The organism is Nocardia sp. NPDC102475, assembly GCF_055584605.1.
In genome coordinates, this window is record NZ_JBVJLS010000012.1 from 115,207 (window position 1) to 172,877 (window position 57,671).

52 protein-coding genes and 1 pseudogene (2 of these 53 only partly in view) are annotated in these 57,671 nt (G+C 66.3%); 23 read left to right on the plus strand and 30 right to left on the minus strand.

Going from position 1 to position 57,671, the window contains the following annotated elements:
• Positions 1-1,205, plus strand: partial view of a hypothetical protein gene (locus ACZ60G_RS22340; RefSeq protein ID WP_465811950.1) — the 3' portion only. Its footprint begins 211 nt before the window's first position; only the last 1,205 of its 1,416 coding nucleotides appear in the window; its start codon lies off the left edge, out of view; it ends in the stop codon at positions 1,203-1,205.
• On the opposite strand, the gene ACZ60G_RS22345 is transcribed toward ACZ60G_RS22340, so the two are convergent.
• Entirely contained in the window at positions 1,198-1,830 is a 633-nt protein-coding gene (locus tag ACZ60G_RS22345; RefSeq protein ID WP_465811951.1) for a TetR/AcrR family transcriptional regulator, read from the minus strand. The two genes, ACZ60G_RS22340 and ACZ60G_RS22345, sit on opposite strands and share 8 nt — an antisense overlap.
• Before the next feature lie 89 nt (positions 1,831-1,919).
• Here ACZ60G_RS22345 and ACZ60G_RS22350 point away from each other — a divergent pair, with 89 nt between their 5' ends.
• A complete protein-coding gene (locus ACZ60G_RS22350; RefSeq protein ID WP_465811952.1) occupies positions 1,920-4,085 on the plus strand; it encodes an MMPL family transporter in 2,166 nt (721 codons plus the stop codon).
• Between the two features lie 725 nt (positions 4,086-4,810).
• Here the strand turns inward: ACZ60G_RS22350 and ACZ60G_RS22355 are convergent.
• The gene (locus ACZ60G_RS22355; protein WP_465811953.1) at positions 4,811-5,842 is read right to left on the minus strand and encodes a stage II sporulation protein M; all 1,032 of its coding nucleotides are present in this window, start codon (positions 5,840-5,842) and stop codon (positions 4,811-4,813) included.
• A gap of 41 nt (positions 5,843-5,883) precedes the next feature.
• Between ACZ60G_RS22355 and ACZ60G_RS22360 the strand changes: the two genes are divergently transcribed.
• Entirely contained in the window at positions 5,884-6,690 is an 807-nt protein-coding gene (locus ACZ60G_RS22360; RefSeq protein WP_465811954.1) for an RDD family protein, read from the plus strand.
• Between the two features lie 4 nt (positions 6,691-6,694).
• Here ACZ60G_RS22360 and ACZ60G_RS22365 read toward each other — a convergent pair whose 3' ends face one another.
• The 5 genes from ACZ60G_RS22365 to ACZ60G_RS22385 all read right to left on the minus strand — a co-directional run bounded on the left by ACZ60G_RS22365 (position 6,695) and on the right by ACZ60G_RS22385 (position 11,480).
• Positions 6,695-7,990: a DUF58 domain-containing protein gene (locus ACZ60G_RS22365; RefSeq protein WP_465811955.1), complete on the minus strand. Its 1,296-nt coding sequence runs from the start codon at positions 7,988-7,990 to the stop codon at positions 6,695-6,697.
• A 3-nt stretch (positions 7,991-7,993) separates the two neighbouring features.
• Positions 7,994-8,998, minus strand: coding sequence for an AAA family ATPase (locus tag ACZ60G_RS22370; RefSeq protein ID WP_465811956.1), 1,005 nt, complete (start codon positions 8,996-8,998; stop codon positions 7,994-7,996).
• The gene (locus tag ACZ60G_RS22375) at positions 8,974-10,002 is read right to left on the minus strand and encodes a DUF4129 domain-containing protein (RefSeq protein WP_465811957.1); all 1,029 of its coding nucleotides are present in this window, start codon (positions 10,000-10,002) and stop codon (positions 8,974-8,976) included. Before ACZ60G_RS22375 ends, ACZ60G_RS22370 begins: the two co-directional genes overlap by 25 nt.
• The gene (locus ACZ60G_RS22380) at positions 9,999-10,820 is read right to left on the minus strand and encodes a hypothetical protein (RefSeq protein WP_465811958.1); all 822 of its coding nucleotides are present in this window, start codon (positions 10,818-10,820) and stop codon (positions 9,999-10,001) included. Before ACZ60G_RS22380 ends, ACZ60G_RS22375 begins: the two co-directional genes overlap by 4 nt.
• 114 nt (positions 10,821-10,934) lie before the next feature.
• Positions 10,935-11,480 (minus strand): TetR/AcrR family transcriptional regulator, encoded by a 546-nt coding sequence (locus tag ACZ60G_RS22385; RefSeq protein WP_465811959.1) that lies wholly within the window; start codon positions 11,478-11,480, stop codon positions 10,935-10,937.
• A gap of 70 nt (positions 11,481-11,550) precedes the next feature.
• On the opposite strand from ACZ60G_RS22385, the gene ACZ60G_RS22390 reads away from it, so the two are divergent.
• On the plus strand, positions 11,551-13,095 hold the full coding sequence (locus ACZ60G_RS22390) for an MFS transporter (protein WP_465811960.1): 1,545 nt from the start codon (positions 11,551-11,553) through the stop codon (positions 13,093-13,095).
• Between the two features lie 301 nt (positions 13,096-13,396).
• Here ACZ60G_RS22390 and ACZ60G_RS22395 read toward each other — a convergent pair whose 3' ends face one another.
• Together ACZ60G_RS22395 and ACZ60G_RS22400 are read right to left on the minus strand one after the other, a co-directional pair.
• The gene (locus ACZ60G_RS22395; RefSeq protein WP_465811961.1) at positions 13,397-14,962 is read right to left on the minus strand and encodes an adenylate/guanylate cyclase domain-containing protein; all 1,566 of its coding nucleotides are present in this window, start codon (positions 14,960-14,962) and stop codon (positions 13,397-13,399) included.
• Positions 14,963-15,373: 411 nt separating this feature from the next.
• Positions 15,374-17,143, minus strand: coding sequence for a DUF4407 domain-containing protein (locus tag ACZ60G_RS22400; protein ID WP_465811962.1), 1,770 nt, complete (start codon positions 17,141-17,143; stop codon positions 15,374-15,376).
• A gap of 294 nt (positions 17,144-17,437) precedes the next feature.
• Between ACZ60G_RS22400 and aroQ the strand changes: the two genes are divergently transcribed.
• From aroQ to ACZ60G_RS22420, 4 genes are all read left to right on the plus strand, one after another.
• The gene (aroQ, locus tag ACZ60G_RS22405; protein WP_465811963.1) at positions 17,438-17,992 is read left to right on the plus strand and encodes a gamma subclass chorismate mutase AroQ; all 555 of its coding nucleotides are present in this window, start codon (positions 17,438-17,440) and stop codon (positions 17,990-17,992) included.
• Positions 17,993-18,756: 764 nt separating this feature from the next.
• On the plus strand, positions 18,757-23,409 hold the full coding sequence (gltB, locus tag ACZ60G_RS22410) for a glutamate synthase large subunit (RefSeq protein WP_465811964.1): 4,653 nt from the start codon (positions 18,757-18,759) through the stop codon (positions 23,407-23,409).
• A gap of 119 nt (positions 23,410-23,528) precedes the next feature.
• Entirely contained in the window at positions 23,529-24,998 is a 1,470-nt protein-coding gene (locus ACZ60G_RS22415) for a glutamate synthase subunit beta (protein WP_465811965.1), read from the plus strand.
• Between the two features lie 364 nt (positions 24,999-25,362).
• On the plus strand, positions 25,363-26,262 hold the full coding sequence (locus ACZ60G_RS22420; RefSeq protein ID WP_465811966.1) for a cutinase family protein: 900 nt from the start codon (positions 25,363-25,365) through the stop codon (positions 26,260-26,262).
• Positions 26,263-26,334: 72 nt separating this feature from the next.
• On the opposite strand, the gene ACZ60G_RS22425 is transcribed toward ACZ60G_RS22420, so the two are convergent.
• Both ACZ60G_RS22425 and ACZ60G_RS22430 read right to left on the minus strand, forming a co-directional pair.
• A complete protein-coding gene (locus ACZ60G_RS22425; protein WP_465811967.1) occupies positions 26,335-26,628 on the minus strand; it encodes a hypothetical protein in 294 nt (97 codons plus the stop codon).
• A 132-nt stretch (positions 26,629-26,760) separates the two neighbouring features.
• Complete coding sequence (locus ACZ60G_RS22430) at positions 26,761-27,378, minus strand: histidine phosphatase family protein (protein ID WP_465812153.1); 618 nt, start codon at positions 27,376-27,378, stop codon at positions 26,761-26,763.
• Between the two features lie 149 nt (positions 27,379-27,527).
• Between ACZ60G_RS22430 and ACZ60G_RS22435 the strand changes: the two genes are divergently transcribed.
• The gene (locus tag ACZ60G_RS22435) at positions 27,528-27,851 is read left to right on the plus strand and encodes a Uma2 family endonuclease (protein ID WP_465811968.1); all 324 of its coding nucleotides are present in this window, start codon (positions 27,528-27,530) and stop codon (positions 27,849-27,851) included.
• A gap of 1 nt (position 27,852) precedes the next feature.
• Positions 27,853-28,107, plus strand: a pseudogene (locus ACZ60G_RS22440) (Uma2 family endonuclease); the annotation flags it as partial.
• A 17-nt stretch (positions 28,108-28,124) separates the two neighbouring features.
• Here the strand turns inward: ACZ60G_RS22440 and ACZ60G_RS22445 are convergent.
• Complete coding sequence (locus ACZ60G_RS22445; protein ID WP_465811969.1) at positions 28,125-28,826, minus strand: winged helix-turn-helix transcriptional regulator; 702 nt, start codon at positions 28,824-28,826, stop codon at positions 28,125-28,127.
• Between the two features lie 108 nt (positions 28,827-28,934).
• Between ACZ60G_RS22445 and ACZ60G_RS22450 the strand changes: the two genes are divergently transcribed.
• The gene (locus ACZ60G_RS22450; protein ID WP_465811970.1) at positions 28,935-30,449 is read left to right on the plus strand and encodes an MFS transporter; all 1,515 of its coding nucleotides are present in this window, start codon (positions 28,935-28,937) and stop codon (positions 30,447-30,449) included.
• 54 nt (positions 30,450-30,503) lie between these two features.
• Here ACZ60G_RS22450 and ACZ60G_RS22455 read toward each other — a convergent pair whose 3' ends face one another.
• Positions 30,504-30,737, minus strand: coding sequence for a hypothetical protein (locus ACZ60G_RS22455; RefSeq protein ID WP_465811971.1), 234 nt, complete (start codon positions 30,735-30,737; stop codon positions 30,504-30,506).
• A 123-nt stretch (positions 30,738-30,860) separates the two neighbouring features.
• A complete protein-coding gene (lysX, locus tag ACZ60G_RS22460; RefSeq protein WP_465811972.1) occupies positions 30,861-34,184 on the minus strand; it encodes a bifunctional lysylphosphatidylglycerol synthetase/lysine--tRNA ligase LysX in 3,324 nt (1,107 codons plus the stop codon).
• A gap of 143 nt (positions 34,185-34,327) precedes the next feature.
• Here lysX and ACZ60G_RS22465 point away from each other — a divergent pair, with 143 nt between their 5' ends.
• Positions 34,328-34,549, plus strand: coding sequence for an RNA-binding S4 domain-containing protein (locus ACZ60G_RS22465; RefSeq protein ID WP_040685709.1), 222 nt, complete (start codon positions 34,328-34,330; stop codon positions 34,547-34,549).
• A gap of 4 nt (positions 34,550-34,553) precedes the next feature.
• Here the strand turns inward: ACZ60G_RS22465 and rraA are convergent, their stop codons facing one another.
• The 9 genes from rraA to ACZ60G_RS22510 form a co-directional block, all read right to left on the minus strand.
• Complete coding sequence (gene rraA, locus ACZ60G_RS22470) at positions 34,554-35,042, minus strand: ribonuclease E activity regulator RraA (protein ID WP_465811973.1); 489 nt, start codon at positions 35,040-35,042, stop codon at positions 34,554-34,556.
• An 80-nt stretch (positions 35,043-35,122) separates the two neighbouring features.
• Positions 35,123-35,488, minus strand: coding sequence for a DUF5313 family protein (locus ACZ60G_RS22475; protein WP_465811974.1), 366 nt, complete (start codon positions 35,486-35,488; stop codon positions 35,123-35,125).
• A 63-nt stretch (positions 35,489-35,551) separates the two neighbouring features.
• Positions 35,552-35,932: a DUF5313 family protein gene (locus ACZ60G_RS22480; protein WP_465811975.1), complete on the minus strand. Its 381-nt coding sequence runs from the start codon at positions 35,930-35,932 to the stop codon at positions 35,552-35,554.
• Between the two features lie 44 nt (positions 35,933-35,976).
• Positions 35,977-36,435: an SRPBCC family protein gene (locus ACZ60G_RS22485; RefSeq protein WP_465811976.1), complete on the minus strand. Its 459-nt coding sequence runs from the start codon at positions 36,433-36,435 to the stop codon at positions 35,977-35,979.
• A 57-nt stretch (positions 36,436-36,492) separates the two neighbouring features.
• Complete coding sequence (locus ACZ60G_RS22490) at positions 36,493-37,422, minus strand: copper resistance D family protein (protein WP_465812155.1); 930 nt, start codon at positions 37,420-37,422, stop codon at positions 36,493-36,495.
• Between the two features lie 22 nt (positions 37,423-37,444).
• On the minus strand, positions 37,445-37,999 hold the full coding sequence (locus tag ACZ60G_RS22495) for a copper resistance CopC family protein (protein ID WP_465811977.1): 555 nt from the start codon (positions 37,997-37,999) through the stop codon (positions 37,445-37,447).
• Entirely contained in the window at positions 37,996-38,646 is a 651-nt protein-coding gene (locus ACZ60G_RS22500) for a YcnI family copper-binding membrane protein (protein ID WP_465811978.1), read from the minus strand. The genes ACZ60G_RS22495 and ACZ60G_RS22500 overlap by 4 nt, the downstream gene beginning before the upstream one ends.
• Positions 38,647-38,688: 42 nt before the next feature.
• Positions 38,689-39,228 (minus strand): hypothetical protein, encoded by a 540-nt coding sequence (locus ACZ60G_RS22505; protein ID WP_465811979.1) that lies wholly within the window; start codon positions 39,226-39,228, stop codon positions 38,689-38,691.
• Between the two features lie 8 nt (positions 39,229-39,236).
• Positions 39,237-39,887, minus strand: a complete 651-nt coding sequence (locus tag ACZ60G_RS22510) for a DUF6474 family protein (protein WP_465811980.1) — start codon at positions 39,885-39,887, stop codon at positions 39,237-39,239.
• 410 nt (positions 39,888-40,297) lie between these two features.
• On the opposite strand from ACZ60G_RS22510, the gene ACZ60G_RS22515 reads away from it, so the two are divergent.
• From ACZ60G_RS22515 to ACZ60G_RS22530, 4 genes are all read left to right on the plus strand, one after another.
• Entirely contained in the window at positions 40,298-41,971 is a 1,674-nt protein-coding gene (locus tag ACZ60G_RS22515) for a TM0106 family RecB-like putative nuclease (RefSeq protein ID WP_465812157.1), read from the plus strand.
• A 21-nt stretch (positions 41,972-41,992) separates the two neighbouring features.
• Positions 41,993-43,948: a molecular chaperone HtpG gene (gene htpG, locus ACZ60G_RS22520; protein WP_465811981.1), complete on the plus strand. Its 1,956-nt coding sequence runs from the start codon at positions 41,993-41,995 to the stop codon at positions 43,946-43,948.
• A gap of 103 nt (positions 43,949-44,051) precedes the next feature.
• Positions 44,052-44,543, plus strand: coding sequence for a GNAT family N-acetyltransferase (locus tag ACZ60G_RS22525; RefSeq protein ID WP_465811982.1), 492 nt, complete (start codon positions 44,052-44,054; stop codon positions 44,541-44,543).
• A gap of 91 nt (positions 44,544-44,634) precedes the next feature.
• Entirely contained in the window at positions 44,635-45,453 is an 819-nt protein-coding gene (locus tag ACZ60G_RS22530; RefSeq protein WP_465811983.1) for a class I SAM-dependent methyltransferase, read from the plus strand.
• A gap of 57 nt (positions 45,454-45,510) precedes the next feature.
• Here ACZ60G_RS22530 and ACZ60G_RS22535 read toward each other — a convergent pair whose 3' ends face one another.
• Entirely contained in the window at positions 45,511-46,278 is a 768-nt protein-coding gene (locus ACZ60G_RS22535; RefSeq protein WP_465811984.1) for an SDR family NAD(P)-dependent oxidoreductase, read from the minus strand.
• Positions 46,279-46,454: 176 nt separating this feature from the next.
• Here ACZ60G_RS22535 and ACZ60G_RS22540 point away from each other — a divergent pair, with 176 nt between their 5' ends.
• Both ACZ60G_RS22540 and ACZ60G_RS22545 read left to right on the plus strand, forming a co-directional pair.
• Positions 46,455-47,339, plus strand: coding sequence for an SDR family NAD(P)-dependent oxidoreductase (locus ACZ60G_RS22540; protein ID WP_465811985.1), 885 nt, complete (start codon positions 46,455-46,457; stop codon positions 47,337-47,339).
• Between the two features lie 38 nt (positions 47,340-47,377).
• Positions 47,378-48,052, plus strand: coding sequence for a TetR/AcrR family transcriptional regulator (locus ACZ60G_RS22545; protein WP_465811986.1), 675 nt, complete (start codon positions 47,378-47,380; stop codon positions 48,050-48,052).
• A gap of 416 nt (positions 48,053-48,468) precedes the next feature.
• Here the strand turns inward: ACZ60G_RS22545 and ACZ60G_RS22550 are convergent, their stop codons facing one another.
• The 3 genes from ACZ60G_RS22550 to ACZ60G_RS22560 all read right to left on the minus strand — a co-directional run bounded on the left by ACZ60G_RS22550 (position 48,469) and on the right by ACZ60G_RS22560 (position 50,960).
• Positions 48,469-49,185, minus strand: a complete 717-nt coding sequence (locus tag ACZ60G_RS22550) for a TMEM165/GDT1 family protein (RefSeq protein ID WP_465811987.1) — start codon at positions 49,183-49,185, stop codon at positions 48,469-48,471.
• A 452-nt stretch (positions 49,186-49,637) separates the two neighbouring features.
• Positions 49,638-50,165: a hypothetical protein gene (locus ACZ60G_RS22555; RefSeq protein ID WP_040685718.1), complete on the minus strand. Its 528-nt coding sequence runs from the start codon at positions 50,163-50,165 to the stop codon at positions 49,638-49,640.
• Positions 50,166-50,336: 171 nt separating this feature from the next.
• The gene (locus ACZ60G_RS22560; RefSeq protein ID WP_040685719.1) at positions 50,337-50,960 is read right to left on the minus strand and encodes a superoxide dismutase; all 624 of its coding nucleotides are present in this window, start codon (positions 50,958-50,960) and stop codon (positions 50,337-50,339) included.
• 283 nt (positions 50,961-51,243) lie between these two features.
• On the opposite strand from ACZ60G_RS22560, the gene msrA reads away from it, so the two are divergent.
• A complete protein-coding gene (gene msrA, locus ACZ60G_RS22565; RefSeq protein WP_465811988.1) occupies positions 51,244-51,951 on the plus strand; it encodes a peptide-methionine (S)-S-oxide reductase MsrA in 708 nt (235 codons plus the stop codon).
• Positions 51,952-52,000: 49 nt separating this feature from the next.
• On the opposite strand, the gene ACZ60G_RS22570 is transcribed toward msrA, so the two are convergent.
• A complete protein-coding gene (locus tag ACZ60G_RS22570) occupies positions 52,001-52,612 on the minus strand; it encodes a hypothetical protein (protein ID WP_465811989.1) in 612 nt (203 codons plus the stop codon).
• Between the two features lie 530 nt (positions 52,613-53,142).
• Between ACZ60G_RS22570 and ACZ60G_RS22575 the strand changes: the two genes are divergently transcribed.
• The 4 genes from ACZ60G_RS22575 (at position 53,143) to ACZ60G_RS22590 (ending at position 56,475) form a co-directional block, all read left to right on the plus strand.
• A complete protein-coding gene (locus tag ACZ60G_RS22575; RefSeq protein ID WP_465811990.1) occupies positions 53,143-53,514 on the plus strand; it encodes a rhodanese-like domain-containing protein in 372 nt (123 codons plus the stop codon).
• A gap of 165 nt (positions 53,515-53,679) precedes the next feature.
• Positions 53,680-54,708: a DUF4328 domain-containing protein gene (locus ACZ60G_RS22580; protein WP_465811991.1), complete on the plus strand. Its 1,029-nt coding sequence runs from the start codon at positions 53,680-53,682 to the stop codon at positions 54,706-54,708.
• Positions 54,705-55,472: a glycerophosphodiester phosphodiesterase gene (locus ACZ60G_RS22585; RefSeq protein WP_387287210.1), complete on the plus strand. Its 768-nt coding sequence runs from the start codon at positions 54,705-54,707 to the stop codon at positions 55,470-55,472. The genes ACZ60G_RS22580 and ACZ60G_RS22585 overlap by 4 nt, the downstream gene beginning before the upstream one ends.
• Positions 55,473-55,551: 79 nt before the next feature.
• The gene (locus tag ACZ60G_RS22590; RefSeq protein ID WP_063044081.1) at positions 55,552-56,475 is read left to right on the plus strand and encodes a DUF5926 family protein; all 924 of its coding nucleotides are present in this window, start codon (positions 55,552-55,554) and stop codon (positions 56,473-56,475) included.
• A 249-nt stretch (positions 56,476-56,724) separates the two neighbouring features.
• Here the strand turns inward: ACZ60G_RS22590 and ACZ60G_RS22595 are convergent, their stop codons facing one another.
• Together ACZ60G_RS22595 and ACZ60G_RS22600 are read right to left on the minus strand one after the other, a co-directional pair.
• The gene (locus tag ACZ60G_RS22595) at positions 56,725-57,273 is read right to left on the minus strand and encodes a ferritin (RefSeq protein ID WP_465811992.1); all 549 of its coding nucleotides are present in this window, start codon (positions 57,271-57,273) and stop codon (positions 56,725-56,727) included.
• Between the two features lie 71 nt (positions 57,274-57,344).
• Positions 57,345-57,671: the 3' portion of a ferritin gene (locus ACZ60G_RS22600; protein ID WP_465811993.1), read on the minus strand. 222 nt of this gene lie beyond the right edge of the window; only the last 327 of its 549 coding nucleotides appear in the window; its start codon lies off the right edge, out of view; the stop codon is at positions 57,345-57,347.

Below are 57,671 nucleotides of genomic sequence, written 5' to 3' on the forward strand. Positions count from 1 at the left end.
CGTTGGCCTCGGCATGTCCGACGCTGCTGCAAGGGGCGGACAATCTGGTCGTCGCGCTGTGCACACCCGTGATCGGCCAGACTCCGACCATCCATCTGCTCGATGCGTCCTTCGTCGGTCCGGTGGGCACGCCGCTGGCTTCGCTGGAGATCGCGAAGGGAAGTCTGCTCGGCGGTGTCTACGCCTATCTCGACAATGCCGACCGCCTGGTCATCGTGGACGGTAACCGCACTCTGCTCCGCGTCGGCCACTCGCGTGACGCGGCGGGCAAATGGCGGCTGTCGATTGATTCGTCCACCGATCTCAGTTCCGTAATTCCGCAGGGCGACAACGTGACCGGGCTGGTGCCGGACTGGTCCGGCAATGTCTGGTTCGCCACCGGCAAGAGTCTCGTCGGTCTGGTGACGCCCGTGGGTGCGGCGGCCACCGTCGCGCTGTCTGCGGGTGAGTCGGTGGCCAACAGCATTTCGTCGGCACCGAGCGGACGGGTCGCGGTGGCCACCACGCACGCGCTGTACGAGTTGCGCGCCGACGCCACCGGGCGACCGGAGGTGCTGTGGCGCGCGGCCTACGACCGCGGATCGGCACGTAAACCCGGCCAACTCAGCTGGGGTACCGGCTCCACCCCGACCTACTTCGGGCCCACCTCCGGCGCGGAATATCTGACCATCGTCGACAATGCCGACGGACATGTCAACGCACTGGTTTTCCGTTCCGGCACCGGACAATTGGTGTGCTCGCAACCGGTGCTCACCCGCGGCGGTGCGGGCAGCGAGAACTCGCCGATCGGTATCGGCCGGTCCCTGTTCGTCGCCAGCACCTACGGCTACCCGTACCCCACCGCCCCCGAGGGCGCAGGTCCCGCCGTTCCGGCCTCCGCGCCGTTCGTCGGCGGGATGACCAGGGTCGATGTCGACGACACCGGCTGCCATACGGTGTGGGAGAACACCGTTCGCAGCGCGGCCGTTCCGCATCTGTCCACCGCCGACGGCGCCATCTACACCGTGACGCGCGTCGGACTCGACCTCACCACCCCCCTCGACGGCTATGCGTTCACCGTCGTGAATCCCGATACCGGCGCGGTGATTTCGCATCGGCGGCTGGCCGGAACCATCGTCGACGACCCGCTGCAGACCTCACCGCTGATCACGCACGACCGCAAGATCCTGCAGGGCACGATCACCGGAATCCTGCGCGTCAGCTGAAGTCGGGGGCATTCGGTCCGGTGGCCAAACCCCGCTCGACCACGGTGAGCGCCCGCTGAATCGCGCTGTCCCTGGCCGCGTCGTCGAGGTCGTCGAGTACGCCGTCGATGATCAGCGAGGCCATACCATGCACCGTTGACCAGGCGGCGTATTCGGCGTCCGGTCGATCCGCCGGGTCGAGGAAGCCGACGTCGACGAGTTCGTCCAGGAGTCCGGCCAGCAGATCGAAGGCGGGCGATGGCATTTGGTCGCCGCAGAACGCGGTGCGGAACAGGCCGGGTTCGCGCAGCGCGAAGGTGATGTAGCCCCGACCCACCGCGCCCAGTCGGGTGATCGCATCCGCCGGCGGCGCCAAGCTCGCCATCGTCTCGGCCATTGCGCCGAACAGGGTGTGCTGAGCCTGTTCCTGTGCCGCGTTCAGCAACTCCTCGTGATTGGTGAAGTGCCGATAGGCCGCGGTCGGCGTGACGCCGACATGCCGGGCGGCCGCGCGCACGGTCACCGCCTCCGGTCCGCCGGTTTCGGCGAGTTCGGCGGCGGCGCGCACCAGGGCATTGCGCAGGTCGCCGTGGTGATACGGGCCGTCGCGGGTGGCGCGCTTCGCTGCTGTTTCCGAATCTGTCATCGCATCGATGTTGACACCTGCACACATGGCATGGCAAGTTAACACCCATAAAGTTTACGCATGACAACATGCCCGATCGGAGACCCGATATGTTCGAAACACTCGGCAGATTCGTTATCCACCGCGCCCGCTGGATATTGGTCGTCGGCGTGCTCGCCCTCATTGCGGGCGGTGTGGTCGGCGCGACGGCCTTCAGCAAGATGCAGCCCGGCGGCCAGCAGGACCCCAATGCCCAATCCAGTGCCGCGCTGACCCAATTGGCCGACAAATTCGGCGCCGATACCGACTACGTCTTCCTGATCGAGGCGAAACAGGGGACGGTCGACGGCACTGCGGTCGCCACCATCGGCCGCGATCTGGCTCGGCGGCTCGCGGCTGACCAGCGCCTGACCAATGTCGTCTCGTATTGGGATACCGGATCGCCGGCCATGCGTTCAGCGGACGGGAGCGCGGCCGTCGTCCTGGCGGGCAATGTCGATAAGGACGCCACCGATAAGGAGAAGTCCGCCGCCTCGATCGTCGAGACCTACCGCGCCGACGGCCCGGTCGCGCAGATCGAGGTCGGCGGCGGTACCGCGATCTTCCACTCGATCACCAAGCAGATCGGCAAGGATCTCGGCCTCGCGGAAGCCGTTGCGGTGCCGCTGATTCTGGCGCTGCTGGTGCTGGCCTTCGGCAATGTGGTCGCCGCGCTGCTCACCCTGGTGGTCGGCGGGATCGCCATCCTCGGCACCTTCACCGAACTCTCGATCCTCGGGTCCGTCACCGATGTGTCGATCTACGCGGTGAATCTGACCACCGGACTCGGACTCGGGCTCGCGGTGGATTACGGCCTGCTGATGGTCAGTCGCTTCCGTGAACGCCGCGCGGCCGGAGCCGAACCCGACGATGCGGTGATCGCTGCCGTATCGACGGCCGGGCGCACCATAGCCTTCAGTGCGGCCACCGTCGTGGCGGCCCTGTCCGCGCTGGTGATCTTCCCGCAGTACTTCCTGCGGTCCTTCGCCTACGGCGGCATCGGCGTGGTCGCCATCTCCGCCATTGCCGCGGTGGTCGTATTGCCCGCGCTGCTCGCGCTGCTCGGCGCGCGGACCGATGCGTGGCGGGTGCCCGGTGTCCGCGGAATCCGTGGTGACGCAACGCCGTTCTGGGCCGGAGTGGCCGGATTCGCGATGCGTAGGCCGCTACTGGCCGGTGTGCCGGTGGTGGCGGTGCTGCTACTCGCCGCCGCGCCGCTGTTGCACGTCCAGTTCGGTACGCCCGACGATCGGGTGCTGCCCACGAGTACCGAGGTGCGTCAGGTCGGTGACGCGATGCGGGACGATTTCGGCGGCGGCGATGTCAACGCGCTGTCGGTGATCACCGAAACCGGCGTTGCCGCAGCGCCGCTCGCGGATTACGCGCGCACCCTGTCCAGGGTCGAGCATGTCACCCAGGTCGATTCGAGTGCGGGCACGTTCGTCCACGGCGAGCTGACGGCGAGTACACCCGCCGATGCCCGGTTCGCCCGCCCGGACGCGCAGCGCCTGACCGTACTCACCGATCTGGACCGCAATTCCGCCGCCGCCCGCGATCTGGTCGATCGCGTGCGTGACGTGCCCGGTCCGGCCGGTGCCAATGCGCTGGTCGGCGGACAGGTGGCCGAACTGCGCGACAGCCTCGCCTCGATCGGCGCGAAACTGCCGATCGCCATCGGGTGGATCGTCGTGACGACCTTCGTGCTGCTGTTCCTGTTCACCGGCAGCATCGTGCAGCCGCTGCGCGCCCTGCTGTCGAATGTGCTGAGTCTGGCCGCCACGCTCGGGCTGATGGTGTTCGTCTTCCAGCAGGGGCACCTGTCCGGACTGATCGGATTCACCCCTGCGCCGCTGGATGTTTCGATGTTGCTGCTGCTGTTCTGCATCACTTTCGGACTATCGATGGACTACGAGGTCTTCGTGATCAGCCGGATCAAGGAACTACACGATCGCGGTGCGTCCACGAAGGAAGCGGTTATCGAGGGACTGGCCCGCACCGGACGCTTGGTAACCACCGCGGCGGCGCTGATTTCGATCAGCTTCCTCGCCTTCACCAGCAGTGACGTCCGGTTCATCCAGTTCTTCGGACTCGGCGCGGGGTTGGCGATCCTGATCGACGCGACACTGGTGCGCGGCGTGCTGGTGCCGGTCGCGATGCGACTGCTCGGCCGGGCGGCTTGGTACGCGCCGAAGCCGTTGCGTTTGGCGTACGGGCGGCTCGGTCTCGCCGAAGCCTGAGACGTACGTCACGCGGCCCCGCATGCATAGTGCGGGGCCGCGTTTCGGCTGTTGCCCTGTCGTTTTCGCCCGATCCGGCCAGGTCGAGCGAGGAAGGTGGCAGAGATCACAGAGTCGGTTATGGTTGCGGCCGTGGTGCTGACCGCAGTCCGATTCGGTACTCCAGCGATCGCATTTGCGCACCTGGTTAATCATGATCTTGACCGGATGTAAGTCCACCCCGAAGGGTTACGACTAGGTGTAGATCACGTTTATAACACAGTAAACCAACCTGAAGTTTCTTTTACCTCATCCAACTGTCGGCAACACCAATTATCTGGTGGTGAATGCGCAGGTCCGAGCAGCATTTAGTAACCATTGAGGACTCTATGTTAACAATGTAGCTAATCGCTCGAAGAATGTTTGTCGACCGCCTGTGGTTTCTGGATCGTGATCTGGGATCGCGTGCCGAAGGTTGGTTCCGAGGTCTGGTTTCGGCGGCCGAATGGACGCCGAGAGTTTGCTGGACCACTGGAAAACGATGTGCCCACATGGGTTTGCTGGGGCGCTGCTTTATACGCCTGACCTCGGCGGGGAGGGTTGCGTCGGGATAACGATTGTGTAGAGTTGACGGTAACGCTGGCCGCAGCTGAGCTGGACTCGCTGCGGCCAGCGGAACTCAATTGGGGGCCTTCGAATCTCGGTCGTTACGTAGCGTTGCTACCGATTGCCCGGACTCATTTCACTCACCGTGTGCTCGGCGTTGTCTGCCAGCGCTTCGCGGAATCCTCTTCAGCGCCACCGAATCCCAGTGTTGCCGCGGCTCGTGCGTCCTGCTCGAGTGCGGCCCGGCGACCCACCACGAAGACGTAGCCGAGAAACAGTGCCTCCGCGATGAATCCGATGCCGACCTTTACCGGCACGGGCAGCGAACTCGGTGTCACGAAACCTTCCAGCAGCCCGCAGACCAGCAGCACCGCGACCAGACCGAGCGCGACCGTCGCGGTGGCCCGGCCCTGACGCGCGACCGCCTCCAGCCGACTCGACCGTCCCGGATCGATCAGCGTCCAGCCCAGCTTCAGGCCGACCCCGCCCGCCACGAAGATCGCGGTCAGCTCGAGCGTGCCGTGCGGGAGAATGAATCCGAAGAACGAATCGAGCCGACCGGCATCGGCCATCAACCCGCCGGTCACCGCCGTATTGAGCGCGTTCCCGAACAGCAGGTACACCGCGGGCAGGATCAGCACCCCGGTGAACAGCACCATCGCGGTCACCCACGCGTTATTGGTCCACACCTGCGCGGCGAACGCGTCGTGCGGATGTTCGGAGTAGTAGGTCTCGAATTCGCCGCCGGGTGCGGTGAGCCAGTCGTTGTGATCGGAGATGCCGAACAGATCGCGCGCCGAACCGGAACCGGCGATCCAGACGGCCAGACCGGTGGAGACGATGACGAAGACTGCCGCCACCGCGACCCACCACGGCCACGCCCGATACAGCGCCGCGGGGAAGCGGTGGGTGAAGAACCGGCCGACCTGGCTCCACGCGTCGCCCTTGGTGCCGAGCACCCGGCCGCGCGCCTTGGTCAGCAGTGCGCTGAGCCCGGCGATGAGTTCCGGATCCGGACTGTGCGATTGCAGCCGCGCCAGCTGCTGTGAGGTGCGCCGGTACAGCGCGACGAGTTCGTCGGCCTCCGCGCCGCTGAGCTTGCGCCGACCGGCCAGATAGGCCAGTCGATCCCATGCCCCCCGCTGTGCGTAGCTGTACGCATCTACGTCCATTGGTTGCCTCCCATACCGCCGGTCGGAAGAATGCTATCGACATGGCTGAATTCACCACCGGCGAAGCGGTCGCACTCGAGCTGCCGATCGCCCGGATCCCGACCAGGGCCACCGCGTTCCTCGTGGACGTGCTGGTGCAATTCATGCTGGGCAGCATGCTGATGCTCGGCGTCAGCGTGGCGCTGCTCTACTTCGGCGCCGACTCCGCGTGGTACAGCGCAGCGGCGATCACCACGATCGTCGGGACGCTGGTCGGCTATCCGGTGGTCTGCGAAACGCTTATGCGCGGACGGACCGTCGGCAAGCTCGCGCTCGGGCTGCGGGTGGTGCGCGGCGACGGCGGGCCGATCGATTTCCGCCACGCCCTGACCCGCGGGCTGGCGGGTGTGATCGTCGACTTCTGGATGTTGGGCGCATTCGGCGCGGTCGGGGTGATCACCTCGATGTGCTCGCCGAATGCGCGCCGGGTCGGCGATGTGCTCGCGGGCACCGTTGTCGTGCACAGCCAGCGTCGCGTGCCCTTCCCGCTCCTGGCCGTCGCACCGCCCTGGCTCGTCGCCTGGTCCGGACAGTTGGACCTGTCCGGCATCACCGAGGACCTCGCACTCGCGGTGCGCCAGTACCTGTCCCGCATCAACACCCTGACCCCCGCCGCCCAGGCGAACCTCGGTCACACCATGCTCCTCGCCGTCTGCGACCGCCTGCAGATCCCGGTACCCGCCGGGTATCCACCCGTACAGATCCTCGGCGCGGTCATCGCCGAACGCCAACGCCGCACCCTCGCGCCGATCATCACCCCGATGGTTATGGCAGGTCCGCGCCCGATGCCGATCGCCCGCGTGAGCTAGCAACTCACATAGTGCCGGACTGCTTCAGCTCCAGGTATTCGTCGGCCAAGGCTTCGGGGAGGCGCTCCGGGGAGGCCGCGACCACATCAATGCCCATGCGGCGCAGGGATTCCTGGACCAGGGCGCGTTCGGCGATCAGGGATTCGGCGGCGGCCGCGGGATAGAGGTCGGCGAGGGTGTCGCGTTTGGTGGCGGCCGCGGCGACGTCGGGATCGGTGACCGAGACGATCAGGACGCGGTGGCGTTGGGCGAGGGTCGGCAGCACCGGTAGCAGGTTCTCTTCGACGGCCGCCCCGTCCAGACTGGTGAACCAGACGACCAGGCTGCGGCGGCGGGCGCGTTGGATGGCGGCGCGGACCAGGCCCGCGCTGTCGGTGTCGACCAGTGCGGGGGTGACGCCCGCCATGGCGTGCATGAGTTTCAGTTGCAGGCGGCGTCCGCCCACACCGCGGACCTCGGTGCGGACCTGCCGGTCGTAGGCGAGCAGATCCACCGAATCGCCTGCGGCCGCGGCCAATCCGCCGAGCAGGAGGGCGGCCTCGATGCTCGCGTCCAGCCAGGTACCGGTGCCGACGCGCCCCGCGCTGATGCGGCCGGTGTCGAGCACCATGAGCATGTGCCGGTTGCGTTCCGGACGCCAAGTGCGCACCAGGACATCGGTGGCGCGGGCGGTCGCACGCCAATCGATGGCCCGCACATCGTCGCCGGCGACATACTCGCGGAAGGAATCGAATTCGGTGCCCTGACCGCGCATATTCGCGACATTGCGGCCCTCGAGATGTTGCAGCCGTTTGACTTTCGAGCGCAGCAGCCGCTCGCTGCGGAATTCCGGCAGCGCCCGGACCCGCGCGGGCACGGTGCGGCGACTCTGCCATCCGGCCATACCGAGCAGGCCGAACAATCGCACCGTCACCGGACCGGCGACTCGATCGCCGCGGTAGGTCGGTGTCAATGCGGTTTGTATTCGCATGCGGGTGTTGGGCGGCAGATCCAGTCGGTGCGTGCGGGTTTCGGCGCGAGCGCTGCCGGGCCAGTCGTCCCACAGCCGTCCGCGCACGGTCCTGGTTCCGTTGTTCACCACGCCGAGTTCCACCTCGGCGCTGCGCCCGAGCCGGATCACGGTCAACGATTCCCTGGTCAGCGTGAGGTCGCGCGCTCGCGCCACCGTGCCGAGATCGAAAAGTACCAGGGCGGCAAGCACACTCGTCATGAGGACGACACCGAGCCACGACGGCATGACGAAGCAGACGAACAGCGCGAGCACCGCCGCCGTCAGGGCGAGCCGACCGGTAACGATCACGAGCTACACCGGAACCGGAACCGAAAGCAGCAGTGACGACATGACGCCCTCGGTCGTCACACCGTCCAACTCCGCCTCGGGCCGCAGATGCAGCCGATGCCGAAGCACCGCGACCGCAACCGATTTCACATCGTCCGGGGTCACGAACCCGCGCCCGTTCAGCCAGGCGAACGCGCGCGAGGCAGCCATCAGCGCGGTCGCGCCGCGGGTGGACGCACCGTGCTGGACGGCCGGGGAGGTGCGGGTGGCCCGGCAGATATCCACCGTGTAGGCGAGTACCTCCGGACTGATGGTGACCCGGGTGATCGCCGCCCGCGCCGCGGCGATATGCGCCGGACCCGCGACCGGACGCAGACCGGCGGCGGTCAGATCGCGCGGATCGAAGCCGTCCGCATGCCGCTGCAGAATGCGGAATTCGTCGTCGCGGCCGGGCAATTGGATATCGACCTTGAACAGGAACCGGTCCAGCTGTGCCTCCGGCAGCGGATAGGTGCCCTCCTGCTCGATCGGGTTCTGCGTCGCGACCACGACGAACGGGTCCGGCAGCGGCTGCGGCTTGCCGTCCACCGAAACCTGACGCTCCTCCATCGATTCCAGCAGCGCCGATTGGGTTTTCGGAGGCGTCCGGTTGATCTCGTCGGCGAGCAGCAGATTGGTGAAGACCGGGCCGTGCCGGAAGGTGAACTCGGTGGTGTGCGGATCGTATATCTGCGAACCCGTCACATCGCCCGGCATCAGGTCCGGGGTGAACTGGACCCTGGCATGGTCCAGATCCAGGGCCGTCGCGAGCGCACGGACCAGCAGCGTCTTCGCCACGCCGGGAACGCCTTCCAGCAGCACATGGCCGCGGCAGAGCAGGGCGAGCACCAGGTACATGATCGCGGTGTCGTTGCCGATCACCGCCTTGCCGATCTCGGCACGCAGTGCGGCGAATGCGGCGCCCGCCTCTTCGGCGGTCGGGGTGTGGTTGGTGTCCGTGCTGGTCATCCGACCTCCGCCTCTATCCATTCGAGTTGTGTGGCAACGAGTTGCAGGGTGCTCGCATCGGGCACCGGTCCGTACAGCGCGGCGCCGACCATGGCCGGATCGGCCCTGGTACGCGCGGCGACGGTCGCGACAAGCCGGTCCGGCGTGACATCGGTGCCGACGCCGAGCATCGGGCGGATGCGGCGCAGGGTGGCGGCGCGCAGCCGGGCCGCGACATGTTCGTGGTCCTTCGACCGGCGATAGAGCGCCGCCTGGCCGCCGAGCAGCTCGTTCGCAGCCACTTCCACGGGTCGCGGTTCGCCGACCAGCGCACCGCGACGACGCGCCCGCCACCACACCAGTACCGCCGCGGCGATGAGGAATTGCAGGCCGCCGAAGGCGACCGGTGCGGGCAGCCTGCCGAAGATGGAGTCCTGGCCCGCGCCGAAGCCGGAGTCGCGGTTGTCATCCGGAGGTTGCTCGGGCGGTTTGGGCGGCGGAATATCCGGCAGTGTCGGCTTATGCGGCGCGGGCGCGGCACACGAATTCAACACCGCGTACAGCAGCACGACCAGCGCGATGGCGGCGAGCAGCGCGGCCCAGAATTTCGGATTGCGCAGCAGATCCGGCAGCGGCGGAAGTTGTCGGCGGGTCTTGGTCTTCTCGGTGATCGTCGCTTCGACCGGTTCCGGTGCGGGCGGTGGGGCGCTGCGCGAGTAGCGGTCGGCATATTCGAGGCGGCGGTATTCGTCCTCGGTGGCGCGGCGGCCGCCGTACACGACCTCGTCGAAACTGTGTGCGGCCGGGTGTAATTCGCTCGCATCCTCGAGCGGCAGCGCGGTGGTCGCGTCGTCGGCGGTTTCCCGCGCGGTCCGCGAGCGGCGGACCTCCAGCATGCCGCGCTGTTCCAGCCCGCGTAGTACCGCGCGGAATCGCTCGCGGAGCGCGGTGTCGAAATCCCGGTGCAGTGCGGCGTTTTCGGCGGCGTCGCGGTGGGCGTCCGCGGGGCCGAGTCGTGGTGGCGGCGGAGCCGTGGGTTCTGTCATCGTTTATCCGTCCCGGGGACCCGGATATCGAGCCCCTCGCGGCGGCATCGGCGATCCACATACGAGACCACCTGCGTCGCCGACTCGACCACCTCGCCGAAGGCGATGATCAACAGCGCGGACGTCGACAGCAGGACGATGACCTGCCAGCGATGAGTGCCGGTGAAATCCGAGAGGTACCACGGAATGCCGAGCAGCGGCACGGCGACGAAGACGACCAGGGCACGGCAGGCGAACCACAATCCGGTTATCGACGACTGCGCCCCCTGCACGAGCAGCTTCGAGCGCGCGACCGCTCCGGCGTGCGTGGTCCGTTCGACGAAGATCACCGGCACCGCGACGAACCGTCCGGCCCGCAGATAGCCGAGCCAGATCAGCGCGAACGGATACGTGATGATCAGCAGGCTGCCGATGATCAGCACGCCGATGCCGACCAGTGTGAACAGCACGTGGAAGGCCAACAGCGGACCGGCGACCGCACCCACCCGGCTCAGCGCCGTGCGCCAGCCGATCGGCGATCCGGCGACCGTCGCGAGTCCGAGGGCGACCGTCATCCCGCGCAGCAGGAACCGCAGCAACCAGGCGGCGGCCGCCGTCGACAGGATCGCCGCCCACGCGGTGCCCGCGTCGGAGCCGTCGGTCAGAGAGGAGATCCCGCCGGTAATCGCGACGACCAGCAGTTCGGCGAGGACGAGTCCGATCGCGGTCGTGCCCGCCAGCACGACGACATTCGCCTGGATCAGCGCGAACGGCTCGTCGAGCAGTTCGCGAAAGCTCAGTGGGCGGATCGGCACCGTCGTTCCAGGGGAGGTTGGCACCGGATCGTTCCCCGCCCCGACGGCACCGGCCGGCTCGGCGGCTGGTAACACGCGGCCGAGTCTAGCCGTCGGCGACCCGCCAGGCGGGGCGCAACATACCGATGGTGCGTCTGCTCAGCGCTCGAGCAGTCGTTGCACGACGTTCCGGTATCGCGTCGGGTCGATCGGCGGGAGGCCGAGCAGCGCGCGCAGATAGACGCCGTCGCCGACCAAACGGATGATGTCGGCCCGCACCGGATCGTCGATGTCCTTGTCCAGGCCGTCCGACCAGCCGTCCATCATGTCCGACAGCGCCTGCTGCACCTCGTCGGTTTCCGGGCCGGAGTTGGCGTCGATGGTGCGCATGGCCGCGACCATCGAACGGTAGAGCGTCAATTCGAGCGCGTCCGAGGTGTTGTTCGGATTCGGGGTCTGCAGATACCACTCGGCCACGGAGGTGCCCTTGGCGACGGCGGCGCCGAGTTGTTCTTCGGCGCGTTCGCTCAGTCGGCGCACCAGGCCCGCGAGCAGGGCGTCCTTGCTTTTGAAGTGGTACAGCAGGCCGCCTTTGGAGACCCCGGCGGTCGCGGCGACATTCTCCAGGGTCACCTGGGACATGCCCTTTTCCAGCAGCAGGGTTTCGAGCGCGTCCAGGATCCGGTCGCGGGTGTTCGCGGTCACTCCGGTCACTATACCGGCTGGACGGGAAGGTTCACTTACTGTACCGTCTGGACGGTAAGAAGACCCAGCGATGGAAGTCGAGAAGGCGATGACCACACAGATCGAGAAGGACACCGGGTTGGTGCCGCGTGCCACGGCGCGTGATTGGGCCGGACTGGTGGTGCTGGCCTTGGCCCTGCTGCTGCTCGCTGTCGACGCGACCGTCCTCGACCTCGCGGTGCCCGCGATCAGCGCGGAACTGGCACCGACCACGCCGCAGCTGCTGTGGATCATCGACGTGTACTCGTTTGTGCTGGCCGGACTGCTCGTCGTGATGGGCAATCTGGGTGACCGGATCGGACGGCGCAGGTTGCTGCTGATCGGCGCCGCCGGATTCGGTCTCGCGTCGTTGCTCGCCGCCTGGTCGGTCGATCCGCAGATGCTCATCGCCGCACGCGTGCTGCAGGGTGTCGCCGGTGCCACCCTCATGCCCGCGACACTGGGTCTTATCCGGTCGATGTTCCTTGATCCGCGACAGCGCACCGTCGCCATTTCCGTCTGGTCCGCGATGGCCGGCGGCGGTGCGGCGGCCGGTCCGCTGCTCGGCGGCTGGCTGCTCGAGCATTACTGGTGGGGTTCGGTATTCCTGGTGAATCTGCCGGTGATGCTGGTGCTGCTCGCGGTGGGGCCGGTACTCATTCCGGAATCCCGTGACCCGAAGCCCGGTCGCTTCGATCTGGCGAGCGCGGTGCTGTCCATGCTGGCCATGGTGCCGGTGGTGTATGCGGTCAAGGAGTCCGCGGCGCACGGTATGAGCCTGCGGCTCTTGGTGATCGGTGCGATCGGCGTGATCGCGGGCTTGCTGTTCGTGCGCAGGCAGCGCGGTCTGGCGCATCCGATGCTCGATTTGAAGCTGTTCGCATTGCCTAGGTTCCGCACTGCGGTGCTCACCAGTCTGCTCGCGGTATTCGCGCTGGCCGGTGTGCTCTTTTCCGGTTCGCAGTATCTGCAGTTGGTGCTGGGACGTTCGCCGATGCAGGCCGGATTGCTGCTGCTGCCCGGTCTCGGGGCCAGTGTATTCGCCTCGCTCGCGGCGGCGTGGATGGTTCGGGTGCTACGTCCCGGAGTGGTGCTGGGCGGTGCGCTGGTGCTCGCCGCGGTCGGTGCGGCGCTGTTCCTGTGGCTGAGCCCGGATGCGGCGACCAGTACGGTGCCGTTCATCCTCGGGTTCCTGTTCATCGGGGCGGGTGTCGGTGTGGCACTGACGGTTTCGTCGGATCTGGTGGTGGGTTCGGCACCGGCCGAGCGGGCCGGTGCGGCCGCGGCGGTTTCGGAGACCGCCTACGAGAGCGGTATCGCACTCGGGGTGGCGGTCCTCGGCAGCGTGACCATGGCCGTGTTCCGGGGTGGGCTCGACCTGTCCCAGGTGCCGAGCGCGCAGGTCGGTGCGGCGTCGGAATCCCTCGGCGGCGCCACCGAATTCGCTCGGCAGCTGCCGGAATCGGTGGCCGATGGATTCCTGACTTCAGTGCACGAGGCCTTCGTCTCGGGCGTCCACGCCGCCGCGATCGGCACGGCCGTCGTGCTGCTGATCGCTGCTGTGGTGGCATTCCGGTTGCGGACGGCCCGCGCGTAACCCAGTGCAGCCGAGAAGATTTCGTCACGGTTGCGAAGGCCGCGGTCACGGCGAGCGGTGGGGTTCTCGGAGGCGGGCCGGCGCCGGTTCCTTCGCGTTACGCCATTAGCGGGAATCGGCGAGGTGGTTCGGATACCCACTCGGCCAGGGGAGGCCGCCATCGAGGAGGCCAGGTCGGCGGGCTGGTTACCGGTGCGGGCGCGGAGTCCCCGGCTCAGATGACGGCGTGGACAGCGGGGTTTCACCGTGCACCCGATTGCGGCCGCCACCAGCGGGTGCGAAGTCATAGGCGGTGATCGCCCTACTGGGGCCTGCCCAGTCGGGTCGATGTGACGCGGCCGCGGAGAGTGACGGATTCGCCGAGCTGCCAGTGCATTGCTTCGGACGGATCGGCGGCGGCGATGGTGGATGCCGAGGTGAGCAAGCGGTTGGGGTCGGTTTTGGCGAGTTCGCAGAGTCGGGCGGCCTCGTTGACCGCATCGCCGATGACGGTGAATTCGTAGCGCTGGTGCGCGCCGACATTGCCCGCGACGACGCGGCCCGCCGCAACGCCGATGGCGGCGGTGAAATCAGAGGCCTTGGTGGTCAAGCGGTTTCGGATGGCGCGGGCACACGACAGGGCCGTGCCCGCCGCGTCGTCGAGTGGTGCCGGCGTGCCGAAGACGGCGAGTGCGGCGTCGCCCTCGAACTTGTTGAGCAGGCCGCCGCACTCTTCGACCTCGTCGACCACGATCTCGAAGAAGCTGTTCAGAATGGCGACGATTTCGGTGGCGGGCCGGGTGGCGGTCATGGTCGTCGAGCCGATGATGTCGATGAACAGCACGGCTGCCTCGCGCTCCACCCCGCCGAGATTCGGCTCGCGCTCGAGCGCCGCCTCCGCGACCTCGTGGCCGACATGTCTGCCGAACAGGTCTCTGATCTGTTCGCGCTCACGCAGTCCCGCCACCATGCGATTGAATCCGCTTTGCAGCTCACCCAATTCGGTGCCGTCGTACACCGTGACCGCGACATCGAGATCGCCGTCCTCCACCCGACGCAGCGCGCGCCGCACACCACGAATGGGTGCGACCGTCGCCGAAAGCGTCTGCGCCATCAGCAATAGACCGAAGCAGAGCCCGGCCCCGCCGAGCGCCAGCATGCACACCGCCAACCGCGCCGTGCTCACGGTGTCCATGGTCAGCGCCATGATGGCGAGCACCATGGAGCCTGCGACCGGCACCGCGGAGCCGAGCGTCCAGGCCAGAATCGATCGGCCGAAGACACCGATCCCGCGCCGCTGTCGTGAGGCCGCCGCCTCCAGTACCCGCGCGGTCGAGGGGCGCAGCGCGAACTCGATGATCAGATAACTGTTGGCGGACACCACGATCGCACTGATCCCGATGCCGAAGACGATTTTCGGAATCAGCGCCGGATCCGACAGTCCGTACAGCGCGGTCAGCAGCGTCATCCCGCCCAGCCAGAGCACCGCCTGGCACCCTACGAGCAGCATCGGCACCCGCGTGGCCGCGATCTGTTCCGCCTCGTTCGGCACCTGATCCGGATCGATGGCCCAGCGCAACGCACGCAGCCCGCGCGTCGTGCCCCACCACATCCCGATCAGCAGCGCCAGCACCCCATACAGCGGTGTAGCAACGAAATTGAGCAGCACCAGCCGCCTGGTGAAGACCGTCGGCCCGGGCAATACGAAGCCGATCAAGGCGATCGAGACGGTGATCCCGGTGACATTCGCGATCAACAACGGCACGGTCAACAGCAACTGCACCCGAATCCGCCGCTTCCCCGCCGACTCCGCCGCCGACCCGAGCAGCCGCGACCCCCACGGGGCAGCCCCCGCATCCGGCACGGTCCGCAAGTCACTGTCGGGCATGCGTTGCAGACTATGCGGCGCAGTGGTGTCAACGGCAGTCAGCGGTGCCCGCATCGAGCGGCCGCCGGTCGAGATGGCGGCAGCGGCCTCTCCGACCGGGGAGCGGCAGGCACCATACCGTGCGCGTCGAACAGGGCCGGGTGAACCAATGCGGTTACTGCGGCCGATCGAAGGGCCTCGTGCTTCCGGTCGCGCGTCAGGCCGCACGAACCGGCTGTTGGGATCGTGCCGTCAGTTGGCGGCGGCAGTTCCCGCGGGGCGCGGAGTGACTGCGGCCTGCAGTTGGCACCACGTGGCGCCCGCCGAACAATGCTGCGGTATACGAACGTGGAATCGGCGGCTGATCCACGTGCGTCCGGTCTCGGACGGCACCGTCCGTCCGGCGATGGACCGGCTGCTGGATCGTGCCGGTCAGTTGGCGGGCGGCAGTTCCCTTGGGCCGCGGTGGCCGGGGAGTTCGTTGCGGGGGCGGGTCGAGAGTTCGTCGTGGCGGTCGGCTTGGGGGAGGCCGTAGCCCTGGGGGGCGGGCTGGGGGAGGGCGGAGTAGTGGGGGTTCTGGGTGTAGTCCGCGTCGACGACGGTGGCCGCGACGCGTTGGGCGTGCCAGGACTCGGGGGTGGCGGGCAATTGGTAGCCGGGGTGCGGGGGCTGGGTGATGGCCGGGGCGTGCGAATCCTGGGAGTCGACGGTCACCTTGCGGGTGCGGCGCAGGGTGAAGGTGATCTCCTCGACCTCTTCGAATGCCTGGCGTGCGGTGCGCAGCGGGTGGGTGGCGGTGTCGATCGCATTGGCGACGAACGCGGGTACCAGCGGCCGGATGAAGCGGGCCGCGGTATCGGAGAACGGCACGGTGCCGATCAGCGGAAGTTCCAGGCCGCCGCTCCTGGGCGCGGCGGGTGCGGCCGAGGCGGTATGGGGCACCACCGCGCCTGCACCGCCGGTCGGTGCGAGCGCGCCCGCACTCATGGTGGCCGGAAGATTGGGGGTCACCTCATGAGACACAGAGCTGTCCTCTCGGTCGCCAGCCGTTCCGGCTGGAAGTTCACCTCGCCCCGGGTCCGTGATGCCGATTTCCAACCCGCCGATGGCGGCGATGATCCGGGTGCGCTGACGCTCCCGATCGATGGCGGTATCGGCCTCGACGGCCAGTCGGGCGGCGGTCAATTGTTGTTCGGTGCGCAGGTTTTCGGCCTCGGCCCGCACCTCCGCGCGTTTCACCGCGATAGCGGCGTCGGCGCCGCGTTCGGCGCGGTCCTGCACGGTGTGGAAGGCCAGTCGCCGATCGAGTGAGGTCTCCCCGCGCCACCACCGCAGGATCAGCGGCAGCAGCGCGAGCAGGACGAAGGTGAGGATGCTCAGCACTCGCAGCAGGAATGCGCTCGCCGTACCGGTGGTGTAGTCGTTCATGGCCAGCCAGCGCGCGCCCAGGCCGCGATCGGCATCGGCGAAGGCGGCGGACCCGGCGGTGTCGAGTGCCTTCTGGTCCTCGGTGATCCGCTGATCCAGTCCGGCCACCCGATCCTGCGCTGCGGCGAGCTGCTTGCGCGCGTCGTCGAGCATCGCGTTTGCGGTCTGCGATTCGGGACCGCGACCGGGCACACCGGTGATCCTGGTCTGCGGGCATTCCGGCGTCGGGTTGTATTCGCAGCGCGCGATCACCAGCGCGTGGTCGATATCGGCCTGCGCCTTGGTAATCGACTGGTCCAGTGCGGCGCGATCGGCCTTCGCACGCTCCAGCTCGGTCCGCGCGGTGACCACCGCAGGTGCGGAATCGACCGCACGCTGCGCCTTTTCATCGAGCAGCCGATCGATGGTGCCGCCGAAGAGCACCGTCGAAGCGAGTTCTGCGACCAATACCCCGGCCAGGACTGCGACGGCGACGCGTCCGGCGAGGCCTCGGCGATCCGGACCACCGGCGGGTCGTGCGGTCGCGAGGGCACGTGCCACCGCACCCGCCAGCAGTGCGACGACGAGCGCGACGAACACGATCGCGAACAACGGCATGGCATCGGCCGTGGCAAGTGCGACCGTGCCGACGATCCCGGCCACCGCCGCGAACAGCAGTACAACGGCGCCGCTCACGGCATAATCCGCCCGCTCATGCGGATAGTCGAGTTCGGACCCACCCTGCTCGCGCCCGAGACCTCCACCGAGCCAGGTGAACAAGCCGGTGACTGTCATGGGATCCCACATCCTCTACATCCCAAGTCAAAGTGGCGGCCCGCTAGCGACTGCTTGCAGGTCGCTCGAAAACCCGCCGAAGCCGTCACTGATTCGTTGTCACAGCGTGACAGGCGTGACCGCGACACACCGAGCACGCGGCCTGGGATGTGGTCAGGCTCACAGAATTCGGTATGACCGCCGGACTTGTGCGCCCGCTCACCCTTAATCTGGCAGGAATGACCGCACCGGAACGAGCCGACGAACGGGGTGTTGCGAGTGTTTTTCCGAGGCTCGGCAAGGGTTTTGGTGTGTGTGGCAGCGGCTCTGTTGATGGCCGCCCCCGATAGCCGTGCGCAAACACTCGATGACGATCCGGCCTTGGATCGCATCGTCGCTCTGGTGACCGAACGCCTGGATACTGCCGACGCCGTCGCCGCGGCCAAATGGGCGACCGCCGCGCAGAACGGTGGCCGGCCCTCGATCGACGATCCGGAACGCGAAGCGCAGGTATACAACGCGATGGTGCGCCTCGGCGCCGACCGCGGACTTCCGGAAAGCTGGATCAACCAGGTGTTCTTCGGACAGATCGAGGCCAACAAGATCGTCCAGCGCGGCCTGGTCACCCGCTGGCGCTTCGATCCGGCCGCGGCGCCGAGCATGCCGCCCGACCTGGCGTCGGTGCGCCCGGTGATCGACCGGGTGAATGTGGAAATCGTCGACCAACTCGCACTGCGCCGCGCCGAGCTCACCGGTCCCAACTGTGTCTTGCGCCTGGCACCGCCGGTTTTCGGGATGCTCGCCGCCGGCCGCGACGCGCTGCATCAGACGGCGCTGGTCCGTGCCGCCGCCGCGCTGTGCGGTCCCTAGAAGGGTGTGCTGTTAGCCGCAAGTCGTCGGCACCGCGTGTCGCCCGGCGGAAATGTGTCGTAAACCACTCGAATTAGATTGCTGAAAATGTGCTGAATTCCACATCCAGCAAAAGAGTCCGGACGGTCGGATCGGGTTGTGTGCTTGTCACACCCCTGTCGGAAATCTCTCATCCGGCCCGCCGGTCAGTTAGCCACCGTGAATCGGGTTTGCCTCGAGTGAAGCAGGGGAAATCCACTTCGATGCAGGTGAGCGCCGGTTCTCGGGGTGCGAGGTGTGGCGCGGATGCGGGTCCTGGGCGCCCGTTCTCGCTGCTGGCACCCGGTGCCAAGGGGATCGATCGGACCGCGTTCGCTGCTTTACACTGGACAACGCGCACACGTGGAGGACTGATTGAAGAAGCCCAGCTAGACCCAGTTATTAGCATCACCTGAGTTGGTTGGGCCCAGGACCTGACTTATCGTTTGCTCTTACGCCGAACACAGAATGTTCGGCACCAGCGCCCGCTCGGGCTCGGAAATCCGGTGCCCAAGCGTAGCGGGCGCGCACCCGTGCGGAGGTAAGGAACACGTAAGCGTTCCGTTACCGACGAGCACCCCTACGTCATCGCAGCGGGTGGACAACTGGAGACGTGACTGCACGAAGAAGACCATCAGCGCGGCTGGTTTCGCAACGTACAGGCGCAGTCTTGACGGAGGCAATCGACGAAAGGCCCCTTTCCCATAGGCCGATTCATCGAGGCCGACTTTCTTGAAGGCAGAGGCATGACGCAACTTCCTGGCCACAGGTCCCCCGGACCCATCGGGCTCTATGACCCGGCGAACGAGCACGACGCCTGCGGTGTCGCATTCGTCGTCGACATGCACGGCCGCCGCAGCCGCGACATCGTCGACAAGGCTATTACGGCTCTGTTGAACCTGGAGCACCGCGGTGCCGCAGGTGCCGAACCCAATAGTGGTGACGGCGCCGGCATCCTGATCCAGATTCCGGACCGGTTCTTCCGTGCCGTGGTCGATTTCGAGTTGCCGCCGGAGGGTTCCTACGCCACCGGTATCGCCTTCCTGCCGCAGGCCCGCCGCGAGGCGACCAAGGCCGCCTACGGCCTGGAGCGCATCGTCGAATCCGAGGGCCTCGCCGTGCTCGGCTGGCGCGAGGTGCCCACCGACGAGTCCACCCTGGGTGCGCTGGCCCGCGACGCCATGCCGACCTTCCGCCAGATCTTCATCGGCTCGCCGAAGGGTTCGGCCGAGCAGCTGTCGGGCATGGATCTGGAGCGCCGGGCCTATGTCGTGCGCAAGCGCGTCGAGCACGAACTGGGCAAGGCCGGTGCGGGCGAGGGCGCGGTCGGCAAGGAGTCGGTGTACTTCCCGAGCCTGTCCGGTCAGACCTTCGTCTACAAGGGCATGTTCACCACCCCCCAGCTGCGCGCGTTCTACCTGGACCTGCAGGACGGCCGGATGGAGTCCGCCCTCGGCATCGTGCACTCCCGGTTCTCCACCAACACCTTCCCGTCGTGGCCGCTCGCGCATCCGTTCCGCCGGGTCGCGCACAACGGTGAGATCAACACCGTCACCGGTAACGAGAACTGGATGCGCGCCCGCGAGGCGCTGCTGCGCTCGGATGTCTTCGGCATCGACGAAGCGGGCAATAACCGCCTGCAGAAGATCTTCCCCGTCTGTACCCCGGGGGCGAGCGATACCGCGCGCTTCGACGAGGTGCTGGAACTGCTGCACCTCGGCGGCCGCAGCTTGCCCCACGCGGTGCTGATGATGATTCCCGAGGCCTGGGAACGCAACGAGAACATGGACCCGCAGCGGCGGGCGTTCTACCGCTACCACTCGATGCTGATGGAGCCGTGGGACGGCCCGGCATCGGTGTGCTTCTCCGACGGCACCGTGGTCGGCGCCGTCCTCGACCGCAACGGCCTGCGCCCTAGCCGCATCTGGGTCACCGATGACGGTCTGGTCGTCATGGCCTCCGAGGTCGGTGTCCTCGATATCGATCCGGCCAAGGTGGTCCAGAAGGTCCGGCTGCAGCCGGGCCGCATGTTCCTGGTCGACACCTCACAGGGCCGCATCGTGGGCGATGAGGAGCTCAAGAGCCAGCTGGCCGCCGAGCACCCCTACCAGGAATGGCTCGATGCCGGCGTGACCAAGCTGGCCGATCTGCCCGACCGCCCGCATGTGCACATGTCGCACGATCGCGTGCTGATCCGCCAGCAGATCTTCGGATATACCAATGAAGAGCTGAATCTACTGATCTCGCCGATGGCCAAGACCGGCGGTGAGGCGCTCGGCTCGATGGGCACCGACACCCCGATCGCGGTACTGTCCTCGCGCCCCCGGCTGCTCTTCGACTACTTCTCCCAGCTGTTCGCGCAGGTGACCAACCCGCCGCTGGACGCGATCCGCGAAGAAGTGGTGACCAGCCTGCGCCGGGCCCTCGGCCCGGAGGCCGATCTGCTGCATCCGGGACCTGAGTCCTGCCACCAGATCACCATCCCGCAGCCGATTCTGGACAACGACGAGCTGGCCAAGCTCATCCACATCAACGACGACGGCTCGCATCCGGAGCTGCGCTCGGTGGTCGTGCACGGTCTGTACCCGGTGAAGAAGGGTGGCAAGGGCCTGCGCAAGGCCCTCGAGGCCATCAACACCCAGGTCTCGGCCGCCATCGAGGGCGGAGCGCGGATCATCGTGCTGTCTGATCGCGAGTCCAATGAGAAGCTGGCGCCGATTCCGTCGCTGCTGCTGACCTCGTCGGTGCACCACCACCTGGTGCGCGAGCGCACCCGCACGATGGTCGGCGTGGTCGTCGAGGCCGGTGACGCCCGCGAGGTGCACCACATGGCCATGCTGGTCGGCTTCGGCGCGGCCGCGATCAACCCGTACATGGCCTTCGAAACCATCGAGGATCTGCTCGAGCGCGGGGGGCTCCAGCTGCCCGGCAGCACCGGCGACCTGCCCGCCGACTACCGCAAGGCGGTCGCGAACTACAACAAGGCCGCGAGCAAGGGCGTGCTCAAGGTGATGTCCAAGATGGGCATCTCCACCATCGCCTCCTACACCGGCGCGCAGCTGTTCCAGGTCATCGGCCTGTCGCAGGAACTGGTGGACGAGTACTTCACCGGCCTGCGTTCGCATCTGGACGGCATCGGCCTCGACGAGATCGCCGCCGATGTGGCAGCCCGGCACACCGTGGCGTTCCTGGAGAACCGCAACGAGCGCGCGCACCGCGAGCTCGAGGTGGGCGGTGAATACCAGTGGCGGCGCGAGGGTGAGTACCACCTGTTCAACCCGGACACCGTATTCAAGCTGCAGCACGCCACCCGCAGCGGGCAGTACTCGATCTTCAAGGAGTACACCAAGCTGGTCGACGATCAGTCCGAGCGGCTGGCCTCGCTGCGCGGCCTGTTCAAGTTCAGGACCGGTGAGCGCAAGCCGATTTCGATCGACGAGGTCGAACCGGCCAGCGCCATCGTCAAGCGGTTCTCTACCGGCGCGATGAGCTACGGCTCCATCTCCTCCGAGGCGCACGAGACCCTCGCGATCGCGATGAACCGCCTCGGCGGTCGCTCGAATTCCGGTGAGGGCGGCGAACATCCGGCCCGCTTCGAGGTCGAGGAGAACGGTGACTGGCGGCGTTCGGCGATCAAGCAGGTCGCCTCGGGTCGCTTCGGTGTCACCGCGCACTACCTGACCAACTGCACCGATATCCAGATCAAGATGGCCCAGGGCGCCAAGCCCGGTGAGGGCGGTCAGCTGCCCGCGCACAAGGTGTACCCGTGGGTCGCCGAGGTGCGGCACTCGACGCCGGGCGTCGGCCTGATCTCGCCGCCGCCGCACCACGACATCTACTCGATCGAGGATCTGGCGCAGCTGATCCACGACCTGAAGAACGCGAACCCGCAGGCGCGGATTCACGTGAAACTTGTTGCGGAGCCAGGTGTCGGCACGGTTGCGGCCGGTGTGTCGAAGGCACACGCGGACGTGGTGCTGATCTCCGGCCACGACGGTGGTACCGGCGCCTCGCCGCTGACCTCGCTCAAGCATGCGGGCGGTCCCTGGGAGCTCGGCCTGGCCGAGACCCAGCAGACGTTGCTGCTCAACGGACTTCGCGACCGCATCGTCGTGCAGGTCGACGGCCAGATGAAGACCGGCCGCGACGTGATGATCGCCGCACTGCTCGGCGCCGAGGAATTCGGTTTCGCCACTGCGCCTCTGGTGGTTTCGGGCTGCATCATGATGCGGGTCTGCCACCTCGACACCTGCCCCGTCGGTGTCGCGACGCAGAACCCGGTGCTGCGCGAACGCTTCACCGGCAAGCCGGAATTCGTCGAGAACTTCATGCTGTTCATCGCCGAAGAGGTACGGGAACTGCTGGCGGAGTTGGGCTTCCGCACCCTGGACGAGGCCATCGGCCGGGTCGATATGCTCGACACCTCCCAGGCCAAGGCGCACTGGAAGGCCAGCAAGCTGGACCTGTCGCCGATCCTCGACGATGTCGAGACGGCATTCATGCGCCAGGACCGGTACTGCACCAAGACCCAGGACCACGGCTTGGACCGGGCGCTGGACGTGCAGCTGATCGCGCAGAGCGCCGATGCGCTCGAGCGCGGCCAGGCGGTGAAGTTCGAAACCAAGATCACGAACGTGAACCGCACCGTCGGCACCATGCTCGGCCACGAGGTGACCAAGCTCTACGGTGGCGCGGGCCTGCCCGACGACACCATCGACATCACCTTCACCGGTTCCGCGGGCAACAGCTTCGGCGCCTTCGTGCCCGCGGGCATCACGCTGCGGGTGCAGGGCGACGCGAACGACTATGTGGGCAAGGGTCTTTCCGGCGGCCACCTGATCGTGCGCCCGTCGCTGAACGCACCGGCCGACTTCGTCGCGGAGCAGAACATCATCGCGGGCAACGTGATCCTGTTCGGCGCCACCAGCGGCCAGGCCTTCATCAACGGTGTGGTCGGCGAGCGGTTCGCCGTGCGCAACTCCGGCGCCACCGCGGTGGTCGAGGGCGTCGGTGACCACGGCTGTGAGTACATGACCGGTGGCCGGGTGGTCATCCTCGGTGAGACCGGCCGCAACTTCGGCGCCGGTATGTCCGGCGGTGTCGCCTTCGTATACGACCCGAACGGCACCTTCGAGGCAAAGCTCAACCCCGAGCAGGCCGACGCGGTCGAGCAGCTCGCCGGTGACGACTTCACCTGGCTGCGCGACACCGTCACCCAGCACCGCGATCAGACGGGTTCGGCTGTCGCCGAACGCATTCTGAGCGACTGGTCCCAGCAGGTGAACCACTTCGTGAAGGTTATGCCGCGCGAATACAAGAAGGTTTTGCTCGCGATTTCCGAAGCCGAGAAGAACGGCACGGACGTCGACGAGGCGATTATGGAGGCGGCACGTGGCTGACCAAAAAGTTCTAAAGATGACGTCGACGAGGCGCTGTGACCATTCAAGGCGGCACGTGGCTGACCAGAAAGTTCTGAAGATGACGTCGACGAGGCGCTGTGACTATTCGGGGGCGGCACGTGGCTGACCCGCAAGGATTTCTGAAGCACACCAAACGGGAACTGCCGACGCGTCGTCCGGTTCCGCTGCGCCTGATGGACTGGAAAGAGGTCTACGAGCAGGGTTTCTCGCACCAGACCCTGCAGACCCAGGCCAGCCGGTGTATGGACTGCGGTATTCCGTTCTGTCACAACGGCTGTCCGCTGGGCAACCTCATCCCGGAGTGGAACGACCTGGTTCACAAGGGCCAGTGGCGTGAGGGCATCGACCGGCTGCACGCGACCAACAACTTCCCGGAGTTCACCGGGCGGCTGTGCCCGGCGCCGTGCGAGGCGTCCTGTGTCCTTGGCATCAACCAGGATCCGGTGACGATCAAGCAGGTCGAGGTCGAGCTCATCGAGAACGCCTTCGACGAGGGCTGGGTGGCCCCGGTCTACCCGACCCGCCTCACCGGCAAGAGGGTCGCCGTGGTCGGTTCCGGCCCGGCCGGTCTGGCCGCCGCACAGCAGCTGACCAGGGCCGGTCACACCGTGACCGTCTTCGAGCGCGCCGACCGCATCGGTGGCTTGCTGCGCTACGGCATTCCGGAATTCAAGATGGAGAAGCGCTTCATCGACCGCAGGCTCGCGCAGATGGAAGCCGAGGGCACCATCTTCAAGACCGGGGTGAACGTCGGTGTCGACATCACCGCCGCGCAACTGCGCGAGCGGTTCGACGCGGTCGTGCTGGCCGGTGGCGCCACCCTGGCGCGTGACCTGCCGATCCCGGGCCGGGATCTGGACGGCATCCACCAGGCGATGGAATTCCTGCCGTGGGCCAACCGGGTGCAGCACGGCGACGATGTCACCGACGAGAACGGCCTGCCGCCGATCCACGCCAAGGACAAGAAGGTCGTCATCATCGGTGGCGGTGACACCGGCGCGGACTGCCTGGGCACCTCGCACCGTCAGGGCGCGGCCAGCATCCACCAGTTCGAGATCATGCCGCGGCCGCCGGAGGAGCGCGCCTCCTCCACTCCGTGGCCGACTTACCCGCTCATGTACCGGGTCTCCTCGGCGCACGAGGAGGGCGGCGAACGCGTGTTCTCGGTGAACACCGAGCGTTTCGTCGGCGCGGACGGCAAGGTCACCGCGCTGGAGGCGCACGAGGTCAAGATGGTCAACGGCCGCTTCGAGAAGGTCGAGGGCACCGACTTCACCCTGGAGGCCGATCTGGTGCTGCTCGCGATGGGCTTCACCGGACCCGAGAAGCCGGGCTTGCTCGAAGGTCTCGGCGTCGGCTACGACCAGCGCGGCAATGTCCAGCGCGACAAGAACTGGTCGACCAATGTCCCCGGCGTCTTCGTCGCCGGTGATATGGGCCGCGGCCAGTCGCTGATCGTCTGGGCCATCGCCGAGGGCCGCGCCGCCGCGTCTGCCGTAGACAAGTTCCTCGAGGGCGAGACCGCGCTGCCCGCGCCGATCCCGCCGACGGCAGTCGCGCAACGATAGAACCTCTCTTACCGGAGCGGAAAGGGCGCCTGTGGATCTCGAATCCACAGGCGCCCTTATCGTTTGCCCCGCGTACGTATTCGATCTTGGCGCGACACGCGGAAGGTCGCTGAGCGGAACCGTTTTCGACGGGCTCGCTGACGGGAATCGGACACGGTAACGAGTTCGAATGGCGCAGGTCGAGGCGTTGCCTTATTGTGATCTGCGGCGTGGTGCGTGATCTTGGGATGTGGGTTGCGACGTGTGTGTCATACCCGGTGGGTGACCGATACGCACTGGACCGACATCCGCCGAGGTCAGCACGGTTGGCAAAAGACTGTCGGAGCTAGCTCTCGCAAGGGGCGATGTTTTGAACTGGAGCGGTATGCGGTTGAAGAAGGTGGCCGCCGCACTCGGTGCGTGCGCGGCTGTAGCATCCGGCGTAGTCCTTGGTAGCGGTTCGGTAACGGCCGATCCGGGCTGCCCGAGCCTCTATGTGGTTGCGATTCCGGGTACTTGGGAGACCGGAAAGGACAAGACGCCGCAGCCCGGCATGCTGTCCGGCGTAACCAATGGCCTTGGCCGGTCGGTGGACGTCGATTACGTGACATATGCCGCGACCGCCTTCCCGTGGGAAGGCGATGTCTACGGCGCGTCCAAGAAGGAAGCGACCGATCGCGCCCGTGGCCTGGCCACCGCGATGGCGCAGAGCTGTGGCGGCACCAAGATCGCGATCGTCGGCTACAGCCAGGGTGCGGATGCGGCAGGCGACCTCGCCGCCGAAATCGGCACCGGCCTGAGCCCGATTCCGGCGGACCGGATCGCGGGTGTCGGCCTGATCTCCGATCCGCGCCGCTCGCCCACCGACATCCAGGTCGGTCCGGTCGCGCCGGGCGCGGGCGCCGGTGGCGCTCGGGTCGGCGGCTTCGGCTGGCTCAACGATCGCACCCGCACCATCTGCGCGCTCGACGATCTCTACTGCGCCACCGCCCCCGACGATTTCGTGACCCGGTTCGCCGGCTTCCTCGCGCAGACCTCGGAGGCGAATCCGGCCAACCTCTGGCGCTACCAGCTCGAAGCGGGCGCCATCATGAACGACCTGATGAACCTCGGCGGCATCCCGACGCTGCAGTCGCAGCTCACCGAGTCCGCCAACCAGCAGCGGGCGAAGGATCTGGAGCGGTTCTACAACTCGCACGCGCATACGCTTTACGGCAGCTACCCGGTGGGCGGCGGTCAGACCGCCATCTCCTGGATGCACAACTGGATCGCGGGCATGGCCTGATTTCATAGCCACATAGCGAAGGCCACCTCTCCTCCGGATGGAGAGGTGGCCTTTCGCTTTCTACGACCGTGATCAGCCCGCGGAGCCGGTCGGCGGCGGGAACTGCTGGAAGGGGGCAACGCCGGGGGCGCCATTATTGTCCGGTCCCGGGATCCAACCGCCCGGACCGTGGTCACCATCACCGTGATGATGGTGGTGATGACGGTCTATATCGGTGCCTTGCAGCGGAATCTGGTTCGATACGGACTGAGCGGATGCATCGGGCTCGGCCGCGGAGGCCGTGACGGCGAGTGCGCTGAGGGGCACGGCGACCAATGCGGCGGCGATGACAACCCGGGCGACGTTACGCCTTGTCTTGGAGAGCAAAACGGTTCCTTTCTCGCGGATGGTGAGTCGCTGGTATGGCGGCTCACCGGTCCCATCGAAGGCTCCGTCACTGGGATTGAGGTGCGATCATTCTGGCAGTCGACTGTGAATGATCGAGTCTGGTAACAACCATCAAGTTTGCTGTGAAATATTGCGCGGCAACAGATCCCACACGTGGCCGTTCTCATTGATGGTCGCCGCGGTCCGGCGGCCGCTGCGGGAGAACAGGATCCGGGTGATCGAGCAATAGTCGATCGGGAAGGTCAGCGGCCGGGCCAGGCCGAGCACCTCCTGCAGGAACACGTTGATCACCCCGCCGTGCGCGAAGACGAGCACCGTATCGGCCGGATCGGTGTGCGCGGCGATCGAAGTGATGGCATCGCGCACCCGGGTGATGAAGGCTGTCGCGTCGATCTGTTCGGGCAGATGCCCGGACTTGATCCGGTCGTAGACGGCCGCGAATTCGACCTTGGCATCCTCGATCGGAATGTAGGAGGCCAGGTCGCGATCGTATTCGGCCAGATCGTCGATCACATCCACCGCAAGCCCGAGTTTCGCCGCGGTCGGCTCGGCCGTCTCCCGCGCCCGCAGCTGCGGACTGCTCACGATCCGGCTGATCCGATGCTGACTCAATGCCGCAGGCACCCGTTCGGCCTGCTCCACCCCGACCGGCGCCAATCCGGGATCGGCCGGTCCACCGGAGGTCTGCACCCGCAACGGCTGAGCATGACGAACGAATATGAACTGCACCCAGCCCACTCTGCCGTATCCGGACTCCGCATCGATATCAGGGTGAACCAGTGCCGCGCCGAAGATCGCTGCCCTGCGCGCGGCATCCATCCTGTTGGGTGTGGCCGATTGAATCGGGTTGTACCGGCTCGGGTGCCATACTCGCTGCTGTGACCAGCGAGCCCTTTCCACAGTGGTTGCGACCACCGCCCGGGGGATTTACCGCCGAGGACTTGGACCGGTTGCCAGAGTTGCCACCGCACTCGCAGTTGATCGACGGAAGTCTCGTCGTCGCGGCCCGACAGACCGAGTTCCATATGTTGGCCGTTTCACTGCTGGAGATGTCTTTGCGCGGCCTGGCACCCGCACATCTGAGGGTTCGACGGCAAATGACAGTGACGCTGGGACGTGACCAGCGACCAGAACCTGACATCATCGCAGTACATGCCGACCGCGATGGTGGTCCGGAGCTGACGACATACCAGGGCCGATGACGTCGTGCTCGCCATCGAGGTTGTGTCGGTGGAATCTCGCACTCGTGATCGCGAACGCAAGCCCCAGCTGTATGCCCGGGCAGGCATCACCCACTTCTGGCGTGTCGAGAATGTCGACGGGCGTCCGGTGGTCTATGTCTACGAACTCGATCCCGCCACAAAAGCGTACGCGCTCACGGGGATCCATCACGAGCGGCTGCATTCGAGTGTTCCGTTCGACATCGACATCGATCTGACCGAAGTCGATCGGATGTAGATTCGCCGCGACTATTTTCAGGGATTCGCGGTGCACTCCGGGGGCAGCTCGAAGAAGCTGACGAATTGTTCGACGGCAGCGGGCGGCCCACTGATCTTGGTTTCGCCGGAGGCCAAGCTTTCGGCCAGCGGTCGGCCGTGGAAGGCGACGGCGATGAAGACCGGGACCGTGGTGTGGATGGCGACGGTTGCGGCACCGGTCGCGCCACGGCTGATGCCCAGAGTGTCGTCGGCGATGACCGCGTGGAATTCGTCTGTGCCGGAATCGGATCCGGTGAAGTACAAGTCGTAGTCGGCGTGCACACCTGCGGCCCGGGCGGGTTGGAAGAAGGTGCGCAGGGTGACTATCAGCGAATCGGTGGACATGTCGGAGCAGCTGTAGCTGTTGGGGGTGCGGGCGCCCCAGCGGTTGAGCGCGACGATCACGTCGTCGAGTTCGCGACCCCATTCGGTGAGGTCGTAGACGGCGGCGCCGACCGGCGGCGGCAGCTTGCGCTTGTGTACGACGCCGATCTGGACGAGTTCCTCGAGCCGCTGCGACAGCACATTGGGACTGATGCCGGGCAGTCCGGCGCGCAGATCGGTGAAGCGCTTGGGGCCCAGGAGTAGTTCGCGCACCACGAGCAGGGTCCAGCGCTCGCCGACGAGGTCGAGCGCGCGGGCGGCACCGCAGGCATCGTGGTAGCTGCGCTTGGCGCGCTGCTCCGGGGCAACAGTCATGAGCTACAGCATATCAGCCGATTCTTCAACTGAATTAATTAGTTGTCTTTTAGGACTAACCATTGCTAGCGTGCCACAGTAACGATCTTCGGGTGGAAGGCGTCTGTGGTGACGGAAGCAAAAGAACGACATAGACAGGTCGGGGACACCCCGGCCGGTTCGGACAGCAAGCGCTGGCTCGCCCTCTATGTGTTGTGCGGCGGCATGCTGATGATCGTGCTCGATGCGACGATCGTGAATGTCGCGCTCGCGGATATCCAGACCGACCTGGGCTTCACCGCATCGGGTCTGGCCTGGGTGGTGAACGGATATCTGATCTCCTTCGGCGGCCTGCTCATGCTGGCCGGCCGACTCGGTGACCTGATCGGTCGCCGCACTATGTTCCTGTCCGGTCTGGTGGTCTTCACCCTGGCCTCGGCGCTGTGTGGTGCGGCCGTCAACGAGGTGACCCTCATCGCGGCCCGCTTCCTGCAGGGCATCGGCGGCGCCATGACCTCGGCGGTCATCCTCGGCATGATCTTCGCGATGTTCCCGGATCCGCGCGAGCAGGCCAAGGCGATCGGTCGCTACGCCTTCGTCGCGTCGGCCGGTGGTGCGATCGGCCTGCTGCTCGGCGGTTTCCTGACCGCCCTGGACTGGCGGCTGATCTTCCTGGTCAACCTGCCGATCGGCATTGCGGTCGGCCTCGGCGCGCTGAAGATCCTGGACAAGGACAAGGGCGCCGGACTGAAGGACGGCGCGGATGTGCCCGGCGCCGTGCTGATCACGGCGGCGCTGATGCTCGGCGTCTACACGATCGTCAAGCCGGCGGCGGAATACGGCTGGACCGATCCGGTCACGCTCGGGCTCGGCGCGGCCGCGCTGGTGCTGCTCGGCGGATTCATCGCGCGGGAGGCGACGGCGGCCACCCCGCTGATGCCGCTGAAGATCTTCCGCTCGCGGAATCTGTCCGGCGCCAATGTGATCCAGGTGCTGACCGTGGCGGGCATGTTCGGCATGTTCTTCATGGGTTCGCTCTACCTGAAGCAGGTGCTCGGCTATTCGCCGATCCAGCTCGGCACGGCCTTCTTCCCGGTCGCCGCGATCATGGGTCTGCTGTCGGTGCGCTACTCCGAACATCTGGTGATGCGCTTCGGCGCCCGCACGGTGCTGATTCCCGGTCTGCTGCTGATCCTCGTGGCGCTGCTCTGGCTGACCCAGGCGCCGGTGGACGGCAGTTACTGGATCGACATCTTCGGCCCGATGGTGTTGTTCGGTACCGGTGCGGGTCTGGCCTTCCCATCGCTGATGAATTTGGCGATGTCGGGGGTCGAGCCGCAGGAGGCCGGGCTGGCCTCGGGTCTGGCCAACACCACCATGCAGGTCGGTGGCGCGCTCGGTCTGGCGGTGCTGGCCACACTGTCGGCGAGCAAGACCGAACATCTGCTGAAGGACGGTGTCGCGGCAAATGTGGCGCTCACCAACGGATTCCACCTGGCGTTCTGGATCGGCGCCGCTCTGGTGGTCGCCGCGCTGGTCGCGGCGGCGGTGGTGCTGAAGTCGGTGCAGGCACAGCCGCACGACGAACTCGATGACGAGCTTTTGCTCGAGGCCGAGGTGGCCTCCGAACGCACCGTCATCTAGTCCGAAATACCGAAACGGCCCGGTTCGCGATGCGAGCCGGGCCGTTTCGTGGATTTACTGCTGCTTCTTGCGCTGGGTCAGCAGGTAGATGCCGCCGACGATCAGGGCGACGACGACCAGGCAGCAGATGCCGCCGATGATCAGCCCACTGCTGCTCTTCTTCTTTTTCTTGGCCGCGAACTCCATTGCCGATGCGACGGTGTCGGAGTTGGTCCAGGTGTCCGCGCTCGCCCACACCTGCGGGTCCAGCAGAGCGGTGTTGGTCAGCAGGTCTAGATACATATGCATCCCCATGGTCGAAGGTACCGGCCTCCTCCCGGGGCCGAATCATCAAGGGTAGCGGGCAAATACGGCATATGGAACTTTTCCGGATTGCAATCTTTCATATTGAGATACTCGGCGGTGAGATACTCAGCGCGGCTTGACCAACGGGAACGGCAGCGTCTCGCGGATGCTGCGGCCGGTGATCAACATGACGATGCGGTCCACGCCCATGCCCAATCCGCCGGTCGGCGGCATCGCATGCTCGAGCGCCTGCAGGAAGTCCTCGTCCAGCTCCATCGCTTCCGGATCGCCGTTTGCCGCGAGCATCGACTGTTCGGTGAGCCTGCGGCGCTGCTCGATCGGATCGGTGAGTTCGCTGTAGGCCGTACCCAATTCGACGCCCCAGGCGACCAGATCCCAGCGCTCGGTGACGCCGGGGATGTCGCGGTGCGCGCGGGTCAGCGGGGAGACCGAGGTGGGGAAGTCGATGTAGAAAGTCGGCTGCTCGGTATGGGATTCGACCAGATGCTCGTACATTTCCTGCACGACCTGCCCGGCATCCCAGCCGTGCTGATAGGGCACCTCCGCCTTATCACAGAGTTCGCGCAACTCGTCGAGGGTGGTCTGCGGGGTGATCTCGGTGCCGAGTGCCTCCGATACCGCGCCGTGCACGGTCTTCACCGTCCACTCCCCGGAGATGTCCACTTCTTCGAAGGAGCCGTCCGGTTTGGGTCGCAGCGCCACCATCGAACCATTGGCGGCCTGCGCGGCGTTCTGGATGAGCTGGCGGGCCAGCTGCATCATCCGCTCGTAATCGGCATGTGCCTCATAGGCTTCCAGGCTGGTGAACTCCGGATTGTGGCTGAAGTCCACACCCTCGTTGCGGAAGTTGCGCCCGATTTCGAAGACCTTCTCCATACCGCCGACGCACAGCCGCTTGAGATACAGCTCGGGCGCGATCCGCAGATACAGATCCAGATCGTAGGCATTGATATGGGTCAGGAACGGTGTCGCATTGGCCCCGCCGTGCACCTTCTGCAGTATCGGGGTCTCCACCTCGAGATATCCCCAGGCGTTCAACGAATCCCGCAGCGAGCGCACCACCGCGGTCCGCTTGCTCAGCACCTCGCGGACCTCGGGATTGATCGCCATATCGACGTAGCGCTGACGCACCCTGGCCTCGGGATCGGCCAGGCCCTTCCACTTGTCCGGCAGCGGATGCAGGCATTTGCCGATCATCCGCCAGTCCGCGGCCAGCAGTGAGAGTTCGCCGCGCCGGCTGTGCCCGATCTGGCCGCTGACCTCGATGAGGTCACCGAGGTCGAAGAATTCGCCGAATTCGGCGCTGCGTCCGGCGCCGACCCGATCGCGGTCGATCACCAGCTGGAGATCGTCGGTCCAGTCCCGGACCACCGCGAAGATCACACCGCCGTAATCGCGGATGCGCAGCAGTCGGCCGCAGACCCGCACCGTGGTGCCGCGCGGTGAACGACGCGCTGCCGCAACGGTATGCGTCGGGGGATAGGCGACCGGATAGGCGTCGACGCCTGCGGACGCGAGCCGGTCGAGCTTGTCCATGCGCACCCGCACCTGCTCCGGGCGGCGGGGAAGCTGTTCCACACCGACGTTGTCCGGCAGATCCGGCGGACTGCCGTCGGCGTGCAGGCCGGTGATGCCCGCGGGTACCGCACTGTGCAGACCGGTGTGGGTGATGGTCTCGGGTTCCTTGCCGAAGCGCGGTAGGAAGCCCTCGGCGAGCGCACTGGCGATGGCCACCCGAGGTAGTTGCCTGCGCTCCTCGAACAGGAAGAACCGGGGCACCCAGTGCGGCTGATACTTCACATTCGAGCGGTACAGCGCCTCCAACTGCCACCAGCGCGAAAAGAACAGCAGCACACCGCGCCACAGCCGCAGCACGGGTCCGGCGCCGATGCGTCCGCCCTCTTCGAAGACGGAGCGGAATACCGCGAAGTTCAGCGAAACCTTGGTGATGCCGTGCTGTTCGGAGGTCAGCGCGAGCTGGGAGATCATCAGCTCCATGACACCGTTGGGGCCGTGTGGATCTCGACGCATCAGTTCGAGTGACGCACCGGTGCGTCCCCACGGCACCAGCGACAGCATGCCGAGCACCCGCTCCCGCGAATCGACCGCCTCGACCAGCAGGCAGTCCCCGTCCAGCCGATCGCCGAGGCGGCCGAGCGCCATGGAGAAGCCGCGCTCGGTTTCGGTATCGCGCCAGGCATCGGCACGGGCGATCACCTGCCGGAATTCCTCGGCCGGAACATCGCGGTGGCGGCGGATCCGCACGGTGATCCCGTGCTTGCGCAACCGGTTCGCCGCCTGGCGGACCTGCTTCATCTCCGGGCCCGCGAGCGAGAAGGTCCTGGTGTCGAGAATGGCCTCGTCGCCGAGGCGCAGCGCCGAAAGTCCGGCTCGCCGGTACGCCGTCGCACCGAGTTCGCTCGCGCCCATGACCGCTGGCGCCCAACCGAATTCGTCGGCCAGCTGCAGCCACGCATCGATCGCCTGTGGCCAGGCCTCGCGAGTGCCGATCGGATCGCCACTGGCGAGGCAGACGCCCAATTCGACGCGATAGGTCAGCGCCGCCTTGCCGCTCGGTGCGAAGACCACCGCCTTATCGCGCCGAGTCGCGAAGTAGCCGAGCGAATCCTCGATATCGGAGCGTTCCAGCAGACCGCGGATCGCGGATTCGTCGGTGCCGGTCATCGCATTGCCCGCACGTTGCGAACGCAGCAGGATGACCACCGCGGCCAGCAGCGCGATGGCGCCGAAGAGGCCGAGCAGGAAGTTGACGAACGGGCGCGGATGGCCGTCGAAATGTTCGTTGTCGACCAAGACCGCGGCCGTCACCCGATAGACCGACCACAGCGGCCGCTGCACGCCACGGGGCAGCGAACCGGGGAGCAGCTCCACCAGACCCCAGCCGAGCAGACAGCCGACCGCGAGACCGCCGGCCAGTACGCCCAACGCCTTCCAGCCCGCCCCCGGGCGCACCTTGGTGTAGAACTCCCGCCAGGACGCGAGCAGCACGCCGATCGCGGCGAGTTGCACCACCGCTGCCACCAGCGCGTGCATATTGCTCTCGTCGGCGAATTCGAGCACATTCGCCAGCGCGTAGAGCGCGATATAGCCGAGCAGCAACCACCAGGCGATTCGCTTGCGGCTCGCCGTCGCCCCCGCGAGCAGACCGACCACCAGCGCCCACACGAGGCTGGTATCCGGTGCGTCGAAGTAGTACAGGTCGATGTAGCGACGCGGTACATGCGTCAGATATCGCAGTCCGGGCGAGAGGCTCCACAGGAAGCACAGCACGGCAAACACGCCAAGGAGCAGACCCGCGATATGCGGGACTTCGCGCAACCGTCCGTGTCCGCGATGTGGAACCGGTGGTGCCGATCTTTCCGAGGGTGCTTCGGTGTCGATGTGTTGCCCGGCGTGCGTGGTTGTCACAGCACCAGTGTGTACGGTGCCGCGGTAGTGGTGCCCGAAGGCCACCCGGGCATGTCGGTTATCGGCGCGTCATCCATGTGTGTCGGTCGCATGCCTGGGGGTTGGATTTCCGGTTCGACGGCCACGGAGTAAGGATGTATCCCATGTCCGATGCAGTCGATGTGCCGATCGATGACGACGTCATTCGACTCGGTCAGTTCCTCAAGCTGGCCAATCTGATCGATTCCGGATCGGAGGCCAAGACCGTGATCGCCGCGGGTCTGGTACGGGTGAACGAGGAGGTGGAACTGCGTCGCGGACGGCAATTGCATGTCGGCGACATTGTGGCCATCGCCGGTCACCGGGCCAGGGTGGCGGCGGTCTAGTCGCTCAGTCTTCGGCACGGACCACGATGCCGTCGTGGTCGCTGTAGAGCATTTGGCCGGGCACGAAGGTGATGCCGCCGAATTCCACCGGGATATCGCGGTCGCCCGAGCCGGTCTGGGTGCTTTTGCGCGGGTTGGTACCCAGCGCCTTGATGCCGATATCGAGCGTGCGCAGGATGGCCGAGTCGCGCACCGCACCGTTGACGATGACACCGGACCAGCCGTTGGCCACACCGCGTCCGGCGATAATGTCGCCGACCAATGCGGTGTGCACGCTGGCGCCGCCGTCGACGACGAGCACGCCGCCGTTGCCCGGCTCGCCCAGCGTTTGCTTGACCAGCAGGTTGTCCTGGAAGCAGCGGATCGTGGTGATGCGCCCGGAGAACTCCGCGCGCCCGCCGAACTGGATGAACTGCGTATCGCAGCTACGGATTTCGGGGCCGATCTCGTCGGCGAGGTCCGCGGTGGCAACAATATTCTGCGATTCCGTCACGGGTGTCAGCTTAGAGTTCGGGCCGCGACCCACTCCGAACGGACCACCCGGTCTGCCCGGCTCCGTATGCGCACCGCCGTTCAGCGGTGTCCGTAATGCATCTGGTACTTGATTCGCTCGGTTTCGCGCATCTTGTTGTGGTTGATCCATTCCGGATCGAGGCCGTGCTGCTTCATCCGGTAGCGGCGCCAGACGTAGCTGCGCGCCACAGTGAACACCACCAGCGGCACGAGCATCATGATGATCACGCCGATCTTCAACGCCAGCGGACCGGGGAACAGCAGCGGCAGTAGCAAGAGCGGGATGAACGGAACGATGAACCGGACGAGATAGCGCACCTCGGCCCCGTGCCCGACGAGGTCGTGGATGACCCACTCGTGCAGCTCCTCGGGGAGCTCGCGGCCGAGATCGTAGGAGATCCGCTGGCCTATCGTGGGACGTTTCATACGTTCAGGCTATGCCTGTGAGATGCGCCACCGCCAGGTTCGGCGAATATTCGGCAGTCGACTTCAGGCGCGACCGTGGCGGCGTTCATAGGCCAGCCGCTCGGTCTCCGCGCGCTTCCTGGACGTGGCGTCGGCCAGTGCCGGATCTAAGCCGTGCTTGACCAGACGCGACCTGCGATACACGTACATCAGCGCCGCGGTGAAATAGATCAGCGGTAGATACAGCAGGGCCATCATCGCCAGCCCCATCCATTTCGGTCCGGGTACCAGCAGGAACAGGCTAAGCACCGGAATCATCGGAATGAGGAAGCGCATCAGGTAGCGCCGCGCCGCACCGGGGCCGGTGAGATCCTCGAGCACCCACGCCGACACCGACGCCGGCAGCGTGCGCCCGCAGATGTAGGCGATGCGCTGCGGGAATGTCGGTGTCGTGCGGTCAACCATAGTGCATAGCATCCTCCGCCCGGACCGGCCCGGACAAGTTCTGGCTAGCCCTGCCTGCTGGCGTGGAATTCGGCGATCTGGGTGGTCAGGTTGTGCGTGGAGTGTTTGACGGCGAGCTTCACGAACGGCTCGATGGTCTTGCCGAGCACCTTGCCCGCGATTCCACCCGGCACCCGATAGTCGACGATCGCGTCCACCGTGCAGTTATCGGTGCCCTTGGCGTGGAACAGGAAGGTGGATTCGATTTCGAAACCCTTGATCGACTTCACCGCGATCGCGTAGTTCTCTTCCCACCGCACGACCTGCAGGCGCGAATGCAGCGCGGCGGGACCGAGTTTGATGGTGCCGTCGAAGGTCGCGCCGACGCCCTCGACTTGATCGGTGATCGGCGTGAAATCTTGGACCTCGGTGATGAAACGCGACAGATTCCGGTAGTCGTTGACGTACGCGAAGGCTGTTTCGGCCGATGCCACACAGTCTTCGACGATCTTCACCACGGTCATGGCACAACTGTAACGGGTTGCTAACAGCCCGGCCGCAGGTGCTTGCATTTGCAAGCGTCAGGCGGTGACCGCCAGGGTCGCGGCCAATCCGAAGGCCACGGCCATCACTGCCACCTCGATGATCGCGCGCCGCAGTGAGGATTCGGCGGGCATCCGATGTCCCGTCGCCTGCGGTACCCAGGTCCGTCGCCACCACCAGCCCAGCGCCAGCAACGCAACCAGCACAAGGGTTTTCGCGAGCAGAATGCGGCCGTAGCCGGTCGTCACGAACGGGGCGATCCCGCCGACCCGCACCAACCCGTTGACCAGGCCGGTGACCGTGACGATGCCGACCAGCGGCAGCGCCACCGCCGAATACCGGGGCAGCGTCACCGCCCACTCACCGCGGGTGCGCACCACCAGCGCCAGCGCGACCAGCAGGCCGAACCAGGACGCCGCCGCCAGCGCGTGCACCGCCGCGAGCACCGAGCCGAACGGCTGCTGCGACATATGACCGGTGATCGGCCGCAGCGCGAGCGCCACCGCGGCGAAGACCAGCACCAGATCGGCCGACGCGGTCTCCGGCCGCCGGAACGCCATCGCCGAATAGCAGGCGACCGCACCGCTGCCGATCAGTACCGCGATACCGACCTGACCGCCGCTGATCTCGACCAGAAAATTGCCGAACTGCCCGGCGCTGAGCTTGCCGATGGGTACGCCGACGACGGCGGCCGCCTCGAAGACGAGCACTGTGAATTCGGTGACACACCAGATCCCGGCCAGTACCGCGAGCGCCCGCCACGGCGGCCGGAGCCGATCGTGCAGTCGGGGCAATGCGGCCAGTCCGAGCACCGTGGCACCGGTGCAGTCCGCCAGCACCCGGATGACGCTCTCGGTCTGCGCGGGGGCGGGGACGGCCAGGATCAGGGCGAGCGCCACCCCGAGCAGCCCGGCCGGGACGACCAGCAGCAGCGCTTGCGCATTTCCGCCGCCGGTCGTCCGCTGCACCTTGTTCACCGGTGTGCTCTTCTCACCGCTGCGATTTGCGGGTCCTGCCGCCGAACAGGGCGAATGCCAGACCACCGCCGAACAGGACGACCGCGCCGATGATGAAGACCCACAGCGGAATTCCGCCGGAATCGTCGCTGCCACCGGAGTTGTGCTGACTGTCGGCCTTCGGGCCGGGCGTACCGTTGCCCGCCTTGGTGAGGGTGAAGCTCCGCTCGCCCTTGACCGGATGACCGTCGGCGGAGGTGACCCGGTACCCGATCTTGTAGACGCCGGTCGGTCCGAGTTCGCCGACCGCGACGCTCACGGTCGGGCCGTCCACTTTCGGATCGCCCTTGGACCACAGATTCCCGTCCGGACCCACCACGGTGAGTGCCGGAAAGCTTTCCTGCAGCGGCTCGTTGAAGGTGATGCTCACCCGCTCCGGACCGGTTTCGATGCTCGCGCCGTCGGCGGGCACGCTGCTGACCGGCGTCGAATGGGCCGCCGCCGTTCCGGCCGCGAGCACGCCCATGCTCAGCAAGAGCAGGCCCGCGACCAGCCCGGCGGCCATGCGACGCATGGCGATGCCACTCATGCCCGGCGTCCGCGGATCACATTGCCCAGACCGAGCGCGACGCCGAGCAGGCCGAGCGCGAGTCCGATGCCGCCGAGCCAGCGCGCGGTGTTGTCGGTGTCCTTCGCCTGCTCCGCGGCGGCGGCCGAACTGCCGACGTCATGGCCGTCGCCGGAGGCCGCCGCGAGGGTGAGCATCGGTGCCGGATGCTCGGGTTCGGAACCGTCGGCGCCCATGGGCTGATCCCACTTGACGACCTTGCCGTCGCTGTAGGTCTGGGTCGCCGGGAAGCTGACCTCGTCCTGGGTCGGCAGCGGGCCGACCGAGAGGACGAAGCGCTGGAACTGGCCGGGCCGAACACCTGGTGTGCCGGGATCGGCGGTCCAGGTGACCGAGGTGGCCTCGGCCTTGTCATTGCGGTCGACCTTGGAGCTCCAACCCGGGATGGGTTCGGTGCGGGCGCTCTTGAGGCTGGGCAGGGCGACGGTGAGCGACGTGGTGTTCGCGGTCTCCGATTCGGTCGGGACCTTGAAGGTGATCACCGAGTAATCGCCCTGCGTCGCACCGGGTGCGTCGGCGGTGACGTGTGCGGAGGCGGTGCCGCCCGCGAGGAGAACGAAACCGGCGGCGGCGACCGCCGTGCAGGCGCGCGTGATCTGCGTACGCATGGATGAAGTGCTTTCTGTCCGAAGGGGTTTGGGTGTGGCGGGTCAGGCCGACACCGGTGGCGCGCGCGGACCGATCGCGCCGTTCGGATGAAAGCGGTAGTGCCGGAGAATCGGATCGGACCAGCGGACCGGGCGGCCGACCGCGAGCGGTGATCCGGCTGCGGAAACCGCGCGAATGACGCTGGACGCCAACGCATAGAGCCGCTCGGCCAGCAGGATCAGCGCGACGCAGCCGAGCGTCGCGATCAAGTGCGCCGGCAACATCCAGCCCGTGGGCAGATATGGGTCGAGTTGCGGTACTGCGGTGTGGCCATGGGTGTGGTCGATCAGCCCGGATAGCACCGCATGTCCGGCGAGCTGTCCCAGCGCGAGCGGACCGAGCACGGCCCAATGCCCGATGGCGCCCCGGTGCAGCCGTCCCGCGGCCCAACCCGTCAACGCCGAAACAAGCAGCAGCAGTGCGGATTCGGCCGAATCCGGAAATCCGCCACCCGCCGCACCGTGTGCGGCGATGGCGAGCGCGCCGACCATGCCGCCGACCAGACAGCCACGCGGGCTGCCGGAGGGCTGGCCGGGAGACATCGGATGGATCAGCTGACGCCGAGGCGCGCCAAGACGTCGGCCTCGATACCGGACAGCTCGCTCGAGATCGACGCGTGTACGGCGCGACGACGCGGTGCGGGCATCTGCTCCGCGGTCCGAATCGCGGCGGTCAGATTGCCGAGTCGATCCTGGGTGGCGGTGACGAATTTCTGGGTCTCGCCCTTGCCCGCCTTCTCGCCGGACTGCGTGCCGATCTTGTCAAGGGCCGCTTCGGTATTGGAGATCCGCGCCTGCAGCCGACCGCCGTGGCCGCTGAAATCACCGAGCTGTTCGACGCCGATGCCGAGCTGATGCGCCCGGCGGGTATCGATCCGGCCGCGGATGTAGGTCGCCGCGCGATAGGCCAGCGGTGCGAGTACGGGCACCAGCACCCGGGCGACACCGAGGTACTTGCGGACCTGGCTCGCGGTGAACGGATCCCGCTCGGCCTTGGCGGCCACCTTCAGTGCGGCCTTCTCCTCGGCCTGCAAGGTGGCGATCTGCGCCTTGGCGACCTTGGCCTGGGTGCGGGCCTCCGCGCGGCGGGCCTTGCGGTCGTTCCTGGCGCCGAGTTTCGCCTCCATGGCGGCCTTGTGCTTGAGGGCCTTCGCCTCGGCCCTGCGGCTCGGCCGCCGCTTGCGCTTCGTGAACAACCCCATCGAGGCCCTCCTGTGTCCAATTTGCCGCGCCTGCGGCGCGGCGTGTTCGCGGCCCCCCGGTGTCTCGCGTCCGAGCGGTCGAGACTCGCGCCTACGGCGCATGCGCTTCGACCGCTCGGCCGCGAGACGGGCCGCGAACGTCGCTCGTAAGACTCGCTCCGAACGGGCTGCGTTGATATTGAACCATCTCGCTGCCCGTCTACCAGGCACAGGTCTACCACGCCGCTCACCGGTGTACCAGGCGACTCAATGGCTACTTGTGACTTGTGCGCCGACCCTGTCATGCGGTTCACAGAGTTGTCAGGGGTCTGGACCATACTGCGTATGTGTATTCGGGCAGCGGTGACCGCGACGGTCGCAATCACGAAGGCGTAGCCGACGAGCGGCAGGCCGAGGTGAGTGCTGCGTCGATGCCCGCCGAGCCGACCGCATTCGTCGATGCCAGAGCATTGATCGGGTGTCGGCACCGATTGCATTTGAATGCCGCGCATCCGAACCTGCTGACCGGGGTGATCGAGGATGCCGGGGTCCGTCAGCGCCGGGAGGCCGCGACCGCGCATCGCACCCGGGTGCGTGATGCGCTGATCGCCGCGGATCCGGACAACTGGGTGGTGATCGATCCGACGTTGCGCGCGGGGGAGCGGGCCGCGGCCACCATGCGCGCGTGTAACGAAGGCGCACAACATATCTGGGGCGGACTGCTGCCGCAGGAACCGGATACCGGCCGCCGCGGCGGTTCGGAGATCCTGCTGCGTGACCGCGATCGTGGCGGCTACATCCCGGTCATCGTGGTCAATCACAAGGTCACCGACCCGCGCCAGCCCGAACCGGCCGATTTCCATCCGACCACTTCGGATCCGTATCACTGGGATCCGCAACCTGATCCGCATCGCAAACTGCGCCAGCAGCCCCGCGATCAACAGCGGCTCGCGCATCTGTACCGCATGCTGCAGCGGCACGGTCTGGCCAGTCCGGCGCTGGTCGGCGGCGTGATCGGCTACCACTTCGATCGCATCCTGGTACACGATCTCGGCCCGCTGCTCGCCGATTACGACCGGCGCTATGCCGATCGAATCGCGGTGGTGCGCGGGGAATTGCAGACGGTTCCGTCGAAGGTGCCCGAATGCCGCCAGTGCCCGTGGTGGACGCGCAAGGCGCCCGCCGACGAGGCGCAGGTCGCGGGACAGAGCTGCGAGGGCTGGCTGACCGAGCACCGGGACGTCAGCCTGGTCGCGCCCGGTTCCCGCGCGGAGGTGCTGCGCGGACACGGCGTCGAGACCATCGACGATCTGGCCGCCTGGGTGGGCGACGATCCGGAGGACTGGCAGCACGGCCCGTTCGACGAGGCCGTGGTGACGGCCCGTGCCTGGCTCGCGGGCGCGCCGCTGGTGCGCCGGGTCGAGCGGGTCTGGGTGCGCCGGGCCGATGTCGAGGTGGATGTCGATCTGGAGAGCTTCCAGGAGTACGGCGCATACCTGTGGGGCACGCTGCTCGACGGCGTGTACCGCCCGTTCGTCACCTGGGATCCGCTGCCCACCGAGGACGAGGGCCGCTCCTTCGGTGAATTCTGGACCTGGCTGATGACGGTGCGCGCCGAGGCCGTCGCGGCCGGGAAAACCTTTGCCGCCTACTGCTATTCGCGCACGGCCGAGGACAAGTGGCTCTACGAATCGGCGCGCCGTTTCGCGGGTAAGCCCGGAGTGCCGACGGTCGATCAGGTGCGCGCCTTCGTCGACGGACCGCAGTGGGTGGATATGTTCCAGGCTGTCTCCGATCAGTTCATCTGCCCGAACGGCAAGGGGCTCAAGAAGATCGCGCCGGTGGCCGGATTCTCCTGGCGCGATCCCGAGGCGGGCGGCGAGGCGTCGATGAGCTGGTATCGGCTGGCCGTCGGCTACGAGGGCGAACCCGAGCTGGGTCAGCGCACCCGGCTGCTCGAGTACAACGAGGACGATGTGCGGGCCACCATGGTGTTGCGCGAATGGATGCATCCCCGGCCCACACGGGCGGATGACCCCCACCGCGCCGACATCGAGGTGCCCGGCTTGGCCGACTTCGGGCAGATGTCGGCGGATGTCGGATAGGCGCGGCGGTACCATCACGACGTGACAGAGCACGTCGAACAACTCGAGTTCCAGGCAGAAACCCATCAGCTGCTCGAGCTGATGATCCATTCGGTCTACTCCAACAAGGACACGTTCCTGCGGGAGCTGATCTCGAACGCCTCCGACGCGCTGGACAAGCTGCGGCTGGAGTCCTTCCGCGATAAGGATCTGCACGTCGACACCGCCGATCTGCATATCGAGCTGGAGGTCGACAAGGACAACCGGATCCTGACCGTCAGGGATAACGGCATCGGCATGTCCCGCGCCGAGGTGGTCGATCTGATCGGCACGCTGGCCAAATCCGGCACCGCGGAGCTGCGCAAGAAACTGAACGAGGCGAAATCCGAGGCGGCCGCCGAGGAGCTGATCGGCCAGTTCGGCATCGGCTTCTATTCGACCTTCATGGTCGCCGACAAGGTCGCCCTGACCACACGTAAGGCGGGCGAGACCGAGGGCACCCGCTGGGAGTCGGCCGCGGGCAGCTCGACCTACACCATCGAAACCCTCGACGAGGCTCCCCAGGGCACCGCCGTATCGCTGCACCTCAAGACCCCGGACGAGGACGACCACCTCTTCGACTACACCCTGGAGTGGAAGCTCCGCGAGATCGTCAAGAAGTACTCGGACTTCATCGCCTGGCCGATCCGCATGCAGGTCGAGCGGACCGTCACCGAGGGTGAGGGCGAGGAGAAGACCGAGAAGACGATTCTCGAGGAGCAGACCCTCAACTCCATGAAGGCGCTGTGGACCCGCCCCAAGAGCGAGGTCAGCGACGAGGAGTACAAGGAGTTCTACAAGCACGTCAGCCACGGCTGGGACGATCCGCTGGAGATCATCCCGATGAAGGCCGAGGGCACCTTCGAGTACCAAGCGCTGCTGTTCATTCCCTCGCATGCGCCGTTCGACCTGTTCACCCGCGAGCACAAGCGCGGTGTCCAGCTCTACGTCAAGCGGGTGTTCATCATGGACAACTGCGAAGAGCTGATGCCGGAATATCTGCGCTTCGTCAAGGGTGTGGTGGACGCGCAGGACCTGTCGCTCAACGTCTCCCGCGAGATCCTGCAGCAGGATCGACAGATTCAGATGATCCGCAAGCGCCTGGTGAAGAAGGTGCTCTCAACGGTCAAGGAACTGCAGGGCGCGGAGGATCAGGAGAAGTACCAGACGTTCTGGAAGGAGTTCGGGCGCGTCCTCAAGGAGGGCCTGCTCTCGGACTTCGACAACCGCGAGACGCTGCTGCAGGTCTCCTCGTTCGCCTCGACCAACTCCGAGGAAGAGCTGACCTCCCTCGCCGCCTATGTCGAGCGGATGCAGGACGGCCAGGACGCCATCTACTACATGACCGGCGAGACCCGTCAGCAGGTCGAAAGCTCTCCGCATATGGAGGCCTTCAAGGCCAAGGGCCGCGAGGTGCTGATCCTGACCGATCCGGTCGACGAGATGTGGGTCGGTTCGGTCACCGAATTCGACGGCAAGCCGTTGCAGTCCATCGCCAAGGGCGAGGTCGATTTGGAGACCGAGGAGGAGAAGAAGGCCACCGAATCGCTGCGCGAACAGCAGGACAAGGACTTCGCCGAACTGCTCGCCTGGCTCGGCAAGACCCTGGACAACGTCAAGGAGGTGCGCCTGACCAACCGGCTCACCACCTCGCCGGCCTGCCTCGTCGGTGATGTCTTCGACTTCACCCCGATGCTGGAGCGCATGTACCGCGCCTCCGGTCAGCTGGTGCCCGAGTCCAAGCGGATCCTCGAGCTCAACCCGGCCCACCCGCTGGTCACCGGTCTGCGCGACGCCTACGACACTCGCCGCGACGACGCCGACGCGGGCAAGGTTCCCGAACTCACCGAGACCGCCGAATTGCTCTACGGCACAGCGGTTCTCGCCGAGGGCGGCGAACTGAAGGATCCGGCCCGCTTCGCCCAGATCCTCACCGAGCGCCTGACCCGCACGCTCTGACGAATCGCATACCTGGTGGCCGTCTCGCACATCGTGCGAGGCGGCCACTGCGATTGCCGAGCGTGATCAGGCCGACACCGCGCAATGCGGCGTGCTGAGGAGAATGGATAACGTGCAGAATGCGAACGGGCCGGTCATCCGGGCCGCACGTGCCGATGACTACGACGCCATCGCCATCGTCATCGATGACTGGTGGGGGCGCTCGGTGTTACCGCACCTGCCCAGGTTGTTCCTCGATCATTTCTACCGAACCAGCCTGGTCGCCGAGGTGCCCGGCGCCGGATGGCGGGAGCCGACCGAATGGCTGGCCGGATTCCTGATCGGCTTCCTCTCGCCGTCGGAATCCGATGAGGCCTACATCCACTTCGTCGGCGTCGATCCGCAGTCCCGCAAGAGCGGCCTCGCGCGTGAGCTGTACGAGCGGTTCTTCGCGATCGCCAGGGCCAATGACCGGCACATCGTGAAGGCGATCACCGCGCCCGGCAATGACGCGTCGATCGGCTTCCACCGGCATCTGGGCTTCACCGTCGCCGGACCGGTGCGTGACTACAACGGACCGGGCCATCACCTGATCACCTTCGAACGCAAGATCTGATCCGCTTGGCGCGCAACGAGATCGGTCGGAGTTGGTAGGTTCCGGGGGTGCTGCCCGGTTAGCCTTGGACGGTCGAAAGGATCGTCAGCTGATGTCTGGTAACCCGCTTGCCGCCGCCGAACCGTGGGATCTGGTCGCCGACGGATATGCCGAATTCGGACCCGCGATCATGGCGCCCTTCTCCGCTCGCGCACTAGAACTGGCCGGCCTTTCCGCTGAATCACATGTGGTCGATGTCGCGGCCGGGCCGGGCACGCTGAGTCTGCCCGCCGCCGAACGAGTGGCACAGGTATCGGCCATCGACTTCTCCGAGCCGATGATCCAGCGTCTCACCGAGGACGCCCGGACAGCTGGGCTGACCAATATCGAAACGCGGGTGGGGGACGGGCAGGCCCTACCGTTCGATGACGACAGCTTCGACGCCGGTTTCTCGATGTTCGGGCTGATGTTCTTCCCGGATCGGGCCAAGGGCTTCGCAGAATTGTTCCGGGTACTGCGTCCCGGTGCCACCGCCGTGGTGTCGAGTTGGGCGCCGGTGGCCGAATCGACGCTCATGCGAATGATGTTCGGCGCCTTCGCCGCCGCCGATCCGACGATCCCCGAACCCCAGCCCAATTTCCTCAACCTGGAAAATCCGGAGGTCTTCGCGACCGAGATGCGCACCGCGGGCTTCGCCGGGGTGAGCATCCAACACCACACCAGCACGATCGGTTTCGCCGACTCCGACGAGATGTGGGAGACCATGGTGCGCAGCAGCGCCCCACTGCTGCTGATGCGCCGCATGGTCGGGGAGCAGGTGTGGGCCGAACGCGTCGCCCTGATGCGCGCCTACCTCGCCGTCAACTACCGCCCGAACAAACCCCTGTCCACCACCGCATTCCTCGGCATCGGCCACAAACTGGCCCCTTGACAGCCGAAACGCCCCGCCATCCAGTGGATGACGGGGCGTAGTTGCCTTGCAAGCTATTCAGCGGGGAGCCATGCGCAGGGCGCCGTCCATGCGGATGGTCTCGCCGTTGAGGTAGTCGTGCTCGACGATGTACTGCGACAGCTGCGCGTACTCGTCCGGGCGGCCCAGGCGCGACGGGAACGGCACACCGGCCTCGAGGCCCTTGCGGTACTCCTCGGTGACACCGGCGAGCATCGGGGTGTCGATGATGCCGGGGGCGATGGTGTTCACACGGATGCCGAACTGGGCCAGGTCACGCGCGGCCGGGACGGTCATCCCGTGCACGCCACCCTTGGAGGCCGAGTACGCGATCTGGCCGATCTGGCCCTCGAAGGCCGCGACCGAGGCGGTGTTGATGATCACGCCGCGCTGGCCGTATTCGTCGACGGTGTCGGTCTTGGCGATCGCGTCGGCGGCCAGGCGCATCACATTGAAGGTGCCGAGCAGGTTGACGGTGATGACGGTGCGGAACAGCTCGAGATCGTGCGGGCCGTTCTTGGACAGGATGCGTCCGGCCCAGCCGACACCGGCGCAGTTCACCACGATGCGCAGCGGCGCACTGGATTCGACGACCTGCGCGACGGCGGCGGCAACCTCGTCGTTGCTGGTGACGTCGGCGGGGATGAGGGTGACGCCGTCGGGCACGTTGTCCCCGGCGCGCTCGATGGATTGGGGTACGTCGAGTCCGAAGACGGTTGCGCCCAGATCGGCGAAACGCTTGGCAGTGGCGGCGCCGAGGCCGGATGCGCCTCCGGTGATGATGGCGGCGGAACCCGAAATCTCCACGATGGTCCTCTCGTTCGTGACAGCCAGTTGGCCCTTCGTCAATTGCACCCTAACCGGTGCCGTCTGAGATGCCGATCACGGCTCCCTCGCACCCGATGCCCGCCCTACATAGCACTGTCGGATAAACGGGGAATTATTTGCGAACATGCATGTTCGCGGCTGGTATCGTCGCAGCTATGCAGCATCGCGTGTTTTCCGCCGCGTCCGTCGCCGAACGCCGGATTCTGATCACCGGCGCGGCGCGCGGCATCGGCGCCGCACTGGCGCGGCAGTTGCACGCGAAAGGGGCGAAGGTAGCGCTGCTCGGGCTGGAGGCGGATCTGCTCGCGGAGGTGGCGCACGAATGCGGGGACGCGCCGTGGCGCTACTGCGATATCGCCGATCATCGGCAGGTGGAGCGGGTGGTGAGCACGCTGGTCACCGAACTCGGCGGGCTGGATGTGGTGGTGGCCAATGCCGGGATTGCCAAACAATTGCCGCTGCTGGGCGGGGATCCGACGGTCATGGAGGAGACGCTGGCGGTCAATGTGCTCGGCGTCTACTACACGCTGCGCGCCGCTGGACCGCACATCTGTCATCCGGACGGGTATGCACTGGTCATCTCGTCGCTGGCGGCCGCGGTGAATCTGCCGTTGGTCGGGGCATACAGCGCGTCGAAGGCCGGGGTGGAGGCGCTCGGTAGTACGTTGCGGCACGAGATCAGGCACACCGGCGCGAAGGTCGGGGTCGCGTATTTCGCCGAACTCGATACCGATATGACCGCGCGCGGCTTCGGCACCGCCGCAGCGCGAGCCATTCTCGGCCGGTCCACGGTGTCGGGAGTCGCACCGCTCGGTCCCGCGATCGATGTGGTCGAGCGTGCCATCGCCAGGCGCAAACGTCAGGTGGTATCGCCTTGGTGGGTGGCGGTGGCGCTGCCGTTCCGGCCGATCGCCCAGCGGGTCATCGATATCGCACTGCGGCGCGGGGTGGCGCGGGCGTTGGAGATCGCGCGCACCGAAGAGGCACCCTTCACCACCGATCAGCCGGCCAGACCCCGCAAAATGGAGCGACCGGCGTAAGCCGGATATCGCGCCCGCCCGACCCTCGGAGCCACTGAATGACCGAATCCGCAAGCAGCGTACGCCAACTCCCGCGGGGGCGACACGGCCTGCCGAGGGAGGAGGTGATCGCCTCGCAGCGCGAACGGATCCTCAGCGCGATGGCCGAGGCCATGGTCGAGAACGGATACGTCGGGACCTCGGTCGCGGTCATCCTGAAGCGCGCCGGGGTTTCGCGGGAGACCTTCTACGAGCAATTCCGTTCCAAAGAGGATTGTTTCGAGGCCGCCTACGAGCGGGCCGTCGAACTGCTGATCGCGAATATCGCGAATGCGATCAGCGGCGAGGCGCGGGATGCCGCCGACCCGGCCGATCCCGATCGGATGGGCCGCATCCTCGAGGCCTACTTCGACGGGCTCATCGCCGAACCCGCATACGCCCGCCTCTACCTCGTCGAGGTCTATGCGGTGGGCTCGAAGGCGGTCGCCCGGCGCGCCCAATTGCAGGAATCATTCGTCGCCATGATCGCCGACGTCCTCGACGCCCGCACCGACCAGCAGCGCTTCGCCTGCCAAACCCTCGCCGCCGCCATCAGCGCCATGGTCACCGCGCGCATAGCCGTCGACGACCTCCCCAGCCTCCGAGCACTCCGCGAACCCCTACTCGACCTGGTGCGCCGCAGCGGTGATCTCTACGGCGAGGCGATGCTGCGTCATTCCGAAGTACGCGCCTGAGCGGCAGCAGGCAGACGGTCCAGGTCGGCCCACTTGCGGCGCTCGCCGGCATGCAGTTCGGGCCGATGATGTCCAAGGGCAAGCGAGTCGAGACCGCTGGCCCAGAGCGTGACCGATCATTGCATCTGTCGGCTTCTGGTGCCGGCTCGTTCGGGACGTGTGCCGAACTGCGCGGTATCGGTGATCTGGACGGCGAGGCGATGCCGCCTCAGTCGGAAGTACGGGCCTAGCTGCAGCGGACTGACCGATACTTGCGGCCCTGGGCGGCGTGCAGCCGGGCCGATTATGCCCAAAGACAAGCCGCGTGGACACCGCTTGCCTGGATGTCGATCCGCTTCGGCGCGGTGCCGGGCCCGAGACTTCTCCTATAAAGGCTGGCTGCCTGTGGCCGAGTAGCTGCGAGCCGCAGTGCCCGGTCAGCGCATCTCTTCGGCGGGCTCGGCCAGCGGGGTGCGTTCCGAAATTCGGCGTGCGCGCCGCGATCGAATCAGCAGGGCAATGCCTGCGGCGGCCGGGGCGAGGGTGGCGAGTGCGCCGCCGGTAAGTACGCCCAGGTCGGGGCGGGCGGCGGTGAGCAGGCTCGCCGTGCCGAAGTAGAGGAACAGCAGGCCGGAGCAGATGCCGATGACATGTTCCGGGAGATGTTTGCCGACCAGGATGCCCGCGGCGATGGCGAGGGCGTCGGCGGCGACCATGCCGATGGTGGAGCCGATCCAGACGCCGATCCAGCTGTTGTCGGTGGCCAGGGCCGCGGTGGCGAACATGGTCCGGTCGCCGAGTTCGGCGAGCAGGAAGGCCGAGAGGACCACGAAGAACGGCGCGGTCGTCGAACGCGGCGGCTTGGGTTCGGCCTCGGCAGCATCGCTGCCGAAATGTTCGCGCAACGTCCATAGGCCGACGGCCAGGAAGGTGAGTGCGGCGACCAGTGCGATGGCCCTGGTGGGCAGCGCGGCACCGACGAAATAGCCGACACCGACCGAGATCAGATGCACCGCCGCACTCGCGGTCGCAATGCCGCCGAGCACCACCCACCAGCGGTAGCGCAGCGCGAACGTCAACGCCATCAGCTGGGACTTGTCACCCAACTCGGCGAGAAAGACGATTCCGACGCTGAGCAATATCGTCGCGATCATGTGGTCTGCACTCCCGGGCTCCGGCCTGCCGGCCGGGAGATCGGGTTACGCCTCCGGCCGACAACGAAATGGTTGTCTCGGCCGAAGGTCTCGCCCACCGGATCTACGCCGGTTCACGCGGCCGGGTCAGCGCCCTTGTAGGGCGGCGGACCAGTATGTCGACAGCGCGATTGCGGGCTACTCCCCTTCGCTGTCATCGACTGTACCCCCGCAGCCATATTCACGCCAAGCCGCTGTAATCGAAATCGCAATGCGCACAATAAGTTTGGCAATCCAACTGTCGAGTTTCGGGTGTCCTCACAGATCTGGCAGCACGAGCTTATCCAGAAGTGAGCTAGCCCTTGGCAATCAGCGCACCGGCGCGACCTATTACCCGGGCTTGCTCGATACCGGACAGACCTCCCCGAAGATGCCCTCCGATTGCAGCGGCTCGCTCGGCTAGGTGAAGTGGTTCAGGCGGCCAAGAGCATGGCCAGAACCGCGGTATCCGGATCGCTGATCGGATCCAGTCCGACCCGGCTCACCAAAGATGTGACGGTGCCGTCGGATTCGGCCTCCGCCCACGCCGCCCGATGCTCCAACCCCAGATGCGGTACGCCCGGCAGGAGCACACAACCCGATGCCACGCCGACGCATTCCGGCAACGACGGCCGGGTCTCCGAGGGTGGATGCAACATCAACAGCGCCGGCGGCACATGATCAGCGAACCGGCCGGGTTCCAGCGCCTGGTCACCGAGCACCGGTCCCTCGGCGAGGACCAGCCCGACGGTGCCCGGCGCCGGATCATCCGGTAGCTCCTCGCGCACACCGAAGACGGTCGAGGTGGTCAGCAGGCCCGGATACGAGGCCACCCGCACGGCGAGCACGAGTACCTGCGCCCATTCCTTGGTGGTGTCGGGCCAACGTCCGGAGATGACGAACCCCCGCAGCGATCCGCGGGCCTGGAACGGCGTGATGCCGATGGGTCCGTTCGTATGCATGATGCCTCCCGTGATCGAACCGGGGGCGGCTTTGCCCGTCCTCGAACTGTGGATTCTCGAGGATGCGCCAAAACTCAGTTGGCACACAAGTACCAAAGAGTGCTAGTCGGACACGGTGAACGCAAAGAGCCCGCGAACCGGTCGGTTCGCGGGCTCGCAGGCGGGAAAAGCTCAGCCGAAGATGAGGCCCTTGGCTTGGCCGACGGCGCGCGCGAAGCGCTCCTGCACGTCCTCCCAGTTGACGACGTTCCAGAACGCGGTCACGTAGTCCGCCTTGACGTTCTTGTACTGCAGGTAGAAGGCGTGCTCCCACATGTCGACCTGCAGCAGCGGGATGATGCCCAGCGGCACGTTGGCCTGCTGGTCGTAGAGCTGGAAGGTCAGCAGCTTCTGGCCGAGGGTGTCATAGCCGAGCACCGCCCAGCCGGAGCCCTGCAGGCCGTTGGCCGCGGCGGTGAACTGCGCGCGGAACTTGTCGAACGAACCGAACTGGTCGTCGATCGCGGCGGCCAGCTCGCCGACCGGCTTGTCACCACCGTTGGGGGAGAGGTTCTTCCACCAGATCGAGTGGTTGACGTGGCCGCCCAGGTGGAAAGCCAGGTTCTTTTCGTTCAGGAAGATCGCGCCGTGGTCGCCCGCCTCGCGTGCGGCCTCGAGCTTTTCCAGCGCGGTGTTGACGCCGGCGACATAGGCAGCATGGTGCTTGGAATGATGAATCTCGTTGATCTGCCCGGAGATATGGGGCTCCAGGGCGCTGTAGTCGTAATCCAGATCTGGCAACGTGTACTCAGCCACGATGTCCCTTCCTAATGTCGGGCCGGGTGCGCCCGCCGTCTCGAGCACACTCAACCATCATTCGTACACCCGCTCGTTTGCAACCGCGCTCCTTGCCCCCACATTCCGCCGAGGCAACCCGCGCAGTGCGCTGGACAACTGACGGTACGACTGATTTCGTGAATACATGGGTAACTCGCCGGGTACGCCCGAAAGTCGGCTTGGCACCCCACGCAGGACCTGAGACCAGGCCGTGCGGCACTCGACTCGTATGGCCTGAATACGCGGAGAGGAGGTGAGCACCATGTCCTGGTACGACGAACTGGTCGGACGGGTGCGTCTTCCCGAGCCGGCGATGGTGACGCCGGAGCAAGCGCTGCCCGGTCGTCCCGACCCGATACCGGTCTCGGATACCCATTATGTGAACGGTCGGCCGATCCATCCGCCGTTTCCGGAAGGTCTGCAGGTCGCGGTGGTGGCCATGGGTTGTTTCTGGGGTGCGGAACAGGAGTTCTGGCAACTCGACGGTGTCTTCACGACCGCGGTCGGGTACGTCGGGGGCTATACCCGGAACCCGACCTATGAAGAGGTGTGCAGTGGGCGCACCGGCCATACCGAGGCGGTGCTGATCGTCTTCGATCCGAACGTCATCGACTACGCCGGTGTGTTGCGCCAGTTCTGGGAGAACCATGATCCGACCCAGGGCATGCGGCAGGGCAACGATCGCGGCACCCAGTATCGCTCGGCGCTCTTCACCGTCGACGCGGCGCAGGCGCGGCTCGCGCACAGCACCGCGCAGACCTTCGGTGAGCGGCTCGCTGCCGCGGGCTACGGCGAGATCACCACGGAGATCACCGAACTGCCCGGACAGGGCGGCACGGATCCGCTGCGGGCGTTGCCCGAGTTCTTCTACGCCGAGAGCTACCACCAGCAGTATCTGGCGAAGAATCCCGGCGGCTACTGCCCGGTGCATGCGACGGGCGTCAGCTGTCCGGTCGGACTGGGTGCCTGAAACAGAACCGCACACCCGGTGACCGGGTGTGCGGTTAGAAGTGCACTAACTACAGTTGCGGCACGATTCCGGCGCGCAGGGTCCGCGGATCGCCCGCGTCATGCGCCTTCCACCAGCGCACCCCGCCCGCGATGAATTCCTTCAGCGGGATTTCGGCGCCATTGGCATCGTGAATCGTCATGTCGTCGAACCACACCCGCACATCGAGTTCGCGCGGGTCGATGCCCTCCTCCTGGGAGAATTCGATGACGTGCGTGGTGGTGTGCGAGTCGATCCGGGTGTCGAAGCTGAGCAGCTCACTCCAGTGCACCCAGCCACTTTCGTCCACGTCGATGAATTCCCAGCCGTGCAGTCGACCGCCGCCGAAGCTGCGGATGGCCGCGTCCAGTTTGTCCAGCTGTAGCGGCAGCACCCTGGCCGCCACGTCGTCCCACTCCTGAATGCGCAGTGAGGCCGCGACTCGGCCGACACCGGTGAATGTCAACTTCACGCGATAGTCCTCGGGCGCGGGACCCTCGGCCGGAAGCGTCAGAACTTCCAGGTCGAGGCTCAGTTGCGCGTTCGCTGTATCGACCTCCACGCCTAGGCACGTGGCCTCGGAGAGTGCTGTGTTGAGTGCTGTTGTTTCCATTCCGTCGAGTAGCCCCCTGCTCACGTTCATGCATCCAGGCTACCGACAGCACCTGCGGGAACCCGGTATTTCAGTTATTCGCTGGTGTTCTGGTCTTTTTTGGGGAACCGATCGGCGATCAGCGGCGTCCAAGTAGATATCGGGACCTGCACAGCCTCAGATCCCGAAGCGGCGGCGAATGACCGCTCCGGGATGGCAAGGAGGGGAGTCTCGGATCGGTCGTTCGTACCGCGACCTTGCTCCAGCAATCTCTCGGTATCGCCCGTTCGATCCAGGTTCCGGCGCATCATCCCTTGTAGATCGACAGCCACTTGATAGTTGAACCCTGTACTCGGTGTGCTGGTGGATAGCTGTGCCTGTGGATCAAGTTGTGGATTATGTGGATAACTTTGACCGAGATATGCACAAGCGGCCCCGGAGCGGGGCATCGGACAGGATCCAGAAGCACAGAACATACCCGAGGTAACGTGCCGATGTCGAGGCCGTGAAGTGCCTGTGGGTCACGGGCATAGCGGGGCCGGAACTCCCCCGTGGTGCGCCACCCATGGCAGGATCGAAGCGTGACGAGCCCCGAAGTGTCGTCGGTGCCGGTGGAAGCCGTACCGGACGAATTCGACAAGACCGAGCGTGTCGCGGCGGACGCCCCGGCGGCGATTCTGCTCGACGTGCGCGAGGACGACGAATGGCAGCTCGGACATGCGCCCGGGGCCATCCACATTCCGATGGCCGACGTGCCCGCCCGCGTCGACGAGCTGGACTACGAGGCCCAGCTATATGTGATCTGCCGCCAGGGCGGCCGCTCCATCGAGGTGGTCAAGTACCTGGCGCACATCGGATACGACGCGGTGAATGTCAGCGGTGGCATGGTGGCATGGCAGCGCGTGGGTCGACCATTGGTTGCGGACGGCGATCACCAGGCGAAGATTTACTGAGGCAAGAGAGAGGGGCACCCGGCATGAACGTCAGGCCCGGAGGCGGAAGCCTGCGTGACCACGGAGGGCCCGGGCATGCCGCGAGGGAGACAGCATGAACGTCAGGCCCGGAGGCGGCAGCCTGCGTAACCACGCAGGGCCCGGGCATGCCGCAAGGGAGACACCGTGAGTACGGTGGTTCAACCTTGTGCGCGCTGCGGCGCGCGCTGGGCCGTGCAGACGACGCCGATGCACTGGTGCCCGCGCTGCCGTGGCGTGCTGTTGTCACCTGCGCCCATCGACGCCCCCGCCGAGCGGCGAAACTACCGCTGGGTGGCCCGCCGTCCCGATCAGCGCACCCGCAAGCTGAGCTCCGGTCGACCGCGTCCGTCAGTGGAAACGCCGCGCTACCAGCGGATTCCGCGCTGGGGCCTACTGGATCCGCCGGTCGAGTCCGCGCCTGCGCCACAACGGCCGCTGGACCGGCTGACCAATAGGGCCGGTGCGCTGCTCATCGCGACCGCGGCGGTTTTCGCGATCGCCGCCTGCGCCGAACTCGGGCGCTATCTGATCCTGCTGCGCAACCGCACCCGGCTGATTCCGTCGTGGTTGCTGCACATCTCCGATGCCATGGTGTGGCTTTCGGCATTGGTCGGCCTCGCGCTCGGGTTGATCACCGCGATAGCGATGCTCGGCTGGTTGATCGAAACGCGTCGGGCCGCCTTCGCCGCGGTCGGCCGCCGTGACCCGCGCTTGGTCCGGACGCTCGCCCTCGGCTGTCTGATACCGGTGGTGAATCTGTTGTGGCCCGGTGTATTTCTCACCGAGACGGTCGCCGTGCGTCCGAATCCGCGCACGCTGCGGGCCGTGCGCATCTGGTGGGTGGGCTGGGTGCTCGGCGCGGGTTGCACGGTGGCGGCATTGCTGTGGCGGAACGCGGATACGCTGCAGGCCAAGGCGGACGGTGTGCTGTTCACCGCGTTCACCGATCTGGTCGCGGCCGGGGTCGCGGTGCTGACCCTCTGGGTGCAGCGGTCGATGTCGGACCGGGATCTGTTCGGCCGCACCAGGATTGCGCGCCGGTGGGTGATCGCCGTCGATCCGGCGGTGTCCGTCATCGAACCGGTGCAGCCCGGTGGCGGCGCGGCGAAACAGCCCGTCGCACTCGAAACAAGTACACCGCACCGTGAGCATGAGGAGGTTTTGGCCAAGTGAGCCAGGGCAGTCGCGCACCGTTCGTCGTCGCGCACCGGGGATCATCGGCGGCGCTGCCGGAACATACGCTCGCCGCGTATGAGCTAGCGCTGCAAGAGGGCGCCGATGGCGTGGAGTGCGATGTCCGGCTGACCAGGGACGGACATCTGGTCTGTGTGCACGACCGCACCGTGGACCGGACCTCGTCGGGTACCGGACTGGTCAGCGAAATGACCTTGGACGAACTCGAGGGACTCGACTTCGGGGCCGACGGCGCACCCGCATCGGTACTCACCCTCAGCCAACTGATCGAGTTGGTATTGGATTGGCGCAGTAGGCCGACCAAGCTGTTCATCGAGACCAAGCATCCGGTGCGCTACGGCGCGCTGGTGGAGAACAAGCTGCTCGCCGAACTCCAGCGCTTCGGCATCGCCACCCCCGCCTCCGCCGATCACTCCCGCGCGGTCGTCATGTCCTTCGCCGCCACCGCGGTCTGGCGGATCCGCCGTTCCGCACCGCTGCTGCCGACTGTCCTGCTCGGTGAATCATCGCGCTACCTGGGCGGCAGCGCCGCGACCACGGTCGGCGCGACCGCCGTCGGTCCCTCAGTGAAAACCCTGCGCGAACATCCGGACCTCGTCGACAAGGCCGCCGCCGCCGGCCGCGCCACCTACTGCTGGACGGTGGACGATCCCGACGATGTGCGCCTGTGCGCCGACCTGGGTGTCAGCTGGGTGGCCACCAACCACCCGGCCCGTACGAAGGCACTGCTGGCCGCGGCCTGATCTGCCCGCCCGAAGAGCTGCAAATCAGACAGAGCGGCGCGCGGCACATCCCGCGTTCGACCCTGTAGTTTGACCTGCCGTGGGTAAAAGCAAGCGCAATAGTCCGAAGCCCGGAGGGAACCGGGCCCAGCGTCTCGCCGAGCGGCGGGCGGCCCTGGAACTGCAGGCAGCGCAGTCCGGTGCGCGTCCGTTCGAAGGGCTGGCCGCGGAGTGCGATCTGGTCGCGCTGCGCGAATTCGTGCCGTCGGCGACCGCGACGCTGCCGCTGTCGTCCGATATCGCCGCGGAGCGTTCCGTCGTGCTGGCCACGGTATTGCCGGGCGCGGTCGCCGGATTGGTGCGGGCGGGCGAGCCGCCGACCGGATACGTCGCCACGCAGGTGCAATTCCAGGGTCTTGATCCGGCCGCCGATATCGCGGCGGCGATCCTGTGGACACAGTCCGCCGAACCCGGTGAATCGCTGACCGCGGCCGAGAGTGCCGAGGGTGGACCGAGATTGGCCGATGTGATCGATGCGGACGCACAGCTGGAACTGACCGTGCACCAGGACTTCGACTGGTGGGTACCCGAGGGCGTGCAGCCCGATCCGCAGGTCGCCGCGACCATCGAACAGGCCAAGCAGGCGATCATGCCGTCCGCGCGACTGGATCTCGGCCCCGATGCGATCGGCGCGGGCTGGTGGGTCGATGCCGGTGATAAGGCGCATCTGCGCTGGGTGCGCCCGGAGAACGAGGATGATCTGATGCTGGCGCTCGCGCGGCTGCATGCTTCGGGCGGACTGCATCTCGGCGATGGCTCCCGTTTCGCGGGCTCGTTCCGCACGCACGGCCTGCTGGTGCCGGTGTTCGACCTGGATCCGGAACTGCATGCCAGCGAGTGGACCAAGCCGGCGATCGAATTCGGGGAACGCCTGGCGGCGGCGCTGGCCGACGACACTGCGCTCTCGGCGGACGAGCGCCGTTCCCGGGATGGGCTGCGGTCGCGTCAGGTCACCCTGCGGTGATTTCAAAAAAGTCACAGAGAATTTTGTGAAACACCCTCCTTTCTAATCAACCCTCGGTTAGGTTCTCTGCATCACCGAAAGATGGTGGTGGTGAGCGAAGTCTCACCGAAAGATGAGGAAAGTAGGACCATCATGGAAGCCATTCTGGCGCTGCTCAAGACGCTGCTCAGCTCCTTGAGCGCTGCATAAAGTCGACAGGGCCGGCTCGTCGCGACGAGCCGGCCCTGATTCCGCTATGGGAATCGTGAATTAGATGCTGCCGCCCGCAGTGGACGGAGCGCCGGAAGCATCGCTCGGACCACTCATTTCACGAGCGATGAAATCCTCGAGGTCGAACAGGTTCGACCCGGCACGATCGGCGATGGTGAGCAGGGTCGTCATATTCGCGACCTCCTCCACCTGCTCCTTCAAGAACCACTGCATGAACTGTTCACCCAGGTAATCGCCCTCTTCGCGGGCGGTGCTCGCCAACTGGATGATCTGGTCGGTGACGTTCTTTTCCTGCGCGAGGGCCAGCGCGATCGGTTCACGTGCATTCTCGAAATGCGATTTCGCGGCGTCGATGCCGGAAAGCTCGACGCTGATATCCCGATCCAGGAAGTACTTCACGATCATCATCGCGTGATTGCGCTCTTCGACCGCCTGCGCATAGAAACGCTTGGCCAGCTGCGGCAGATCCGCATTATCGAACCATACCGCGATCGCGATGTATTGATGCTCGGCATTGAATTCATGCCGGATCTGATCGTGGAGCAGGCCGTGAAATTTGCTGCGTGGAGACTCCGGATGGCTGGACATAGTTGCGACATTAGCGCTGGTCACGCCGCATGTCATCCAAGTGCAGCCTTATTGAGGCTAGTGTTGCCTAATTAATTCTTGGCAGCACCGGCCATTCTCGGGGCGGAAATATCGGCGCGCGGTGTGGTGCGCAGTTCGCGCGAGATGAAGTCCTCGACATCGAACAGATCGCCCGCGGCACGGTCGATGACGGTCAGCAGGGTGGTCATCCCGGCGACGTCCTCCACCTGCTCCTTGAGGAACCACTGGATGAATTGCTCGCCGAGGTAGTCGCCGGAGGTCCGCGCGGTGCCGGCCAACTCGGTGATCTGCGCATTGCGGGCGCGCTCGGATTCCAGCAGGAAAACAACGGCGCCGCGCGGCGATTCGAAGGTTGACCGCACGTCGTCGAGGCCGCC

Bases quoted from the DNA above. Each gene is read 5' to 3' on its own strand.
- ACZ60G_RS22530 (WP_465811983.1), top strand. From the start codon at position 44,635: ATGTCTGGTAACCCGCTTGCCGCCGCCGAACCGTGGGATCTGGTCGCC.
- ACZ60G_RS22395 (WP_465811961.1), bottom strand. From the start codon at position 14,962: ATGCCCGACAGTGACTTGCGGACCGTGCCGGATGCGGGGGCTGCCCCG.
- ACZ60G_RS22345 (WP_465811951.1), bottom strand. From the start codon at position 1,830: ATGACAGATTCGGAAACAGCAGCGAAGCGCGCCACCCGCGACGGCCCG.
- ACZ60G_RS22545 (WP_465811986.1), top strand. From the start codon at position 47,378: ATGACCGAATCCGCAAGCAGCGTACGCCAACTCCCGCGGGGGCGACAC.
- ACZ60G_RS22500 (WP_465811978.1), bottom strand. From the start codon at position 38,646: ATGCGTACGCAGATCACGCGCGCCTGCACGGCGGTCGCCGCCGCCGGT.
- ACZ60G_RS22400 (WP_465811962.1), bottom strand. From the start codon at position 17,143: ATGACAGTCACCGGCTTGTTCACCTGGCTCGGTGGAGGTCTCGGGCGC.
- ACZ60G_RS22570 (WP_465811989.1), bottom strand. From the start codon at position 52,612: ATGAACGTGAGCAGGGGGCTACTCGACGGAATGGAAACAACAGCACTC.
- ACZ60G_RS22515 (WP_465812157.1), top strand. From the start codon at position 40,298: ATGCCCGCCGAGCCGACCGCATTCGTCGATGCCAGAGCATTGATCGGG.
- ACZ60G_RS22445 (WP_465811969.1), bottom strand. From the start codon at position 28,826: ATGACTGTTGCCCCGGAGCAGCGCGCCAAGCGCAGCTACCACGATGCC.
- ACZ60G_RS22375 (WP_465811957.1), bottom strand. From the start codon at position 10,002: ATGACAGAACCCACGGCTCCGCCGCCACCACGACTCGGCCCCGCGGAC.
- ACZ60G_RS22495 (WP_465811977.1), bottom strand. From the start codon at position 37,999: ATGAGTGGCATCGCCATGCGTCGCATGGCCGCCGGGCTGGTCGCGGGC.
- ACZ60G_RS22390 (WP_465811960.1), top strand. From the start codon at position 11,551: ATGGAAGTCGAGAAGGCGATGACCACACAGATCGAGAAGGACACCGGG.
- ACZ60G_RS22370 (WP_465811956.1), bottom strand. From the start codon at position 8,998: ATGGATAGAGGCGGAGGTCGGATGACCAGCACGGACACCAACCACACC.
- ACZ60G_RS22525 (WP_465811982.1), top strand. From the start codon at position 44,052: ATGGATAACGTGCAGAATGCGAACGGGCCGGTCATCCGGGCCGCACGT.
- ACZ60G_RS22360 (WP_465811954.1), top strand. From the start codon at position 5,884: ATGGCTGAATTCACCACCGGCGAAGCGGTCGCACTCGAGCTGCCGATC.
- ACZ60G_RS22355 (WP_465811953.1), bottom strand. From the start codon at position 5,842: ATGGACGTAGATGCGTACAGCTACGCACAGCGGGGGGCATGGGATCGA.
- ACZ60G_RS22505 (WP_465811979.1), bottom strand. From the start codon at position 39,228: ATGTCTCCCGGCCAGCCCTCCGGCAGCCCGCGTGGCTGTCTGGTCGGC.
- ACZ60G_RS22420 (WP_465811966.1), top strand. From the start codon at position 25,363: ATGCGGTTGAAGAAGGTGGCCGCCGCACTCGGTGCGTGCGCGGCTGTA.
- ACZ60G_RS22480 (WP_465811975.1), bottom strand. From the start codon at position 35,932: ATGGTTGACCGCACGACACCGACATTCCCGCAGCGCATCGCCTACATC.
- ACZ60G_RS22595 (WP_465811992.1), bottom strand. From the start codon at position 57,273: ATGTCCAGCCATCCGGAGTCTCCACGCAGCAAATTTCACGGCCTGCTC.
- ACZ60G_RS22350 (WP_465811952.1), top strand. From the start codon at position 1,920: ATGTTCGAAACACTCGGCAGATTCGTTATCCACCGCGCCCGCTGGATA.
- ACZ60G_RS22540 (WP_465811985.1), top strand. From the start codon at position 46,455: ATGCAGCATCGCGTGTTTTCCGCCGCGTCCGTCGCCGAACGCCGGATT.
- msrA (WP_465811988.1), top strand. From the start codon at position 51,244: ATGTCCTGGTACGACGAACTGGTCGGACGGGTGCGTCTTCCCGAGCCG.
- gltB (WP_465811964.1), top strand. From the start codon at position 18,757: ATGACGCAACTTCCTGGCCACAGGTCCCCCGGACCCATCGGGCTCTAT.
- ACZ60G_RS22550 (WP_465811987.1), bottom strand. From the start codon at position 49,185: ATGATCGCGACGATATTGCTCAGCGTCGGAATCGTCTTTCTCGCCGAG.
- ACZ60G_RS22510 (WP_465811980.1), bottom strand. From the start codon at position 39,887: ATGGGGTTGTTCACGAAGCGCAAGCGGCGGCCGAGCCGCAGGGCCGAG.
- ACZ60G_RS22455 (WP_465811971.1), bottom strand. From the start codon at position 30,737: ATGCATATGTATCTAGACCTGCTGACCAACACCGCTCTGCTGGACCCG.
- ACZ60G_RS22555 (WP_040685718.1), bottom strand. From the start codon at position 50,165: ATGCATACGAACGGACCCATCGGCATCACGCCGTTCCAGGCCCGCGGA.
- ACZ60G_RS22475 (WP_465811974.1), bottom strand. From the start codon at position 35,488: ATGAAACGTCCCACGATAGGCCAGCGGATCTCCTACGATCTCGGCCGC.
- ACZ60G_RS22485 (WP_465811976.1), bottom strand. From the start codon at position 36,435: ATGACCGTGGTGAAGATCGTCGAAGACTGTGTGGCATCGGCCGAAACA.
- ACZ60G_RS22465 (WP_040685709.1), top strand. From the start codon at position 34,328: ATGTCCGATGCAGTCGATGTGCCGATCGATGACGACGTCATTCGACTC.